Origin of the sequence: Bartonella melophagi K-2C (assembly GCF_000278255.1) — a bacterium.
Classification (GTDB): Bacteria; Pseudomonadota; Alphaproteobacteria; order Rhizobiales; family Rhizobiaceae; genus Bartonella; species Bartonella melophagi.
Genome location: NZ_JH725081.1, coordinates 38484 through 96154 on the forward strand (window position 1 = coordinate 38484; position 57671 = coordinate 96154).

The following is a 57671-nucleotide window of genomic DNA, read 5'->3' on the forward strand; positions in this document are numbered from 1 at the left end:
TTCCCTGAATCGTCCCCCCCATCACCTTAAGCCCCTCCAAACTCCCACTTGTCACCTTAAGCCCCGTCTCAAACCCCTCAACCTTCACCCCTCCATTCAACGTCACCTCCCCCGACCCCGTTAACTCCACCCCCACACTCCCAACACCCCCCTTTCCCTTAATCTCTCCCCCCACCATAGTAGCATTCCCATTCCCCGTCACCTTCATCCCCATTTTCACATCTGTCATCGTCACCATATTCACCGTCAACGTCCCATTCTTTACCTCAGCCCCCGTTCCCCCACTTCCCTTAATCGTCATATTCATCACACTAGCCGTCCCCGTTCCCGTAAACTTTATCCCCGTCTTGACCTTACTAAAATCCGTACCCATCACCGTCACATTCCCCCCACCCTGCCCCACCTCTATCCCCGTATTATCTCCCCCTCCATTAACCGTCACCTCCCTATTCAATGTCACATCTCCCCCACCACTCACCTCAATCACAGCACCCCCATTTTTCCTAACTCCAATCGTCCCCCGATTCACAATAACAGAAGACCCTTTATCCTTAACCACTATCCCCTTATACACCCCTGTAGCAGTGACATCATTCACCGTCAGCTTCCCTCCATTTTCCACCTGAATCGCCGGATTACTATTACTCTGACCATTATCCATAATCTTCAGCGCACCACTACTACTTATCGTAATATTTGCCCCCCATACACCTTCACAGCAGGCCCATCACTATTCGACCCCCCCGTCCCCCACTTCCCACTCATATTTATATCTCTCTTACCACTCAGCTGCCCCTTCCCATCACCCCTCCCATTACTCTTCCCATCACACTCGATCCGCCCCTTAGCATCATCCCTACCACCAGAAACCCCCGTACAATTCTGTGCAGCAGCATAAACCTTATTTTGATCTGTAAGAAGAGCAAGACTAGCCAGAACAGCTGTCGAGAGAACACACAAACAAACATGATGTCTTAACACACGACGCATAACCATAACCCATACACTCTCTTTAAATAACCCTGACAAAAAGAGACAAAATGTTCTTAAATAAAAGAATAAAAAAATGATAACACACACGAACGCTTTGATTACAAAATCAAACACCCACCATAAAGCCTTCGACAAAAAAACATCAAAACAAAACTAGACGCTCTCTAAACAAAACCATAAACACATACCGGAAAACAAACAAACCTGAACATTAAACGATAAGTCAAACTCGTAAACGGATTCGCCAACATAAAACTGGGATTTCTGTGGGCCAACCGTACACGCAAACGTGTATGCCAAACGTTTATACCCATGCGTATGTACCCCTGCTGATTAAACGGTGCATATACACGTATGCGCTTTTAAGCTATTTTGCTGCTTTTCGGCAAATCTTCCTACCTTGGTCTATACCGCATTCATCATCCAAACCGCGTAAAAAACATCCCCCTAAAATCGGGTATTTTAAAAGTAGTAAGATCGCTATCTATCCCCCAATGTTCACTATTGCTTTGAATAACCGAGGATATTTTGCACGCTCATAGTCTGCACCATCACACAAAAGCCAATCATTTGGTAATGCTTGCATAGCAAATGTCGCAACAAACCCAGCTGGAAAAATTTTTATCTTAGAAGGTGTTTTTGGGAATTAGGTTTAATAAATACCAATCATCAAGACTTCTTGTTAATGTACTATTATAAACTAGTTCATAAATGCCGTCTTTTTGCAGCTCACCACCTTTTAGGATATAACACCTGTATCGGTTTTTATAAACAGGCTTCTCATTCAAGCTACTGACGGTTACTATTGAGATATCAACATTTATGTCACTTGCCCTAAAACGCATAATAATGCCATTCTTATATGTCATTATAGGGGAGCTGTGTTCAGTGTGATTGATGTCGTTTTTACTACTCACAATAAACCCAGATTAATAGGACTACCACTATAAACACAAAAAACTATCAAAATTCAATTAAGCGAATAGTTTAACCTTTTCTCCACCAAAATGGTACTTCACAATGTGTAATTGATCAAAAAAGCTCTATTTTTTATAAAGCTTTTTTTATAACTTAACATCATAAACATTAACACTAGAATTTATAAGCTACACCAACGCGGAAATCATTAGTTTTGTAGCTATGCTCAACTTCACTCTTTGCGAATTGTTTTTTACCAAAATCCGAGTAACGGTATTCTGTACGCAAAATAGTGTTACCAATCATCACAAAATCAACACCAGTACCCAAAATATAACCAATCATTGTCCCTGTTCCTCCCACCGTGTTATCCACTATTTGACCTTGTTCCTCGCTTGACCTCAATAAAACATCTTGAAGCTGCATATAAGAAATACCACCAGCGACATAAGGCATAACACGATCAGCTGCAAAACCGATACGTACCCGTGTAGCACCAGCCCATTTCTGTTTTAAAGTATGATTATAAGTTGCAAATTTAAACTTTGAAACAACGTTTTCATTATAAATACCATAGCTAGAAGCAGCAACCATTCTTTCAGAATCTCTCGCTGCATTTTCATTTCTTAACTCTTCATTTTGACCATAATCATTTATTTTAACAGTTTTTATGTCCTTTTTATCAGACAAAACCATATCCGTATCAACACCTAGAATAAAACTATTCCCGAGACCAACATTGGCACCTGCATAAAAACCTCCAACACCCCCTGAAAGTTTAGGCGTAAAATCTTTTCTAGTCAAAGCCCATTTTTCAACATCATTCTTTAAATAACCTGAACTTAGATCAATTTTATTTGAAAAAATACCAATCTGGCCACCAAGATAAAAACCTGTCCAAGAAAAAGAAGGAGTAACAATAACTGATGGCTCAACAAACATTGATTCTTGAGGAATTGTACCATTTTCTGCTTGTACCGTAGAAGTTGCAAGCAAAACAAAAACAGATACTGTTATTAAATATTTCATGTACATAAATTTCCTCCTTAGTTACGATAGCTTTAATAGTTTCACAGTTACCCTTCAAAAGAACTGTAATACAAATGATACAAATATAGATAGAAATTAAAGCAATAAGTCCTTTTACAAATCAAAGACAAGAAACCACCAAGCATCTTAACATCTTTATACTTGCCTAAATCTTATCGTTGATATTAATTTAGTGTAATAAGTAGAATTTTTCACACACAACTCATCTGTATGTGAGTTTACGCTTTGTGTAAATTTTGCAATCTTTGTAGAGAAGGCTTTGCATTGTTAAACGCTACCATCCTATCCTTTATAGAGTCGTAATATAAATTGTTTGTAGCTTATATATCTTGTTCAATATGCTGCTAATTACTTTATTCAAAAAGAACAAATGACAAATTTTACTTAGTACCCTCTCAGAACTGTAGTGATACAATCATTCAGCATACAGAAAAAATCGAATAACGTTCAACAATGATTGGCAAAATCGTTATTAGTAAAAATTGTTTTTAATATTGAATATAATAAAACCTAAGGAATCTATTTAAACCTCTTATATGTTAGATAAAAACACACCTTGATTTCTAACCTAAAATTTATGAACTAATTTACTATTTACGTCGCCGCAAGCGCATAAGCAAAAGCACGGCCAACCATAACAGCATCCGCCCCTTGTGCTACCATGCGTACAACATCAAGGCCAGATCGAACGCCAGAGTCAACAAAAATAGTCAAATCACCCTTTACAGCCTCCGAAATTTCTAGCAACGCCCGCACAGTTGACAGCACTCCATCAAGTTGGCGCCCACCGTGATTAGAAACAACAATACCCATCAGCACCAAATTGCACTGCTTCACGTGCATCCTTTGGATCAAGAATACCTTTCAGAATTATTTGTCCTTTTCAAAAATCCCGAATCCATTGTAAATCATGCCAAGCAATCGATGGATCAAAATTTGCATCAAGCCAACCAATATAATCTTCTAGTTTAATTTTTTTTTGAAGATAAGCAGAAACATTTCCAAGATCATGTGGACGCCCCATAACACCAACATTCCAAGCCCCGTGAGGATGGACAACAGTCTGTAACATACGGCGCAACTTAGAGCATAAGGTCCAGACATCCCCGAATGAGCATCACGATAACGTGCACCGGGAACCGGCATATCAACTGTAAAAACTAATGTGCGTACACCAGCTGCCCAAGATCGCTCTAACACATCACGCATAAACCCACGATCTTTGAGAACATAAAGTTGAAACCAAAATGCATTTCCAACTGCTGCTTGTACTTCTGCAATAGAGCAAACTGAAACTGAAGATAAAGTAAAAGGAATACCTTTCGCAACAGCTGCACGCGCAGCTTTTACCTCACCACGACGCGCATACATGCCAGTTAGCCCAACAGGTGCGAGCACAATTGGCATATCTAGTATTTAATCAAAAATCTGAGTTGAAAGATCAACCTCTCCAACTTGCTTAAGAATCCGTTGACGCAATGTAAGTGCGTGAAAATCTTTACAATTACGGCGCATTGTTTCCTCAGCATAAGCACCACCATCAATATAGTGAAATAAAAAAGGAGGAAGCCGACGCTTTGCTGCTTTACGATAATCAAAAGTTGAAGAAATAATCACAGCGGTACCCTTCTTCTATATATGAAATGCCAAAACTGTTTCTTTAAAAAATAAAATTTTTTATATATTTAATCAAAATCTATATTTCCAAACTCATTTAAAATGCTTAGACAGTTTTAATCCTTGTGCTTGATAATGCGAACCAATATCATGCCCATAAAGAAGCAACGGTCGATTTAGCATACGCTCATACACCAAACGACCGATCATTTGGCTATGCTCTAAGATAAAAGGAACCTCATGGCTACGTACTTCTAAAACTGCCTTGGCTCCTTTTCCACCTGCTTGCGTATGCCCAAATCCTGGATCAAAAAAACCTGCATAGTGTACTCTAAATTCACCAACTAAGGGATTAAATGGTGTCATTTCAGCAGCATAAAGCGGTGGAACATGGATAGATTCTCGCGAAACTAAAATATAAAACTCATCAGGATCAAGAACCAATTCCATTTTACCACAATCATAAATAGGCTCCCAAAAGTCTAAAACATTAGCAACAGCACGTTGATCAATATCAATGACACTCGTATGATGTTTACCACGATAACCCACAAGCCCGTCTTCATTTCCTTTCAAATTAATAGAAAGCCCAATACCATCGTCGCTAATATTGGGAAAATCATCTGATATAAGGATTTCGTTTTTATGCAAAGCATGTAACTCAATTCCATTTAAATAACTTTGTCCCTTACGAAACCGAAGCTGAGATAAACGCGAACCTGTACGTACTACAATCGGAAATGTGCGTGGGCTAATTTCAAGATAAAGTGGACCATGATAGCCTGTACAAATTTTATCAAATTCTTGGGCATTATCTGTAATCACACGTGTAAAAACATCTAACCGTCCCGTAGAACTTTTAGGATTAGCGACCGCAGAAAAAATATTTGGCAAATCCAAACTTTCCAAAAGAGGAACAATATAAACACAACCTGTTTCTAAAACTGCCCCATCCTGCAAATCAAATTCATGCAATTTTAACCGTTCAAGCTTATCAAAAACTTTTGTATTCGGCCCTGGCATAAAGGAAGCGCGTATACGATATGCTTTTCTTCCCAAACGTAAATCAATACTTGCAGGCTGTATTTGATCGGTATCAAATGGGCAAATAGTTTTAAGAACGCTACTATCAATTAAAGCTTGTATATCACTATCTGCGAGAATACCGCCCGTGCACACCATATATCCTGCCTTTCATTTTTGTTTGCCTCTTTTTGACCTAGATCATTCGTTAACATAAGTTTTGTTAAGAATAATAAACTCATTCTTTACCGATGTATTCAACTAGTTTATAATTGCAATTAATATAATTCAAAACTATAAAGATAGAACAGTCTTTGGTAAAGTGTGACCTAAGAATAGAGACATTAAACATTCCAATTATGTATTATTTCTTCCATTGAAAGTGAACAGAACCATTCTTAAAATATTATTTTCAACTTTCTCTCATTCTAGGTATTGAGTAAATATTTTTTACTCTTTCTATACAGTAAAAACAAACCTTGTTACATTAAACTATGATCATACGCCACCTCAGCGAAACCATTATTAACCAAATTGCCGCTGGTGAAGTTATTGAACGGCCAGCTAATGTTGTCAAAGAACTTGTTGAAAATGCTGTTGATGCAGGAGCAACCCGTATTGAAATTGTTACAGCAAACGGTGGAAAAAACCTTATAAGAGTAAGTGATAATGGCTGTGGTATCCCAAAAGATCAATTAACTTTAGCAATTTCTCGTCATTGTACATCTAAACTTGTCGATGATGTACATAATATTTGCTTCCTTGGTTTTCGGGGAGAAGCCTTACCTTCTATTGGTTCTGTTGCTAAACTTAAACTCATTTCACGGACACAAGACGCTGATAGCGCTGCTGAAATTATCGTTACAGCAGGAAAAGTTGGAGGACCAAAACCTGCTGCTGCTAATTCTGGGACAACTGTTGAAGTTCGTGACCTTTTTTTTGTGACACCAGCACGGCTAAAATTCATGAAAACTGATAGCGCTGAAATGAACGCTATTACAGATATGATTAAACGAATTGCTATCGCATTTCCACATATCCGCTTTTCTCTTTCTGGTAAAGATCGAACTCTTATGGAATTACCCGCAACTGAAAACAACACCCAAGGGCAATTAGAGCGTATTACACAGATTATGGGAAAAGAGTTTGGCTCCAACAGTATTACACTAAATGCTGAGCGTGAAACAGCTCGTTTAACTGGTTTTGCCTGTTTGCCATCTTTCAATCGTGGTAATAGCCTTCATCAATTTGTCTATGTTAATGGACGTCCAGTACGCGATAAATTTTTATCGGGAGCAATCCGGGGAGCTTACACCGATGTTATGGCTCCAAATCGCCATGCTGTATCTATTCTCTTTATTGATTTGCCACCTGCTGATGTAGATGTCAATGTGCACCCAGCAAAAGCTGATGTAAGATTCCGTGATCCCGGTTTAATTCGCGGATTAATTATTGGAGCCATTCATGAGGCATTACGCCAGACTGGCATTCGCCCCACTTCAACAGGCTCTAAAGCGATGTTAGCTGCATTTCAAAGACAATCATTCAAAACTTTTAGAAGCCCTCATCAGCCTTTTTCCTATAACCCGCAACCACAGTATGTTGCACCAGGAACTACATCAGCAAATCATAAACCAGTAGATATTCCCGACTCTGCTGGTTTAAGAGAAGATATCACCCCTATGATAGAGTATGTAAACACACCTAGTAGTAACGTAGGTGCTGTAACTCATCCCCATACATCAGAAGAATTATACTATCCATTAGGGGCTGCAAAAGCACAAATTCATAAAAACTATATTGTTGCTCAAACCAAAAATAGTTTGATTATTGTAGACCAGCATGCTGCCCATGAAAGATTGGTTTATGAAGCCCTTAAAAATGCACTTTACTCCAAACCATTGCCTTCACAATTATTGCTTATTCCTGAAATTGTAGAACTCTCTGAAGAAGATGCAGCGTGTCTTTTAGTACATAAAGATGTTTTGCAAAAATTTGGTTTAGGAATTGAAGCATTTGGATCAGGAGCAATCGTAGTGCGTGAAACACCTACCATGTTAGGGGAAATCAATGCACAAGCTCTTATCAAAGACCTTGTTGATGAAGCGTCTGAATATGATACCACAGATAATTTAAAAGCAATGCTCAATCATGTTGCAGCAACCATGGCCTGTCATAGTTCAATACGTTCAGGACGCCTTTTGCATCCTAAAGAAATGAATGCTCTTTTACGACAAATGGAAGCAACTCCTAATTCAAGCACATGTAATCATGGTCGCCCTACTTATATTGAGCTCAAATTAGCCGATATAGAACGTCTTTTTGGAAGAAAATAAAATCTCACTCACTATTCTAACCTGAAAAAATATTTTTAATTCACTCTCGACTTTATAAAGCATCTTATGGCACTTTATATGTCTTATAAGAATAGAAAGGCCCATAGAGAATGTTTTCTAATAATGAAAGTAAAGCAACTATTCAGTATTCTAGTAATGGATACAAAATTGTGAACTACGGAACTTATACTCTTTGTGCTGTCAGCGGACAAAAAATCCCTATAGATGACCTAAAATACTGGAATCATCATCGTCAAGAAGCATATGCTAGTTGTGAATTGTCCTATCGTCGTGAACTTGAATGCAATCCACATCTTCGCCAATTATTAAAAATAGAGAATGAAAACCCATAAAGCAGAAACTAGCGCTTTAAATATAAATTAAAAAGAATGCTTGCGTTTTCTAAAACGGGCCATAACTTCTTCAAGCAATATACGGCAAAAATCTGCCTGAACAAAATCGACTTCAACATCAAATACGATAAGATTTTTTAATTCCTTTTGCAAACCATTCGCTTGTATGCGAGTATAATCCTTAGCAGTTGTAGCCAGCCACAAATTGTGAATTCTGGCTTCTTGTGCAAGATTCTTTAGATCCATACTGGTAAAAAAATAGTGGTCTGGATAAGAACGAGTTTGCATAACATGACCAGACATTTCTTTAATGGATTCGAAAAATTTATCTGGATTTCCAATACCCGCAAACGCTAAAAAAGATTTTCCAGCAACCTCATCAGTAACTAAGGGTTTAAAACGAGCATAATGCAAGGGTTTTCCAGAAACTGCTACAAAAAAAGCCACATCATTGTGAGAAGCCGCGTGACCAATGATTAAAACACTATCCATTAAAGAAAACTGAGTTTCTAATGATGCGCGCAAGGGCCCTGCTGGAAAAACATCTCCGTTTCCAAAACCACGCATTGCATCCACCACAAGTAATGCATAATCCATATAAAGGCAACGACTTTGAAACCCATCATCCATTAAAATAAGATCACAGCCCTCTTCCTTAAGACGTTGTGCCGCCGCATAACGATCAGACGATACTGCAACCAAAGCATAACGTGCAAGTAAAAACGGCTCATCTCCAACATCACGTGCATTGTCATATTTCTCATTAACAAGGCGTACACTTTTAGCCGTCCCTCCATAACCACGCGACACAATGCCAGGAACAAAACCAAGCTCTTTAGCTACTTTGGCAAAAGCAATCACAACAGGCGTTTTACCCGCTCCACCTAATGTAAAATTACCAATACACAAAACTGGCAAATCAATAACAGAGGGCTGTCTTTTCATACGACAATGTGAAAAATAGCCATAAACTTTAGCAATTGGTGTAAATAAAAAACGTAAAATGCTTTTATTTTTCCACCAAAAATGGGGAGCTCTAATAAGCATACCCACTCCGACACTGACTTAAACTCGTCTGCATTATAAGTGGCTGTAAAAATGGATCAAGAAGCTTTAATGTGCGCTCAAGTGCACCTGCCATATCTGTTGCTATTTCATATGCTTTATTAACCATTTCTTGCCGAAATATTTCATCTTTTAAAAGCTTCTGTACTTGAAGTGCAAGCTGCACAGTATCTTCAACTATATAAGCTGCATCACGAGATAAAAAATGTTCAAATATATCTCGGAAATTTGCGACATGAGGCCCCGTTAAAATAGCTACACCAAGCAAAGCCAATTCCAATGGATTATGACCACCGTAACCACATAACGATTTACCAATGAAAGCAACTTTCGATAAGCGAAGAAAAAGCCCTACTTCCCCAATTGTATCTCCCAGTAAAATATCTGTATTTGCATCTGGGACAGCATGCCTGCTTCTACGAACAAAACGCAAGCCTTTATCACTACATGCTTTGATAATATCTTCTGAACGTTCAGGATGACGCGGAACAACGATTGTTAATAAATCTGGCCAATAATTTTTAAGAATTTTATGAACCTCAAAAACTATCCTTTCTTCCCCTTCATGGGTTGAAATAGCAGCCCAAACTGGACGATTTCCAATAGCATTACAATAACGTGTAACCAGCGATTGGTTTACAATCGGAACAACATCAGTTTTAAGATTACCAGAAAGTGCAACAGACTTTACCCCAAGCACGTGATAATAAGCTACATCCTTTTGACTTTGACAAATAACCATATCAATATGTTTAAAAATATGCTTAGCAAGGGGTAATCGTTTTTGCCACGCCTTAAAAGAATGTTCAGACATACGTGCGTTAACCAGAATCTGTGGAATACGCATTTTAGCAAGTGTTTTTATACGTAAAGGCCAAATTTCTGATTCACAAATCAATACTAAATCAGGCTTCCAATTGCTAATAAAACGACATATAGCCGATTCTAAATCCAATGGAGCATATTGATGAATTAACCGATCACCAAAATGCTTTTTCACAAGAGTGGAAGATGTCACAGTACTTGTTGTCAACAATACATTAATTTTTAAAGATAAGATATAATTAATAAGCGGGAAAAGAGAAAGTGTTTCTCCAATACTGGCCGCATGAAACCAAATCAATGGACTTTGAGGACGCGCTTTATGACTTTTACCCAAACGTTCCTCCTGACGGCCTCGTTCTTCCTTTCCACACATAGTACGACAAAATAAATAAAAGGGCACCATAGGGCGCGAACAAGAACCAACTATTCGATAAATTGAAAGAGCTATTCGTGCTTTTAAGTCTATCATCTTCAATAAACCTTACTCACCTATTGCGAGACGGTTATAAGCTTCATCTGTTAAGCGATTCATCATATCTGTTAATTGCATGCGTTTTTCCTCTAGCAAAGCATTACTTGCATCTTTAGAAACAAAAAATGCCTCCCCAACGAGAACAATTGAACGCCCAAAAGGGAGTGGAATTACAGTTTTATCCCATGTTTTTTCAAGAATTTTTTCTCTGGAAAAAGCATATACACAAGGAATAATAGGACGACCAGATAATTTAGCTAATAAAATAATTCCTTTCCCAGCTTCACGTGCTTTTTTATGTGAAATATCTGCAATCATAGCTGCCGTTTTTCCAGATTTAAGAGCGTTTTTTAGCGTTAACAACGCCTGCGCGCCCCCCTTATTTACGCGATGCGTTTGACCGCGCCCCCCTGAACCACGTACAATTTCAAGTCCCAATTTTTTTGCTAATTGCGCATTTATTTCTGCATCTGCAGAACGAGAAAACATAGCCATAACCACTTCATCTCGAGAACGCAGAAAAGGCGCCATAATATGGCGCCCATGCCAAAATGCGATAATAAATGGATTATAAGAATTGTACGTCTTTGTAAGATCATCTGAACTTTTTAATCGCGGATTTGTCCAATAAACAAAACGTAGATAGCTCACCAATAACCATACAACAAAAACTTGGACAAACCACGATTTCATCAATGAACCACGATTTTTTCGCCAAAATCGCTTTAAAACACTATCCTGTTTCTTTTGAATTATTTCACTCATCTTGATGTCAAATCCAGTCAATTTAATTTGACTGCTTTATTGTAGCCGAAAAATAATGTTTGAATATAAATTATGCATCACTTACTTTCAGGATCAAGAAGTCGGTGCAAATGCACAATATAATAACGTTGTAATGCGTTATCCACACTGCTTTGCGCCTTTGCACGCCATGCCGTATGAGCTGATTGGTAGTCTGGAAAAATACCCACCACATCCAAATCATTAATATTTTTAAATTGATTATCATCAAGATTTTTTAATTCCCCACCAAATACAAGGTGCAATAATTGCTTTTTTTTGTTGGTTTCATTCATTACTGCCTCCGTATCATTAAATTTTTAGTCTTACGTTCATTTGATTAAACTAACTTTGCTTGACGAACAACATCTATCATATTTTGACAGCAATTATTTTCACCGGCAATTAAAAAACCATATTGATAAGGCTCAATTCTATAAGAAATAAACGGTGCATCAAGTGATTTAAAACATCCACCACACTCCCGCAAAATAAGATCAGCAGCAGCGATATCCCAACCATGACAATTTGGTCGAACCAACACAAGATCGATCTCACCTTGAGCAACAAGGACAATACGATAGGCAAGAGAGGGAATGTAACGAAAAAAACTAACCTGACTTAAAAAATCACATGGTAACTTTTGAGCAACTGATTGATCAAGAGAAATTCTATATTTCCGATTAACATGAGACGCTATTAAGCGAGGTAGTTTTATACCATTTAACGTCGCTCCTTGACCAGTGACAGCAGTATAAATATCACCTTTAGCCGGACACTGCAAAACACTCACAACAGGACGCCCATTTTCAATAATGGCAACCGAAATACACCAATAAATACTGCCAGAAAGAAAACCACGCGTTCCATCAATAGGATCAACCATAAAATAGCGTTCATAAACCTGTTGTTCTTGATTATCTTCCATTTCTTCTGAAATCCAACCATAAGTCGGTCGTGCTTCAAGAAATCGTTCCCTCAAAAAGTGATCAACTGCGAAATCCGCCTCACTGACCGGTGAATTGCCATCTTTAATCCAAATTTCTTGCTCATATCCAAAATACTTCATCGCTAAATCCCCTGCTTCCCGACAAACATCAAGCAAAAGATTAAGGTCAGAATGATAATGCGCATTATTTTCCTGCAAGTGTCATTCCTTCAATTAATAATGTTGGAGAAGCTGTTGCGTAACGTCGATCAATATCAGTAGCCGGTGTTAAATGCGCTAACATATGAAGCAAATCAGAGCCCAGAGTTACTTCGCTTACTGGATAAACGATTTCACCATTTTCAATCCAAAAACCGGAAGCACCACGACTATATTGACCGGTAACAAAATCAACCCCATGTCCAAATAATTCTGTAACATAAAAACCATTTCGTAAAGCTTTGATCATATCATGAGGTGACACTGAACCTGGTTCAATAGCAAAATTAGTACTCGCTGGTTGAATAAATGATCCGGAACGTACACCATGCCCATTAGTTTCAAGCCCCAATTCACGAGCTGATGATGATGAAAGAAGCCAACTTTTTAAAACACCATTTTCAATAATATTCAATGTTTGCCCTTCTACCCCTTCACCATCAAAAGGACGAGAGGCATTTCCACGCAATCTCAAAGGCTGATCTGTTACATTGACATCAGGTTTCATCACCCTTGTCCCTTGTAAATTTTGTAGAAGGCTTGTTTTACGAGCAACCGATGCTCCATTAACCATACATGCAATATGCCCAGCAATTTCGCGAGCTACACGCGGATCAAATATAACATCAACAACCCCAGTAGCTGCACGAACTGCTCCTAAACGCCGAACTGCTCTTGATCCCGCATTTTTGCCAATAACTTCTGCGTCTTCCAAATCAGAAAAATGTAAAGAAGTTGTATAATCATAATCTCGCTCCATTGCTGTACCTTCACCAGCAAGCGCACTACAAGAACGTGAAAAATAGCTAGAACGATACCCCTCACAAAAACCATTGCTGGTTATAAGAACAAGCCCACTATTGCCGTAAGCCGTTGTGGCACCACCAGAATTGTTGACCCCTTTAACATCAAGAGCTGCTGCTTCTATTTTCAAAGCATCTTCTGTTAAAAAATGACTTTGTGGAACAAAAGCATCAAAAAGATCAAGATCTTTAGGATGAGTGACTAAATATCCTTTATCTACCAAACCTTCAAATAAATTATCAGGTGAAGCTTTAGCCATAGCAACAGCACGTTCTGCTAATTTTTCTGGATATGATACTAAATTAGCAGAAACACTGGCTAGTTTTTTCCCAACAAAAACCCTTAACGTAAAATCGTCACTTTCTGAAGCTTCTGTTGATTCAACTTTACCCAGATGAACCGATACACGAACAGACTGTGAATGGACAATAACAGCATCAGCAGCATCTGCACCAGAACGCTTTGCCGTTTCAATTAATGAAACAGCTTTATCAATTTGTTCTTCGACAGTCATTATAAGCTCCTTCAAATATTTACCATTTACAATAATGAATCATTTAACAAAATCATACAAAACATCATTTTATATACTCATAGCTAAATTATGCACTATTAATGTACCATTGAACTTTCAATTAATTGAGAAATTTCCCTCTTAGCTTTTTCACGAAAAGGCGCTAAACGTTGTAAAATCTCTTTGGCTTCAAGAAAATCCAAAATATGAATCCCATCAATAGGAGGCCGCAATAAAAGATCCAAGCTTGAAAACTGCAAACGGGCTCTAACAAGTACCTGCTGTCCTACAACACTTGCAGCAATAAGGCTTTCCGCAACTGAAATATGCCCATTTTTACAATCAACTATTGGTGGCCCGATAACATCAACACCAATTGAAAGATCAATTGGTTCAATAAAGCAATCAAAAGGTACCGGATTACAAACCGCTCCATCGACCAATAAAATATGATTACGTAAAACTGGCTTAAATAAGCCAGGAATAGCAGAGGAAGCAGCTAAAGCCGAACGCAAATCTCCCTTTTGAATAATAACCATTTCTGCTGTTTTTAGATTTGTAGCTACAGCACAAAAAGGAATTTTTAAAGCACAAAAATCTCGCGGAAAATCACGAGGTAAAAAACTCTCTAAAATAGACTCCAAATTAAATTGCAAAAAACGCAAACCGCATTCCCATAGTTCTTTCCATGAAATCGGCATCAAAGACCATAAACGACGCAGAGCATTATTTGAATGAGAAAAAGTTGAAAGGCAATAATCCTCCCAATCAGCTTGTGTCATTCCAGCAGCTAAACCAGCACCCACAATCGAACCAATAGAAGACCCAGCAATAACACTTGGCTTTAAACCCAAATCCTCAAGCGCCCCAATAACCGGAAGATGACCAAAACCACGCGCTCCCCCACTACCAAACGCTAAACCAATTTTCATTTTATTTTGCCTCTTTCACTCTGCGAGTTCTAAGAAAAATATAAAGCAACATCCTCCTTATGTTTTTGCCATCCATATTGATTAATTTTTTACTATACTGACATTACTAACGTTAGTCCTTTATTAAAATTTCCGGCGATTGATCTAGCTTGACCAAATATAATAATACTAAATTATATTTTAGCGCGTCTGTATACAACTAATCAGTAATCCCCAATCCTATATCTTCATAAACTTTGCCACAATGTCAGAAAATGCTCTTAATATTTTTGTATCATATAAAAAATTGACTACATCTTTATTACATGATTTCACTTGCTCTACCTTATACCTATCAACCATTTTTACTTTAATATGAACCATAGAAAACGCCTTATGCACTTAATGTAAGGATGTCACTATGATATATCATTGAAAATAGCGCACCTTTTTCGGAGATCGAAAGCATATTCATTTTAGCAGTAATCATTCATCATATCTACGTCTTTATAAACTATTGAAAAAATGCACTCTATAAACTAAGACAACATTTCATACACTTACTCATAATCACCGTAACATTAAATTCGGCCCACTAAAAATATCATTCAGATGTAAACTCATAAAAATTATGATTGCCTTTTAAAATACTCAGATAAATAAGTTTAAAGGTGAATCTAACCCATTATTATAAAAATGACTTTTCTCAAAGTTAAAAATTATGATTGAAGTTTATAAATACGTATGACTGTTTCACCGTAAAAGCGTTCATCCTCTAAACACAATATATCGGGTAAATTAATAACTGCCCCTTTAGTTTCTTCGAGCACAAAAAGTGCTCCAGCTTTTGCCCACCCACCTTTAAGAACTTCTATAAAAGCCTTTTCACCCAAGCAATAACCATAAGGAGGGTCTGCAAAAATAACATCAAATGGAAGCATTGTTCCAATATTACCAAGTTTAGTAGCATCACGACGTAAAATCCGCCCAATTGCTTGTAATCCAAAAGCCTCAATATTCTTCTGAATTAAACCACGCCCTTCAACTGAGTTTTCAACAAAAACAGCAGCTTTTGCACCACGTGAAAGTGCTTCAATACCTAAAGCACCAGTACCAGCAAAAAGGTCAAGAACACGCCTATTTGCCCAAAATTGTTCTTCTCGGCTAACAAGAATATTAAAAAGACTTTCGCGCGTACGGTCACTTGTCGGACGAATAAATTGACCAAGAGGAGATGATAAAATACGCCCAGCAAATTTACCACCAATAACCCGCACATCAGTCTCCAGATAACTTAAATGTTTTTATTCTATTTCTCACAGGTTTAAATTTGCTTACATTACCACTACAAAACTTACCCTTTCGCTTGCTATCTGAAAAACACTTATCATAATCGCCCTTGATAATTTTTCCCGGCTTCTTAAAAGACTGACCTTCTTTGCCAGAAGCACGTGTTATATCATAAGGTATTTTGTTGTGTTCTTTATTAAAATTAATGGATTTCTCTTTTCGTGATTGGTCTTCTAGTGATTTTTCTTTTTCTCTACCTGAAAATCTTTTACCAACATAATCACTTGCATAACTGCCTTCATTATAGCAAAACTTTTTACGCTCAACCTGTGGACGTGCACCAGGAGCCATCCAAACATTACAACGACGTGAACGTAGCGGCAAATTCTTTGTTTTACCCACAGATTGTTCATCAGATTTCGTATTCAATTGTGTTCGACGATATTTAGAAAAGCCACTTTGCTTTTCACGCCGTGTGTCATTTGCACGAGAGACAGTTCCACTATCATCTGCTAAAAAAAGCTTTTTATTGTTCTGTTTTTTTACAGAAACCACAGAATTTGAAAATGGTTTAAGAATAGGAGAATCAAAATCTGCATTGGCTTGCGCAATCAAACGTTCACCTAATTGATCACGCAACACCCGGCCTCTTAACTCACGAACCGCCCCTTTTTCTAAATCAGCGAGTTGAAATGGACCATAAGATATACGAATTAAACGATTAACCGATAACCCTAACGCTCCTAAAACATTTTTAATTTCACGATTTTTTCCTTCACGCAAGGCCACAGAAAGCCATATATTCGCCCCCTGCTCACGTTCAATTGATGCTTCAATCGAACCATAAAAAATACCTTTAATCGCAATACCATTTTTAAGGCTATCAAGTTTACTCTGTTTAATTTTTCCGTGGGCACGCACTCGATATTTTCGCATCCATCCCGTTATAGGGAGCTCTAATATACGCGCTAAACCACCATCATTAGTCAATAATAAAAGCCCTTCTGTATTAATATCAAGCCGACCCACAGATAAAACACGGGGCATTTCTTTCGGCAAATTGTCAAATACTGTTGGTCTTCCCTCAGGATCACGATTAGTTGTAACAAATCCTGCCGGTTTGTGGTAAAGCCATAACCGTGTTCTTTCCACAGGTGGCAAAGATTTGCCATCAACTGTAATAACATCAGAACGCGTAACATTAAAAACAGGCGTAGTTACAACTGCCCCATTAACAACAACACGCCCCGCAATAATCATCATTTCCGCATCACGACGCGATGCTACACCAGCACGTGCTAATCTTTTAGCAATCCGCTCACTTTCACTGTTTTCATCTATTTTCTTTTTATTTTGCTTCCCCTCAAATCGTTTAGAAAATTTATCACGTGTATCATATCGTTTATTCTGAAAAGAGGGAGTAGTATTATCGTTCATCATTTTCTATCCTTTAACAGCAACAATATGCACCTATTTACTTTCAAATTAACTGTAGACACTTTTAAATAAATGATAAAATTCTTTTATCATAAATTTAAGTATAAGACGTTCAATTACTTCACAGCAAACTTCTATAACTATTTGATTACCTATTCTCTACATAGAAAGAAAAATATGTCTCTTACTCCTATGGAAATAGCCCTTTTAGAAGCACAATTGGCAGCAAAGCAAGACGAAATCCCTGTAGGTGCTGTCATCATGTGTGGTAAAACAATCATTGCACGTGTTGGAAACTACACAAAAACTGCATGCGACCCTACAGGACATGCAGAAATACGCGCTATTCGTATAGCTTGTAAAATGCTCCAAAGCGAAAGAATTCCTGATTGCGATCTCTATGTAACACTCGAACCTTGCGCTATGTGCGCTGCAGCCATTTCATTTGCACGCATACGACGCCTCTATTACGCAACAAGCGACCCAAAAGGCGGTGCTATTGAACACGGTCCGCGCTTTTATCAACAGCCAACTTGCCATCATATACCTGAGGTCTACTCTGGTTTCAAAGAAAAAAAAGCAAGCTACTTGCTTAAAGAATTCTTTGCTCAAAAGCGAAATCAAAAACACACTTTATTTTCGCCTCAAACACCTACTCTTTAGGCAATAACCCTTTAAAAAGGCCACAAGCTCTTCTTGTCACCAGATTTTGCTTTTCTTGCAGCACGTTTCCTCTTACGCTCTTTCACTGATTCATCCTGCCCCTTTTGACCAACAGGTGCTGTTTTTGCTGGTTGGCGATAAATTAAAGGTGGTTCACTAAGATCTCTCTGGTAATTTACGTATCCCTCACCTGCTGCTTGACGACTGAATAAAGATTTCTTACGTCGTTTTTTCACATTCACCTGTGGCGTGTCTCCTACATTATCTGCTTGAGGCGGAGGTAAAACTGCCTGCGAATTTGGCTCGGGATACACAAGCTGAGGGCGCTGTTTCATAACAGGCTGATTATTATCTGTTGAGCTAGATGGAACAAGACTCACAATATCATCAATAAATTGCAATGAAACTACCTTATCTGTCCCATAAGTAGGAGCAGGTACACGACACCCTGTCAAAATAAAGCATACACCAAAGGTGCTTATTAACATTATTTTGACTTCACGCTTTTTCACTGCTTATCCATTTTTCAAACGCATAATTATTTATATCAATTATGATTGACTAGAGACTAGTTATCTATATATAAACTTGCCTATCTGTAGATATAATGATGTGCTTTGCACTTAACATAAAAGACCCTCCTCAGCAATGACAGAATTCACATAATAAAAAGCTTTTGAATACTGTTTACTTCAATTACTCTAACTTAAAGCCTTTGCAATTTTTGTCAAGTTCCTGCAATTCCCGCAAAGCAGCCGCATCACGAGCACAGACATCAGGATAAGCTGGATCACTTCCAACATCTTGTGTATAACGCCATGATCTGGCGCATTTTGTACCTAAAGCCTTATTTGAACATACACCAACCCCTTCAACATCATTTAAAACAAAAGCATTTGAAGGCGGTATATCCTGAATAATCGTTAGAGCACTGGTAATACAAATTTCCGCCATATCTAAATTGTCTAACGCTTCCAATAAAACTGGATTAGAAATAAAGACAACAGGCGCTGCTTCTAAAGATGATCCAATACGTTTTTCTGCCCGTTCAAGCTCTAAAGCACCGGTAACAACTTTCCGAACTTGCCGAACTTTTTTCCAACGCTCAGCTAATGCTTCATTCTTCCACTCTTCTGGAGCAGAACGAAATTGCTCTAAATGCACTGAACAACTTTCTGGATAACGCTCCAACCACGCCTCTTCCATTGTAAAAGGCAACATAGGAGCAAGCCATGTTACCATCCGTTCAAAAATCTCACGGATAACCTGTAAAGAAGCTTTACGTTTTTTTGATGAAGGCGCATCACAGTAAAGCGAATCTTTGCGGATATCAAAATAAAATGCAGATAACTCAATAATCGAAAAATCCAACAATGCACGCATAATTTTTTTAAAATCAAACACATCGTAAGATTGATTAATCAATTGATCCAGCTCATAAAGTCGATGCAGTATGAACTTTTCAAGATCCGGCATAGCACAATAAGGTACTTCTTCCTCTGTATCATGCGCTAAAGTTCCAAGCATCCAACGAATTGCATTACGCAATTTACGATACAAATCCACATTTGTCTGGAGGATCTTTTTGCCTAAACGTTGATCTTCCCAATAATCAGTCGTCATCACCCAAAGACGAAAAATATCAGCGCCAAAGGTCTTAATAACATCTTGTGGAACAACTGTATTCCCCAAAGATTTAGACATTTTTTTGCCATTTTCATCTAGAGTAAAACCATGTGTAATCACCGTTTTATAAGGTGAGCAAGCACGTGTCCCACAACTTTCCAAAAGAGAAGACTGAAACCAACCACGATGCTGATCTGAGCCTTCAAAATAAACATCAGCAGGCCATTTTAAATCAGCACGTCCTTCTAACACAAAACTATGAGTTACCCCAGAATCAAACCAAACATCTAAAATATCACGTACCTGGTGCCAAGACTCATGCGCACGTTCACCCAAAAAACGTTCACGTGCTCCTTGTGCAAACCACGCATCTGCTCCTTCCGCTTTAAAAGCCTGTAAAATACGTTCATTGACTTGTTCATCTTTAAGAATAACACCATCTTCATTAGCAAAAATACAAATCGGGACTCCCCAAGCTCGTTGACGAGAAAGTACCCAATCAGGGCGATCTGCTATCATAGAAGCTAAACGATTTTGACCAGAAGATGGAACAAAACGTGTCGTTGAAATAGCTTCTAAAGCTCGGCTGCGTAAAGTTGAACCATCACCCAGATCTTTATCCATTGAGATAAACCATTGTGGTGTATTGCGAAAAATTACTGGTTTTTTGGAACGCCAACTATGAGGATATGAATGCTTTAAACGACCACGTGCAAATAATCGATCCGCTTGAATTAAAGCGTCAATAACCTCTTTATTTGCATTCCCCATTTTACCATTATCATCAATAATGCGTGCAGCCCCCTCTTTACGCTCTGGCCCAAAACCAGGTGCATCTTTTGTATAAAAACCAGCATCATCAACGGGAAAGGGAATAGCCGTATCGATACCAGCTTGCTCCAATGCAGATTTATAACTATTCCAAATCTCAAAATCCTCGCGTCCATGGCTAGGCGCTGTATGGACAAAACCTGTACCAGAACTATCCGTTACATGAGGGCCATCAAGTATCGGGACTTTATAGAGATACCCCCCAGCTAAACCTCTCAATGGGTGGGAAAGAACTAGAGATTTAAGTTCATCATCCAAAACAGAGCGCAAACGTTTAAGAATAAGTTTTGCTTTTTTGGCACAACTATCAGCCAAAGCATCAGCAAATAAAAGTTTTTCACCAGCTTGAGGACCAAAAGCATTTTCTGTGCTTTCCACCTCATAAACACCATAAGAAATCTTCGAAGCATAGCTAACAGCGCGGCTCCCAGGAATTGTCCATGGTGTTGTTGTCCAAATTACCACAAAAGCATCGCGTAAATCATGAGCAGAAGAGTGTAAAATAGGATATTTAACCCAGATAACTTCAGACTCATGATCGTGATATTCAATCTCTGCCTCAGCTAAAGCCGTGCGTTCTACTACAGACCACATCACAGGCTTTGAACCACAATAAAGCTGATCTGACATAGCAAATTTTATCAATTCACTAGCAATACATGCTTCCGCGTGAAAAGCCATTGTTGTGTAAGGATTTTTAAAATCTCCAATAATACCAAGACGTTTAAATTCTTCACTCTGAATAGTGATCCAATATTGTGCAAATTCACGACATTCTTGACGAAACTCGTTAAGGGGGACATCATCTTTATTTCTCCCCTGTGCACGGTATTTTTCTTCAACTTTCCATTCAATCGGAAGCCCATGACAGTCCCACCCAGGGACATAATTTGCATTAAAACCACGCATTTGAAATGAACGCACAATAACATCTTTTAAAACTTTGTTTAAAGCATGCCCAATATGAATATTGCCATTTGCATAAGGTGGGCCATCATGAACAACATATAGCCGATGGTCTTTTGCTTGTTGACGCAAGCGAGTATAAAGGTCCATCTTTTCCCACCGAGCCATTAATTCCTGCTCTTTTTGCGGCAGCCCAGCGCGCATAGGAAAATTTGTTTTTGGTAAATAAAGAGTCTTTGAGTAGTCTATTGTTTCATTTTTCACAGTCATTGTGAAACGTTCCTGTCCACTTTTATGATTTTATTTTTCATAATTCCCCTAAACCCTGCAACCATGGTTGTTTAATTTATGCGGAAGGTCGAATCAATAATTCGTATGAAGCAACGATTAAGAAGAAAATATCATCACGCGTCAGGGCTTTATCATAAAACCAGCAAAAAAAGAAACCCCAAAATAAAATTCTCAAAAAATAAAGGCTCCGCCAAAGACAGAGCCTTTAAAAAATTAAATCTTACAACAAATTAGAATTTGTATGCTACACCAACGCGGAAATCATTGGTCTTAAGATCAACTTCAACTTTGTCATTAACAAATGTCTTCTTACCAAAGTCTGAATAACGATACTCTGCACGTAACAGAACACTGTCAGTCATTGCAAAATCAACACCGGCACCAAGAGTGTATCCAACTAATGTTTTTGAACCTGATAAATTTTCATCAACTGTCTCTGTGCTCTCCGTATTAGCTTTATTATCTTTTGCTGCAACTGAAGCTTTAATCTGAGAATAAGCAACACCCCCAGCAACATAAGGCATAACACGATCAAAGGCAGCACCAAGACGAACCCGTGTAGCACCAGACCATTTATCGCTAAAAGTTACACTTCTAGTTACATTTCCTTGGTTACCTTCTACTCCTTGGTTACCTTGGTTACCTTCTGGCAAAACAAGGGCAGGATCTCCAGTATCTATTACAGCCCGCACTTCTTTACTATCAGTCTGAGACAAAGTATAGTCTTTTGATGCTTTAGCTTTTTCTCCAGACCAAACGATGTCTGTGTCAACACCTAAAACAAAGCCATTGCCAAAATCAACGTTAGAACCCGCGTAAAGGCCCCCTACAAAACCTGAAAACTTAGGAAATGCCTTACCGTTAACAATAATGTCATCAGTCCCTTTAGGTACGTTACTATAAGTTCCTTTCGATTTGCTCTCACTTGAAAAGCCACCGATCTGACCACCAAGGTAAAAACCTGTCCAAGAAAAAGCAGGAGCAACAACAACTTGTGGTAACATTGTTGTTGTTGGTCTTTCCTGAACTGGCATATCTGCTGCTTGAACTGCAGAAGCTGAAACTAAAGCGAAAATAGACGCTGTTATTACACATTTCATATTCATAATCTACTCCATAGCTAATGTGTGAATATGAAGCTTATATAAACTACTTTCGCTAAATATCTGTAGTAAAAAAGACACACCCTTTAATTAAACGCTGAGAGCGCTATTAAAAATAGAATTCTTCATCAATTAATCTTAATAAAAGATTACAATAATTTGTATGCCACACCCACACGAAAATCATGGGTTTTATAACTAACGTCTATGGGATTCTCCATAAATTTCCTTTTACCAAAATCTGAATAACGATATTCTCCACGAAGAATAACATTATCACTTACTGCAAAATTAACCCCCGCACCAAGAGTATAACCAATCATCGTCTTTTTTTCTGCCATTAAATTTAAAGGATTAGCTGAATTGATTAAAAACCAAGGAATGATTTGAAGCTTTGTGTAAGCAATACCGCCGGCAATATAAGGCATAATACGATCAGCAGCAAAACCAATACGAATCCGTGCGGCGCCAGCCCATTTCTCTTTACGAGTGGTATTATAAGTTACCTCCTCACCCACTTTAACCGAGCCAGATTTTTTGTGCCCAAAACGACTAACGAGTGCGTTATGTACAAGAGCTGATTGATCACCAACAGCCATCCGCTTACCAAATTGTATATTTTTTTGGTTAGACCAAACAATGTCTGTATCAACGCTTAAGATAAGACCATTGTCGAGCCTAAGGTTGGACCCTACATAAAAACCACCTATAAAACCTGCAAGATTATGCTTATCACTCGAAACCGCTTGAGATTTTTTACTAACAGTATTTTTACCAGAAATAACACGAGGACTTACAGAAAGTTTACCCAACGCCCCACCAATTTGTCCCCCCAAATACAAACCTTCCCAAGAAAAAGTAGAAGTAAAAAAAACTGGTATTGGCTCTTGAATAACCATATAACCCGATGCTCGCACAACAGAAACTGAAGCCACGGTAAGAGCACATATAATAATAAGGCATCTTATCATAGATTGATCTCCACAATATGATTCAAAATGTATTTTATAATATTTTATTTCAATTATCTATAGAAAAATAATTCTCTACTCTTCATTAGCAAAATAATACGTATCGCGGAAATAAGTCTGATACGTTATTTATTTAATTACATTAATAAAATCAAATCAGAAATTTGCCAACAACAGCTTAATCTAAAAAGATAGCAATATAATAATAGAAAGCTGTTGATAGAATAAAATGCGACAAGCCACCCAACTAATTAAGACCATAAACAATAAATTCAGTATCTTGTTAAAGACATAACAAATTTTATATGCTTGAAATATTATATAGCATTGTATTATACCGTTATCTACATCCTTATATTATCTAATAAATCTTTTCCTGACATTCCATTAAATCTATTCACTACAATACTGAACTTCTCTCTTAAAATAGGTAGGATAATAAATAACTACTGGCTCTTAAAATAAGTGCACCATCAAAAATAAAGACAAAATTTCTTTAACGATTTCAATAAAATGAAATTTATAAGTTACAATAGCTCAATAACTGTATAACGAATCGTAAATTTAAGCTTCTGTTCAAGAGTCTACCAAAACCAAATGTCTAATTCATACAAATAACAACTGTTAAGAATCATCACCATTATCATCTAGCAAAACGTAAAATAAATAGTGTCTCGTGTACCATCTATTAATAACCAGAAATAACCGATCATTTATTTTTACTGATTGACTAAAATTAAATGATACTCCGAAGCCCCATATAGCTAATAACATAACAACATCAGATAAAGCATAAACAACGCACACACACTCCGCCTATTTGTGTGATTTTCTTAAAATGTCATAAAAACCACTTAACTATTAACTAATAACTAAACGAGTGTCTTCTAAACCATATTGAACGCTGTGATTTTCTATTTTGTCTCAAATTTAGTCTGCTTTGACTGCTCCTAGTTAAAGAAACTGTATATCTCTGCCCATAATTCGTTGTCCATTTGTTTTGATCAGTACAAGAAATATTTAAAAAAGCATTATTCACAGAATCACTATCCTGCTCACCAAAATACAAATCTGTAGAAGCAAAAGTAGTAGCAACATCTAGCGCCAATCCTTTCATAGCCATAAGATTAGCTCCCTGAACTGAAGAATTTGAACTCACAATGAAAAGTATTATAACCCCGAAACGTTTTATATTCATAGATTGATCTCCACACAAAATATCCAAAACAGATTTTATATATAATCACTCCACCCCAAATATCCATAGAACAATAAGAAAAAAATGAAAGCTCCATCAAAAAAGAGCCTTTTACAATACCCCCCCCATAATAAAGATTGTACATGCCGATACTAAAAAAGCATCGGTTTTACAACCAATTTAAAGCTTGCTTTTTGTAAGTTTTTTTTCTGAAAATTTAATACTAATCTTTTGTACGGGACGATAATTTTGTCGGTTACTGAATATTTAACACCAGTACCAAAGGATATAACCAAGCAACATCTTTATATCCACCCATTACTCACAATGGACTTATGGTGCCTTTACTGTATCTCAAATAAAACAATTACTTGAAACAAGCAGATAACTACGCCCTTGCGAAATTAGGACCTAATACATGATTAGAAATAAATAAAGTTATACACAAATTTTCTAGCACACTTCTCTAGAAAAAGTACCACTATAGCCATAGTACCCAAAATAACTTTCGGAAATACTTATATCTGACCTTCAATAGATTTAACAGCCCCTACTTCCTATCTACTATTATATCCTATAAACCTGTTTTGTATCTTTTAATCTTATTAAATTAAAGGGAAAAACTATAATAAAAAGGGTACATACTTATTGATATAAGCTTTTCAAATCAAATAAATTGATTATAAAAATCACTCTATTAAAATTTTTTATCAGTAGCACATGAAAAAGTAAACAAACAAAAAATGCCCCTGAAATATAGGCGTTTTATTACACTAACAAACTTTTTCTGCTTAGATTAAAAACAAATTTTTAAACTCAGCTATGTGCAAAAATATCAGTCTCTGGCCATCCCAAAAGATCGAGTTTTGCTCTCGTCGGTAAAAATTGAAAACACGCTTTTGCAACATTTTCTCGCTTTTCACGCTTTAAACGTGTTTCAAACACACTTTTCAAACGATGTAGATATAAAACATCAGATGCTGCATATTCAATTTGTGCACGCGACAAAGTTTCTGTCGCCCAATCTGAGGATTGTTGCTGTTTAGAAATATTAATATTCAGCAATTCGCTACAAATCTCCTTCAAACCATGACGATCCGTATAAGTACGTGTAAGCTTTGATGCAATCTTTGTACAAAAAATGACATCCGGCATAACTCCAAAAGTATGTGCCAAAATAGCAAGATCAAAACGCCCAAAATGGAATATTTTGGTAATTGCATTATCTTCAAGCAACTTAACCAAATTAGGAGCGCTATTTTGCCCTTTAGCAATCTGTATAATATCAGCAGTGCCATCCCCAGAAGAAAGCTGAACAACACACAAACGATCACGATACGGTTGTAACCCTAAAGTCTCAGTATCAACCGCAATAGCATCAACGTGATAATTGTCTAAGTTCGGCAAATCACCTTGATGAACACGAATTTCTGTCATTTATTCTCCTATTTGCAAAAGTTTCAAGAATACGCACCCAAGACCGCTGTCCTTTATGAAACGACTTTAAATTATATTTTTCATTAGGTGAATGAGCCCCATCATCAGCTAATGCGAACCCAACCAAAATGCTTTCTACACCAAGAATTGATCGAAAGCTTTCGACAATTGGAATCGAACCACCCATAGCAATTAATAAAGCAGACTTCTCCCATTCTTGGGTTAAAGCATCCTTTGCTGCTTCAACAAAAGGTGAATCAGGAGATAACTGAATAGCTGGAGCAGCACTATGATCTTTAAATGTAACCGTACAATCTGCCGGAATAAGGCTATTTACATAATTACGAAAAGCCTGACGTATTTTTTCAGGATCTTGTTTATGAACCAAGCGAAAAGAAACTTTTGCACTAGCTTGAGAAGGAATAACCGTTTTAAACCCTTCACCTGCATAGCCCCCACTAATACCATTGATTTCCGCTGTAGGACGAGCCCATACTTGTTCTAGAATACTACGCCCCTTTTCGCCAGCAGGAATAGAAAGACCAAAAGGACGCAGCAGTGCCTGTGCACTACCACTAAGTTCATTCCATGATTGTAAAACTTGTGGAGGTGTTTCTTCTACACCATCATAAAATCCAGGAAGCGTCACCCTACTATTTTCATCATGAAGCCCAGCTAAAATTTTAGCTAAAATACGAAGAGGATTGGCTGCAGCCCCTCCAAAACCACCAGAATGTAAATCACGATTAGCTCCCGTAACAATGACTTCTTGTGATAACATTCCTCGAAGACCAATACAAACTGAGGGGGTATTTGCATCCCACATTGGTGTATCACAAACCAACATACAATCAGCCTTAAGCTCATCAGCATTTGCTTTTAAAAAAGGAATAAGTGAAGGAGAGCCACTTTCTTCCTCACCCTCAAATAAAACAGTTACCTTAACAGGAAGCTGGCCTGTTTCTTTTTTAAACGCACGACATGCTTCAACAAAAGTCATAAGCTGGCCTTTATCATCTGAAGCACCACGAGCACAAATAATCTTTTCTCCATTCCGTTCTTTTAAAGAAGGTTTAAATGGGTCATCGTTCCATAAATTTAAGGGATCAACTGGTTGAACATCATAATGCCCATAAAATAGAACATGCAAACAATCATCCGAAGGCCCTGGATGATGCCCAACAACCATCGGGTGGCCAGGTGTATCACGGCGTGAAGCTTCAAAACCTATAGTTTTTAAATCCTCCACCAACCAATCAGCTGCTTGACGGCACGCATCCTTATAAGCTGGATCTGTAGAAATTGAATGAAAACGTAAAAGAGAAAAAAGACGTTCAAGACTCTTATCTATATTTTCATCAAGATGTGTAAGCACTTTATCAAGCATAAAAATTTCTCCATTCTAATGAAAGCCTTTCACGACTTTAAGCTTGTTGTAAGATTTTGCAAGATGTTTATTTATTTTTGACAGTTTGGACAGTAAAAACTTGAACGCCCAGCTTGCGAAATGCGCACAATAGGCACCCCACATTGCAAACATGCCTTTCCTTCTCGTCCATAAACCGAAAAATTGTGTTGAAAATAACCAAGTGAACCATCTGTATGCACATAATCACGTAAAGAAGACCCACCAGCAATAATCGCTTCAGAAATCACATCACATATATTTTGTGCTAGACAATTTGCAAATTTGTGTGCACGCGCACTCTTTAATGCTAATGTAAATGCACTACGCTGTGGAGATAAACGGCTACGCCAAAGCGCTTCGCAAACATAAATATTCCCAAGTCCTGCAATAATAGACTGATCAAGCAAAGTCGTTTTAAGAGACGTTTTCTTATTGATAAAAGCCTTTTGCAAATAAGAACCAGAAAGTGTATCTCCCATAGGCTCAACCCCTAATTTCTTTAAAAGCGGGTGCTCATAAAGCCTTATTGTGTCTGCTAAAAGCATAAAACCAAAACGACGAATATCATTATAAATGATACGGTAAACGTTACTGTCTTTTACTCTAACGTCCATTGTAAAATGATCATGTGCAACTAATTTGCCCATAAAAGCGTACTCTTTTCTTAAAAGCCCATCTTCTATGCGCCACGTTCCTGACATTCCCATATGACTTAAAATTGTTTCATTTTGCGAAAGATGAAACAATAAATATTTTGCACGCCGATCAAGTTTTATGATCTTTCTGCCCACAAGCTTCTTAGAAAACTCTTCCGGAAAAGGAAATCGCAAATTTTTACGATTAAGCGTCACAGATATAATCTCTGCACCAATCAAAACTGGTTCAAGCCCACGACGAACTGTTTCTACTTCAGGAAGCTCCGGCATTCATCTCTCTAATACATGACGCATCTTCAGATAAAATACTCTTAAAATTCATCATATTAACTCAATTTCCCCTAACGAAACACTAGGACCCACCATGCTAATTTGAGTAAAACTATCTATGTTGATTACCCCTTCCCAATTACCCAATCAATATAAAGCATATTTTTACAGCTAAATATATTGCAATCTTTTTCACTACAAACAATGCGCTACTAAAAAGCATTTGAAAGAACATTCTCTAAAGCAATGTAACGTGCAGCATTTTCATCAAACAAAGTATTATAAAAAACCAAACCTCTCCTTAAAATAAGCAAAGAATGCAAAACAAAAGCAATCTCATTCAATAAATTACCTTTCCCATTATTTTGAATAATTTTCTGACTTATCGAAGCATGTGCGTCAACAATATATTTCACCTCAAAACGTACTTAACATTAATAATCAATACTCCTTGATAGGAAAGCAGTCTCATTGAACGTATAAAATTTTTAATCTTATAAATATGAGGAGAGTTTTAACACTTCCTCAACTGAAATATGAAGATTATAAATAACGCTATTTTGCGTGATAGAAGCCTCTCCATTCCTTTTAACCCATCTGCTAAACGAGCAATTAAATCAGTATCTAACTCTGCAAACGCAAAGCAACAAAATGCTCTTCATTAAACCATAATCAAAATAGTTAGAATAAGACCTCGTCGTTCTCGTAACTTAAACTGCATTTTATACTGTAACTTGTGCAAAACGATAAAGCATTTCACGCAAAATTACCGTATAAATGCTACAATACATCATTTACAGCCCTTTTAAATTATGAAAAAAATTACCGGGCTCTGTATTGTTTTTCTAACATTGCAACAACTGTATTTAACTTATCCAATGATGGCGCAGTATATGCTATAACTGGCGTAGTTTCCTGTGTCTTAGCAATACGATTAGGTGCAGGTGTAGGAATAGGGATCATGTCAGGTTGTGTAACAACAAAAGGCACAGAATTAACTTGCGCAACTTCTATTGAAGCAGATGCTATTTGTATTTCTTCTACTTTTGTTCCCTTGTTCTTTAAGCCCATATCTATGAAATTTGGTACATCACCCTGATCTTGGGCAAAAGCAAAAGCAACATTATAAGGGCGATCATTAACAGGAACTTGAAGTGATCCATCACGCGCCCGCTTCTCATAAAAAGCATTGCCTCCGGCAACACGAACATAGTACATATTCTTATAAGGAAAAGATAACCCAGCGGTATGAAAAAACATAGCGTTTTTACTCTTCTTATCCCGTTCACCACGTAAAACAGCATCTGCAGCCTCTTTAACGCGAGCAACAGATGCTTTCTCAGTCATAGGACGTGTTAAAACACCAGGAGCAAATTGTTTGGGTTGACCAACGACCCCGCAAATCGTTTTCGGATAGGCACTTGAATTAACACGGTTCATAACGACCGTTCCGACTGCAATCATTCCCTCACGGCTTGAACGATTTGATTCAAAATACATCGCACGCATAAGACATTGACGCTCTGTCAACGAAGGTGTCGTCACTTTAGTGACCTGATTATTGGGTACCTTCTTAATGTTTAAATGATTTGATGTGCAACCCACAGTAACTAGCAGTATTATAGAAACAGTGACATGTACAATCCATCGATTTTTTTTTATTTTATACAGTAGATTCATATGTTTTCAAAATATTCAAATTTTAAATATGCAATTAAATAACACTATACCGTTAATTATTTACCTATTAGTAAACCTCTAACATATAATAAGGCACTAAAAGAGATTTACACGAAAAAATAATAAGAAAATCTTAATTTAAAAGCACATCTTATTTCTTTAACTATACAAATCAATCAATCTTTCCATTTTTTATCATTCAATGTACTTACTGATCTGCATATCTAAGGCTAGATTATTCATTAATATCATACTTTGCAAACATGATTCAAAACTTCAATCTGCTTTCTTATCACCTACTCCAACTGTATACGTAAGATCATCACGAGGACGATCAAAAGACATATGATGACCCGTTATAATATAATACAGCGTTTCAGCAATATTGGTAACATGATCACCAATCCGTTCAATACTCTTTACACAAAAAAGCAAATGCGTACAAACCGCAATATTATGTATATCTTCTGTCATATAATTCAAAAGCTCACGAAAAAGAGAAGTATATAAAGCATCAATTTCATTATCACGCTCGCGTACCACATCAATACGATCTAACAAGCGCTTAGTATAAGCGTCCAGCACTTCCTTTAACTGATTGAGCGCCAAAATTGTAATCGTTTCAAGTTTACAGTAAAAAGCCTCAGGTTGGCGTATTTCTGAAATAGCAGCTGCTCGTTTGGCAATATTTTTTGCCATATCTCCAATTCGCTCAAGATCAGAAGAAATGCGAATAGCACCAACAATTTCACGCAAATCAACAGCCATCGGTTGGCGTTTACAAATAATAGTAATTGCTTTTTCATCAATGTCGCGTTCTGCTTCATCCAAAAATAAATCATCAGCAATAACCGCAGTAGCAAGCTGAAAATCATCATGAATAATTGATGCTATAGAGCGCTCGATCATTCTTTCTGCGCAACCACCCATTTCCACAATCTTTTCTGCCAAATATTTTAACTCTGCATCATAAGAACGGACAGTATGGCTTGTAGGCATATTTTATACTCCTAAATTAACTTACCCAAAACGCCCTGTAATATAGTCTTGCGTACGTTGTTCCTTTGGTGAAGTAAATATTACTTCAGTTTCATCAACTTCCACCAAATGCCCCAAATGAAACATAGCCGTGTATTGAGAAACACGTGCAGCTTGCTGCATTGAATGTGTCACAATGACGATTGTGTAATCTTGTCGTAACGAATCGATAAGCTCTTCAATACGTGCCGTTGCAATCGGATCAAGAGCTGAACACGGTTCATCCATTAAGATAACTTCAGGATTCACAGCAATAGCACGCGCAATACACAAACGTTGTTGCTGCCCTCCTGACAAACTTGTTCCTGGTCCATGGAGACGATCTTTAACTTCGTCGAACAATCCTGCTTGCATCAAACTTTTTTCAACCACATCATGCAATTCAGTACGTGATTTTACTAAACCATGAATACGTGGTCCATAAGCAACATTGTCAAAAATAGATTTTGGAAAAGGATTAGGCTTTTGAAAGACCATCCCCACACGTGCTCGTAATTCTACAACATCAATGTGCGAATCATAAATATCTTTCTCATCTAAAGTAATCAAACCTGTTATTTTAGCACCTTCAATCGTATCATTCATACGATTAAAACAACGTAAAAAAGTTGACTTTCCGCAGCCTGAAGGGCCGATTAACGCAGTAACTTGATGCTCAGGGATATCAAGAGTAATACCATGGAGCGCTTCTTTACCTCCATAAAAAACCTTAACATCTTGACCGCGCATTTTGACCTTCATTGTAGACCTAACCTTATCTTGATGTACACACTTTACTGAAGTTATAAACGTCGTTCAAATCGTCGACGCAAAAGAACAGCTGAAATATTCATGACAGCAAGAAAAACCATCAATACAATAATGGCGCCTGATGTTTTTTCAACAAAAGCACGTTCTGCTTCACCAGCCCACATAAAAATTTGCACAGGCAAAGCAGTCGCTGGATCCATTGGTGTAGTAGGAATATTCGCAACAAAAGCGACCATCCCAATCAAAAGTAAAGGAGCAGTTTCACCCAGCGCTTGTGCCAAACCAATAATTGTGCCAGTCAGAATACCGGGCACCGCTAAAGGAACAACATGATGAAAAACCATTTGCGTCTTTGATGCACCTAATCCTAAAGCTGCTGTACGAATAGACAGTGGAACAGCTCGCAAAGCAGAGCGTGTAGCTATAATAATTGTTGGTAACGTCATAAGGGTTAAAACAAGCCCACCAACAAAAGACGCAGAACGTGGCATGCCTAAAAAATTAATAAAAACACAAAGCCCTAAAAGACCAAAAATAATTGAAGGAATAGCTGCAAGGTTATTGATATTAATCTCTATAAAATCTGTAAACGTATTTTTACATGCATATTCTTCAAGATAAAGAGCCGTTGCTACCCCTATGGGCAACGCAACTGCTAAGACAATAAACATCATATAAAAAGAACCAATTATTGCAACACCTAATCCTGAAGTTTCAGGACGACTTGAAGCACCAAATGTAAAAAAACCACGATTAAATGCTTTATAAAGTGTATTGTCATCAATTAAGCGTCCAATCCATTCTACCTGTCGATTAGAAACTTTACGCTTTTCCTCTGCTACTTGCAAATTAATCTGTCCTTTACAAACTAAATCAACACCTGCCGCCGCTAAAATTTTAATTCTCTGCGTTGTACCAATCAAGTTTGGATTTTTTACTACCATATCACGTAACTGCACGCGAACATTACCCGAAAACATACGGCTAATATCGCGCATAGCTGCCCGATCATTGTAATCCACTCCAAGTTTTGTAGCCAAAGCATTACGTACAAGAAGTGGATAATTTGCGGTTATTAATACCTTTGGATTGATTTCACGTTGACCACCTGGATCAATCACCTTTTCATCCAAATAAATTGATAATGTCATTTCACTATGAAAAAAGGCTGTATAGCCTTGACTGACAATAGACCATAAAAGAATAATTAAAAAAAATAAACTAATAAAAATAGCAACAAGGCCATAAGCACGAAAACGGCGTTCAGCCCAATAACGACGTCTTAGACCAATATTACGACGATACGAGACAAAATCTCCATTCATTCATATTGCTCCCGATATTTACGCACTATATAAAGAGCAAAAATATTCATCAAAAGAGTCAAAATAAAAAGTGTCATTCCCAAAGCAAAAGCTACAAGAGTTTGCGGTGAGTTAAACTCAGAGTCACCTGTTAACTGATTAACAATTTTAACCGTCATCGTAGTCATTGCCTCAAATGGATTAAGAGTCAAATTAGCTGCAACGCCTGCTGCTAACACAACAATCATTGTTTCCCCAATTGCCCTGGATGCTGTTAATACAAGTGCCCCCACAATCCCGGGAAGTGCAGCCGGTACAATGACTTTTTTAATGGTTTCAGATTGTGTTGCTCCCAAACCGTAAGAACCTTCACGTAAAGAACGGGGAACAGCAGTAATAATATCATCTGACAAAGATGAAACAAAAGGAATCAACATAATTCCCATAACCAAACCAGCGGTCAAAACACTATGAGCCATAATAAAACCGGCCCCACCAGAAAGAGAAATAGAAAGGTCGCGCAAAAAAGGTCCAACAACCATTAAAGCAAAGAAACCATAAACAATAGTGGGAATACCAGCAAGAACTTCTAATAATGGTTTTACAATTGACCGCAATCGGCTTGAAGCGTATTCGGTCATATAAAGAGCAGCAAATAACCCAATAGGAACAGCAAAAAGCATTGCCACAAACGCAATATAAAGTGTGCCAGCCAACAGTGGTATGAAACCAAATTGCCCTATCTCACCTCCTGAACCAGGGGTTGAAAAACGAGGATCCCAAACTGTTCCCCAAAAAAAGTTTAAAAACGGTACAGATTGAAAAAAACTCACCGTCTGGAATAATATGGAAATGACAATGCCAATCGTTGTTATAACTGTAATCGCAGACGCACAAATTAACCCAATAATAATGAAACGCTCAACCTTATTGCGTGCACGCTGTTGTGGAGAAACATGTATAATCCCAAAAACAAAACCACAAAGTGCAATTATAAAACATAAACCATAACCAATAAATTGCAGTTTTTTAGAAGAAAAATACCATGATTGTGCTATCTTCAACGCATAATCTGGTACATCCATAGGCAAAATAAACCCTTTTTTCGACAATTGCTCTTGTACATCTGCGTAAGAAATTGTCATCAAATCCCCTTCAAAATGATGAATAATTTTAGCCAAATCACGAATTATCTCTAAAATAAGTTCATGATTTTCTATTTCTATCGCACGTACTATAGACATCTTAACTGCCTGCGAAGCATTATATTCCAAATAAACTGCACTCCCAGCGTTCCAAAAAACTAAAAACCCAAAAGCTGGGATAACAGTTATTAACAATGTCCACCAACCGTAATAATACGCACGAGAGTGCATCTTGAATCTCATAAATTCAAAGAAACGAGCTTGCATATAAGAAATGCAAAAGCCGACAAAACCAAAAATCAATAGCAGAAAAATAACAAAAGAAATGGGCATATTGTCTTTCAATTTTTACAAAAAAGCAGCACAGAGAAATCCTACATCATCATTAGAAAATTATTTTAAAGTCATCACTGTACCAGCATAAAAAGAGGCACGCTGCACTTGCCGCTCTTCTTTAGAAGCAGCAACTAAACCATAATCCGCTAATGGACTATCTGGACCAATCATTTGATCAGAAAGAAAAAAGTCAACATATTCCCACAAACCTGGAATAATACCAAAATGCGCTTTTTTAACATAGAAGAAAAGTGGACGCGAAAGGGAATATTCACCATTAGAAATTGTTTCACTACTTGGAGCAACACCATTAATATATGCAACTTTAAGTTTGTCAGCATTATTCTCGTAAAAAGACAAGCTCAAAACACCAATACCTGTTTTATTAGACATAAGATGAGCAAATGTTTCAGAATAATCACCATCAATATCAATAGCCTTCCCATCCTTACGTACAGCAATACAAGCAGCATTAATCTCCTTCTCATTCATTCCCAAAGCTTCCATTGCTTCAACTGCCCCACTAGCCTTACAGCCTGCAGCTAATAATTTTTCTTCAAAAACTTCACGTGTTCCATGTTTTTCACCAGGAATATAAACTGTAATCGCCCAATCAGGAAGAGCACTATTGACTGTATTCCACTTCGTAACTTTATTTAACTGTAATTTCCCATCAACCACAACTCGAGCAGCCAATGCCCTATATACATCTACAGAGTGTAATTCCCAGTCAGGTCCACTGCTATTTGTTGCAAAAACAATGCCATCATACCCAATGCGCATTTCTTCAACATCTTTTACACCAGCATTAAAACAAGACTGTAATTCACCTGACTTCATTGGGCGTGAACTATTAACGATATCAATCGTTTTATCTCCAATACCACGGCAAAACTCTTTAATACCAGCACCTGAACCACCAGACTCGATAACGGGAATTTTAAAATTAGGATAAATTTCTCCAAATACCTCAGACACGATTTTTTCATAAGGTAAAACTGTCGATGACCCCGCAATCTTAATCTGATCACGAGCATTACCGATATCAACCAGCAATGCAGTAACGCACATCAGCCCCACTCCAACTGATAACAACTTACTCATTCATACACTCCCTAAGACCCAAATTCTAGTTTACATTTGTAGAATCACAAAATAAATTTAGTAATCTTCCTAAGACAAATTAATTTGAACGCTTACGTTCAATAATGTCCCAAAAAAGAGAGGCGATATCCGCACCTCCAAAGCGTTTAATTTCCCGAATCCCAGTGGGAGATGTAACATTGATTTCTGTTATATAGTCTCCAATTATATCAATTCCCACAAGAAGAAAACCTCGTTTCTGCAAAGTAGGACCAATGCGTGCACAAATTTCATAATCACATTCAGTCAAACCAATATTTTCTGCTCGACCTCCAACATGCATATTAGAACGAGCATCCATTTCAGCCGGAATCCGATTAATCGCCCCCATAGGAGTACCATCAAGCAAAATAACCCGCTTATCCCCTTTTCGAACGACATCTAAATAACGCTGAACAATAAAAGGTTCACGATAACTGTGTTCAAACATTTCCACAAGCGATGTTAGATTACGATCATCCTGTTTTAAATGAAAAACACCTGCACCTCCACTGCCATAGAGTGGTTTAATAATAATATCACCAACCTTATTTCTAAATGATTTTATCTCTTCAATATCTTTTGTAATTAATGTTTCTGGCATTAAATCAGAAAATTCAGTAACAAAAATCTTTTCTGGACTATTACGTACCCATGTTGGATCATTTACGACAAGCGTCTTAGGGTGAATGCGCTCTAATAAATAAGTTGTGGTGATATAATGCATATCAAAAGGTGGATCTTGACGTAAAAGAACTACATCCATATCCATCAACGGCGTGTACACAGGTTCCTCCAATTTATAATGACTCCCCTCTTCATCACATACAATTAATGGCTCTAACCGTGCAATCACGCAATCACCACGCATAGATAAGCAATTTGGTGTATAATGAAAAAGGGAGTGTCCACGTTCTTGCGCTGCTAAAGCAAGCGCAAATGTAGTGTCTCCTTGAATCTGGAGCGTTGAAATATGATCCATCTGAATAGCAATTTTCATAAATAAAACTTCCTATCACTAAAAATAGACTGGTTAATGCGTTATAAATTTATTAAATCATTAAAAAACTATGACAAGAGAAAATCTATGATACAAAAAGGTGATACAAAATTAAGCAAAGAAGAAATTGAACGTTATGCACGCCATATTATTTTACCCGAAATTGGTGGTGCGGGACAGCAAAAGCTTAAAACTGCTCGTGTTCTTGTCATAGGCGCAGGTGGTCTTGGCTCCCCTGTTCTTACTTATCTTGCTGCAGCAGGTGTTGGAACGCTTGGAATTGTTGATGATGATATTGTTTCACTTTCCAATTTACAACGCCAAGTCATTCATAATACAAATACAATTAATCAATGCAAAACCATTAGCGCTGAAGCCACTATAAAAGCGATAAACCCTCATGTTATAGTTGAAAAACATAGTCTACGTCTAGATGAAAGTAATGTCGATAAACTGCTCAACGCTTATCATATCATTATCGATGGAAGCGATAATTTTGCAACACGTTATCTACTTGCTGATCATGCTGCTCAATGTGCTAAGCCTTTAATAAGTGGTGCTATAAACCGATGCAATGGCGCACTGACAGTATTGATGCCTTATAAAGACAATAATCCCCACTATCGCGATTTGTTTCCTAACCCACCTGCAACTGGCGTCATACCCACATGTTCTGAAGTCGGAATTATTAGTCCTTTGCCTGGAGTTATCGGGACATTACAAGCAATGGAAGCTATTAAACTGATCACAAACATTGGTGAACCTTTAGTCGGAAAAATCCTTCTCTATAATGGATTGTCAGCGCAATTTGATGTGATTGTCTATAAACGGCCAGATTCTAATGCAAATGCTGCAGCCATTAAAGCTTGCGTATAAGAATTTTTGGGACAAGAAAAAATACGATCAGCACAATCATATTCAACTACTTTCCCTTTATGCATTACAAGTACTTCATGAGCAAGCGCTTTAACGACTTTTAAATCATGGCTAATAAACAAATAACCCAAATGATATTTTTGTTGTAAACGATGCAAAAGGTCAACAATCTGTGCTTGCATACTCATATCAAGAGCAGATGTTGGCTCATCAAGCATAATAAAGCGAGGCTTAAGAATAATTGCACGTGCAAAAGCAATTCGCTGTCTTTGTCCACCGGAAAATTCATGGGGATAACGATAGCGCACAGCAGGATCAAGATCAACCTCACGCAAAGCTTCAATCACGCGATCATCGCGTTCATAATCAGAAAGATATGGTTCATGAATCGATAACCCTTCAGTGATAATCTCACTTACAGACATACGTGGTGAAAGAGAACCAAAAGGATCTTGAAAAACAATTTGAATATGGCGGCGTAAAGAACGCATCTGATTGAAAGTAAAATTGCCAATATCAACACCATCAAAATAAATCTGACCTTTGGAAGAAATCATCCGTGTCAGTGCAAGCCCCAATGTTGTTTTCCCTGAACCTGATTCACCAACAACACCAAGTGTCTGGCCAGTACGAACTGTAATATCAACATCTTGAACAGCTTTTACATAATCAACTGTTCGCCGCAATAAACCTTTTTTAATTGGAAACCAAACATGTATTTTTTTACCTTGCATCAAAACGGGCGCATTATCATTAACCTGTAGGGGATAACCTTGAAACTCTGCCGCTAATAATTTCTTTGTATAGGAATACTGGGGATTGTTAAAAATTTCACTCGTGGTACCATTTTCAATAATTTTCCCCTCTTTCATAACATAAACGCGCTCTGCAATACGACGCACAATAGCCAAATCGTGGGTAATTAAAAGCATTGACATATTGCAGTTTTTTTTAAGCTGCATTAGGAGCTCAAGAATTTGTGCTTGAACTGTCACATCAAGTGCAGTTGTTGGTTCGTCGGCAATTAATAATTGTGGCTTATTTGCAAGCGCCATTGCAATCATCACGCGCTGCCGTTGACCACCCGATAATTGATGTGGGAAAGAGCCCAAACGTTTTTCCGGCTCATCAATTCCCATTTGAGTCAGCAAATCAATAATACGTGTGCGTAATAACTTACCAGATATGTTTGAATGTATTTTAAGAACTTCACCTATTTGCTGTTCCACAGTATGCAAAGGATTAAGAGAAATCATTGGTTCCTGAAAAATCATAGCAATATCTTTGCCACGAACTTTACGCAAATCCTCTTCTTTCTGTTTCATTAAATCTTGATTATTAAAAAGAATTTCACCTGATTGATAAAGTGTTTTCACACAAGGTAAAAGTTGCAAAATAGATAGTGCTGTTACCGATTTTCCAGAACCAGACTCCCCTACCAGAGCAACTATCTCTCTCTTTCCAATATCGAAAGAAATTTGGTCAACAACGCATTTTTTTTCTTTAGCTTGGCAAAATGCGACTGATAAATTACGTACCGAAAGCATCTTTGTCATTGCAATGTCTTTCGTGGATCAAAAGCATCCCGCACTGCCTCACCAATAAAAGCCAACAAAGTCAACAAAGTAGCAATAACAACAAAACCTGTAATGCCAATCCAAGGAGCGTTTAAGTTAGAAGTAGCCTGCCGCATTACCTCTCCCAAAGAAGGATAACCAGGCGGAAGACCAAACCCTAAATAATCAAGTGACGTCAGTAGAGAAATACCCGATGTTAATAAAAATGGCATATAAGTTAAGGAAGCAACCATAGCATTTGGCAGTAAATGACGTATTATAATAATGCGATCAGGTACCCCTAAAGCGCGTGCAGCAGTAATATAGGTAAAATTGCGCGCACGTAAAAACTCCACACGCACCACACCAACCAATGCAACCCATTGGAAAAGAAGTATAACACCTAACAATACCCAAAAACCCTGCGCCAAAACAGCAGCCATAATAATAATTAAATAAAGCGACGGTACAGAAGACCATATTTCAATCAAACGTTGAAAAATTAAATCAACCCAACCACCGAAATACCCCTGAATTGCGCCTGCTATAACACCAATAATAGTCGAAATAGCTGTCAAAAGAATACTAAAAATTATCGATAATCGAAGGCCATATAAAACCCGTGCAAAAACATCACGTGTTAGATCATCTGTCCCAAGCCAGTTCCACCGACTTATCGTGCATTTCGGATCAGCGCTTCCTTGTGCATAATTGATACAACGCTCTTCTTTACTTTGAAGCCAAAAAGGAGGTGATAATGCTACAGTTTTATTACCTACTACTGTATTATATGAATAACGAACTAGTGGCCACACCGCCCAACCATGTTTTGCAATTTCATTTTGAATTAAAGAATCTCGAAAATCCGCTACAGCTAAGTTCCCACCAAACTTTTCATCGGAATAATCAAAAAAAATAGGAAAAAGTAACTCTCCCTTATAAGACGCAATAATAGGACGATCATTGGCAATAAACTCGGCCGAAAAAGAACAAAAACATAAAAATAAAAAGAGCCACAATGACCACCAACCACGACGATTTTGTCTAAAATTACGCCAACGACGTACACTTAGTGGAGAAAAAAAAGATTGTTTTTGCAACTTGGAGTCATACAATTGATTATATTTACGTTTTATTTTTTCCATCATAAATCTTTTTTATCAAAATCAATACGTGGATCAACAAGCATATAGACGATATCAGAAATGAGACTTACAACAAGACCAATTAGCGAAAAAATATAAAGACAGGCAAATACAACAGCATAATCACGATTAACAATAGATGTATAGCTTAAAAGCCCCATACCGTTTAATGAATACAGCATTTCAATCAATAAAGATCCGCTAAAAAATGACCCCATAAAAGCTGTAGGAAAACTAGCAATTACAATCAATATTGCATTGCGAAAAATATGACCATAAAGAATCGAGCGTTCACTTAAACCCTTAGCACGAGCTGTAATGACATATTGTTGGCGAATTTCTTCCAGAAAACAATTTTTCGTTAATAAGGTTGTTGTAGCAAAAGAAGAAATGACCATCGCTGTTAATGGCAAAATTAAATGGTACAGATAATCTAATATCTTGCCTTCAAAGGATAATTTATCAAAATTATCCGAAGTCAAATGACCTAATGGAAACCAATCAAAAAAAGATCCCCCAGCAAAAAAAACCATTAAAAAAATTCCAAAGAGAAAATTAGGAATTGCATAGCCAATAACAATAATAGCACTTGTCCATACATCAAAAGCAGAGCCTTCTTTAAGAGCTTTACGGATTCCTAACGGTATGGAAATAGCATAAGAAATCAGCAAATTCCAAAAACCAAAAGAAAGAGAAACAGGTAGAGCACTCTTAATCAACTCAATAACTGAACGCCCTTGTATATAAGACTCCCCAAAATCAAAACGTATATAATTGCCAAGCATTGTCAAATAACGCTCCAAAGGTGGCTTATCAAAACCAAATTGCCGTTCAAGTTTGGCAATAAATTCTGGATCCAACCCTTGTACTCCACGGTATTTAGAACTCCCATATGAAGATAAGTCAGCATGCGCACCGTCAAAAACACTATCAGAAGAAAGACCAAGATCGCTACTACCACCAGCCACCCGTCCTACAGCATCACCACCCATTCCTTGTAATTGAGCAATAATATTTTCAATAGGTCCACCAGGCGTAAATTGTACAATGACAAATGTTACCGTTAAAATACCAATCAGTGTCGGTATAATTAACAGGATACGCCACAGAATATAGGCCACCATTTCTTATTTTACCTTTTGATCAAGTCACACCAAATCACTTTAAATAATACATTCATCACAATTCTTCTGATAACTCGATAAAACCCAAATCACAAATAAAGCTAACTACACATACTTTTAAAGTCAGAACTTTTAGCACAAACTAATTTTGTTTAGCATCTTCATTATCCAGTGGCAAAGGAACAGGGTGATCAGATAAACTGCGTAAATAGAGTAAAAGATCAGCACGATCTTGATCATTTTTAATCCCTCGAAACGACATAGTTGTCCCTGGAAACGCTTTACGAGGTGATTGAAGATAGCGATCTAAAGTGGGAAAATCCCATTTTTTATTAGAATTTTCACGTAACACTCTTGAATAAGTAAAATCTTTTGTATCCGCAAAAGAGCGATTTACTATCTCCCAAAGTGTCGGGCCAAGAACACGATTGGAATTATCACGTCCAGAAGTATGACATAGAGCACACTGACGAAAAATTTTACGCCCATTTTCAAGATCACCCTGTTGAAGACGCTCATTTAACGATAGATAATGGCGAGATAGATCCTGCTTTTCTTTAAGCTCATCATTATCTGCAGTATAAGAATGTTGAACTGATGCAAAATAATCATAAATTACATCACTAAAAATGAAAATTCCCCCCGCAATAATTAGCAAAAACAGAGAAGCACAAATAAAATAGGTAAATGTAGATCGTTTCATTAAAATCTAAATGTTCAATTTTTATCATTTTCAGTTTAAGACTTTTCCTTATAGTATATCATTATAAATATATCAAATATATAGCATTTGGAACTCTAGTGATGGCTCTTAAACCACTTATTCTTATTCCCGCTCGCATGAGTTCATCTCGTCTTCCAGGAAAACCTCTCGCTGAAATTGCTGGAAAACCTATGATTATTCATGTAGCTGAACAAGCGAAAAAAGCTGCATTAGGACGTATCATTGTTGCAACGGATCACAATACCATCGTTCAAACTGTTACAGCTTACGGACACGAATGCATCATAACACGTACTGACCATCAATCAGGATCTGATCGCATCTATGAAGCTTTAACCATCATTGATCCTGAGCGACACTACAATATCATTGTAAATCTACAAGGTGATTTACCAACAATAACCGCTCACGAAATTATTAGTGCTCTACAGCCTTTAGAAAATGACTTAACTGATATTGCAACCTTGGGCGCTAAACTTGTTGAAGAAGATGAAAAAACAGATCCTAATGTAGTCAAAATTATTGGTACACCGCTTTCCCAAAACCGTCTGCGTGCTCTTTATTTTACCCGTGCAACTGCACCTTATGGAAACGGTCCTCTTTACCATCATATTGGATTATATGCTTATCGACGTGAAGCACTTGAACGATTTGTAACTCTTGCACCATCCACACTCGAACAACGTGAAAAACTTGAACAATTACGTGCATTAGAAAATAATATGCGTATCGATGTAGAAATAATTGATACAAGTCCCTTAAGTGTCGACACACAGTATGATCTTGATAAAGTACGCAAAATCTTAACATAAAGAAATCAACTCTTTGTAATCATATTAACACTTCTGCACCACGCTAAAAACTATCACTAACAATAGCCAAACGGCTTATTGTTTCTACTCACATTGCCCACATAAGATATTATTCTTAAAAGCGTCTAATTTCTAAGTGTAAGCTTCTTTTTATGAAAACGCTGTAGTTTTTAAATGCCATAAGTAAAAAGCCATTAAGATAGACTTGTATTATAGAAGATTACGCTTGGCAAATAGGGCATTTATAAGAACTCCAAATGTATAGAACCTACTCAGTTATTTGGAAAAGTGCTTCTTAAAACCGGATTTGTAAAACACCCTCAACTCAGTTTGAGTAATTCTATACCTCTACATAATATTCAACGAATATTCGAATATTGTATAGATTTTTCAACAGATTGGGTAGCTGAACTTTTTAAAAAGCAAAATTAATTTTCACATTAATTAGCAGCATTCACTTTTATAGCCTAATCACCCCGTAAATTATAAGCCATATTGCAAACAAACATAGAAATAAGAGAAAACTGTGATCAGGAATTACCTATAACAAAGCCAATATTTTATCTACTTCAAACAAAAACATAGGCTGTTTTATTATAAATAGTTGACAAATTTCTTGCATATTCAGCAACCTGCAGTACAAAAAATAAAATCATTCAAAAACCACAAATCACAAAATGTTAAAGAAAAACCAAAAATATTTCTTATGCTAAATATAAATTAAATTCAAAAGGAAGCTTTTTAATTATTCTTTCTACGTTTTTTATTTCAAAGCTTGATTTTCTTTTTTAAATCGACAATATAAAATTGGGAGGTTGGTGATGGACGAACTACTCGCTAACCGGGTCAGGTCTGGAAAGAAGCAGCCCTAACGAGCTCTGGTACGGGTCATCGTGCTGACCTTCCACTTTTATTAAATGGAATCACGCCTTTGCTATTTTACAAATCTTCGTGATAAGATAAGTACTCTGCCTCCCAAAAATAAAGAAATCTTGGGCGTTTTTAAGAAATGATTCTATTTCTTAAAAATAAATTGATTGAGAAAAAATCCTTTTATAGTAGAGTATATTTTTAATCTGTGTTTTCATGTCATTGTAATACACTTACAAGAGCTTTAAAAATTGGAATCATTGATGGAAAAACTGCCTGCAGCAACGACTTACTGTGTTCTCGCTCGCAAATATCGGCCTCAAAATTTCTCTGATCTCATTGGTCAAGAAGCAATGGTGCGCACCCTTACTAATGCTTTTGAAACAGGACGCATTGCACAAGCGTGGATGTTAACAGGAATTCGTGGAGTAGGAAAAACCACAACAGCACGCATTTTAGCGCGTGCGCTCAACTACAAAACAAAAGATATTAACCAACCCACTGTTGCGCTTAATACACTTGGTGAACATTGTACACAAATTATTGAAGGCCGCCATATTGACGTTATAGAAATGGATGCTGCCTCGCACACTGGCATTGACGATATTCGTGAAATTATTGAACAAATACGTTACCGCCCTGTTTCTGCACGCTATAAAATTTACATTATCGACGAAATTCATATGCTTTCAACACAAGCATTTAATGGTCTATTAAAAACGCTTGAAGAACCACCACCCCATATAAAATTTATTTTTGCTACAACAGAAATTCGCAAAGTTCCTATTACAATCCTTTCACGTTGCCAGCGTTTTGACTTACGGCGTATTGAATCAGCAGTTTTAGTAGAGCACTTGCGTAAAATTGCTAAACATGAAAAAATTAAAGTAGAAGATCAAGCTTTATCTCTAATCGTTCGTGCCGCAGAAGGGTCTGCGCGTGATGCTTTGTCTATTTTTGACCAAGCTATTGCTTATAGCAATGGTAAAGTCAGTACTGTTTCAGTACGCACAATGTTAGGACTAGCTGATCAAGCGCGTATTATTGATCTGTTTGAATTTGTTATGAAAGGAAATATTGTCAGTGCATTGAGTGAATTACGTAGCCAGTATGACGCAGGTGCCGACCCTTTTATGATATTAACAGAATTATCTGACTTCAACCATTTGGTCACACGGTTGCGTTTGACACCAGAGATAGCTGGAGATCTCTTCTTAACAGAAGAGGAACGTTTAAGAGGTTTAGACTTTTCACAAAAACTTTCTATTCCCGTTCTTTCCAGAAACTGGCAAATTTTGCTCAAAGGCTTACAGGAGGTCAATAAAGCTGCACGCCCTATTCAAGCTGCTGAAATGATATTGATTCGCCTTACCCACACTGCTGACCTGCCAACTCTTGATGAGGCCTTGAAAAAACTCACACAAGAAAAAACATCTCTCACAATTACCGAAAATAATCCCCATCAAGAAGTCAACAATGTAAACCATAGCGTAAAAGCCAATGGTGGACAGCCTCACTCTTTCTCACAAATTTCAAACTCACAGCAAAACCAACATAATTTAAAAACAACCGTAACTAATCAACCCAGCCTTTCCGTTCAACCAATAGAATCATTCAAGATTCAAACTCCTGAAAATACAGATTCTTTTAAAACAACAGAAAGTCTTGATAACATTCAAACTATTGAATCTTCTAACAATGTTGTTCATTTACCGTACGCTTCTTCTCAACCAGAAACGGAAACAACAGAACAAAAATCCTTAAATATAAACTCCCTACATGATATCGTTAATTTAGCTGAACAACACCGCGAAACACATTTCAAATTGCTTATCAAAGAATTTGTTCATCCTGTTTCTTTTAAACCAGGGCATATGACATTAAGACTTGCTGAAAATGCTCCGCGTTCACTAGCTCGTGATATAAAAAAAATGTTATATCAATGGACTCAAAAAAAATGGACAATAACCTTTGTCACTGAAGGGGGAGGACCAACTTTACAAGAAGAAAGCTCTGCAGCTCAAAGAGCTCTTTTTTCTGATGTAGAAACAGATCCTGATATTGCAACAGTTCTCAACCATTTCCCAGGAGCAAAAATTGTCGATATTCGTCTGAATAAACAAGAAAATGATCTTGATTTAACTCTTCATATCTTCGACAATGAACATGATGATCATATAAATGATGAATAAGGAAACTAATTGCTATGCGTGATATGATGGGCATGATGAAAAAAGCCAAAGAAATGCAAGAAAAAATGCAGCAAATGCAAGATGATTTGGCTAATTTGCATATAACAGGTACAGCCGGCGGCGGACTCGTTAGCATTACCTTAAATGGTAAAAATATTATATCAGCAATCAAAATTGACCCGTCACTAATCAATCCTGAAGAGGTTGAAATACTTGAAGATCTCATTATGGCAGCCCATAATGAAGCTAAAGTAAAAATTGAAACGGCTATAGCAGAAAAAACACAAAGTATCACAGCAGGTTTACCGATTCCACCAGGTTTCAAGCTTCCGTTTTAATAAAGTGGCTTTAATTTAATCTTTTGGAATAATGGTATGTCTCAACACATTGCAGGCCCTGAAATTGAGCGCCTCATTCAGCTTTTAGCGCGAATACCGGGTCTTGGACCACGTTCAGCACGCCGTGCTGCCCTTCATCTCATCAAGAAAAAAGAAATACTATTGGAGCCATTAGGAGCGGCAATACAAGAAGCTGTAAACAAAGTAAGCATTTGTTCTATTTGTGGCAATGTGGATACAACTGATCCTTGTTTGATTTGTACAGACCCTCGCCGTGATAATACAACAATTATTGTTGTTGAAGATATTTCTGATCTCTGGGCTCTTGAACGAGCCGGAATTTTACCAGCGCGTTATCATGTATTAGGTGGACGACTATCCCCATTGGATGGAATAGGCCCAGATGAACTTAACATTATTTCTTTAATAAACCGTGTTATCAATGACTCAATTGCAGAAGTTATTCTAGCTGTTAATGCAACTGTTGAAGGACAAACAACAGCGCATTATATCACCGATCAATTGTCTAATTTTTCAATTAAAATTACCCGGCTTGCCCATGGAGTACCGGTAGGTGGTGAACTAGATTATCTCGATGATGGAACTTTAGCTGCAGCCCTACGAGCAAGAACCAATCTTTAAAATATAATTTTCCTATTACCTTGTTATTTCTCCCATGGTATTTTAAAAGGAAAAAATATCAAAAAGACCACATAAGAAATTATCTCTTCTCATAAATTTTGGTCGCGCACTTTAACCAATATACACACTTAAGACTGAGCGTATAGTTTAGAAATTATAGAAAAATAACTTTTTACAGAAACACAGTTTGAAAGCTTTGGCATTTTTATTAAGATTCATTAATTGACCAATTTTTATAGCACCATATATTTCACACTAATAATTACCTTCTATAAAATATATCATAACCTAAAATTCGAATAATTTTAGATCTTTTATATTGTCCATGCTTTTCTTAACACTGTATATAGACTTTATGGTTCTTTTTCGGTTACCCCTTTATAACTGTAATATTTTTAGTAATATCCTTGCGTGCACTTTTTTCATGCTACACCAAAGACACACATTAAATACTAATCTAGTCTGAATAAAATATTTCCAAAAACGTGACGTTTATTAATATTGCAATTGTCTTCAAACATTGCAAAATATACAAAATAAAAATACTCAAAAAACTATAACTAATTCTTTATCTGTTATTATATTCAGTCAAAATGCATTCATGTTCATCCTTGCCATAGACACTGCTTCAATTTATTGCGCCGTTGCACTTACCCGTCATCAAGCTGTTATTGCGCATATCAGCGAACGCATTTCCAAAGGCCATGCTGAAAAACTCATCGGTCAGATTGCACAAATAATTGACCAAACCGGCATCACATTTGATCAAATTGATCGGATTGCCATTAATATCGGACCTGGATCATTTACAGGTGTACGTACAGGTGTTTCAACTGCAAGAGCTTTAGCATTAGCACTAGAAGTACCAGCCATTGGGGTGAGCACACTTGAAGCATTAGCAGCACAAGCAATTAACAAAAATACCAGATCAACAATCACTGTTGTCATTGAAGCTGGTAGAGGAATGTTCTATTATCAAAATTTTAACAAAGACCTTACAGTTTTATGTCCACCTAGCTTACAAACATTTGAGAATATCCTCGCAGTTTTACCACAACAAACAGTATTAACTGGTCCAGCTGCCGATATTATCGCTTTGCACATCAAAAACAATAAAATAAACACCACAACTATATCAGATCTCATTCCATGTGAAGCGGCTAATGTTTTAACCTATGCTCACCTTGCAGCAAAAAAACAGCCACAAGCTGCACCTTGCCCACTTTATTTACGTAATGCCGACGCAAAACAACACGCCAGTTTTGTTTTACCACGAAAAAATAATGGCTAAACTTTCATCGATAAAAAAGCATTTTGAGATTGCATCGCTACAAACTGATGATAGCGCTCTTCTCCATCAAATTCACCAAAATTGTTTTATTCCAGCTTGGGAAGAACAAACATTTGATACTTTTTTAAAAAATTATTCTATTTTTGGCTACAAAGTTTACCTTATTAATCAGCCTGATCAAATTTTAGGATTTTGTCTATGCCGTCTTATTCTTGATGAAGCAGAAATTATTACAATTGCTGTCCAACCTCATTACCAAAGACAAGGAATTGGTTCTTTGCTTGTCGATAGTATACTTTGTTATCTTCAACATGCACGTGCCGCAAAGCTATTTTTAGAAGTTGAAGAAACCAATCTTTCTGCCTTGGCTCTTTATCGGCATTTTGAATTCAAAAAGATTGCCAAACGTCTTGCTTACTATCAAGCACCAAATGGCCGCAAAAATGCAATCATCATGCAAAAAACTTTTAAGCAAACAGATTGAGATTTGTGCAAAAAGCGTTTAGGAATGCATCATGAAGCAGCCGCATCTTAAGAATACACTTTCTATTTCTTCCCAAAAGGTTTTTATCAAAACCTATGGGTGTCAAATGAATACTTATGACAGTCAACGAATGAGCGATAGTCTTAGTGCTGAAGGTTATGTAACTACACAAACACCAAATGATGCCGACCTTATTCTTGTTAACACCTGCCATATTCGTGAAAAAGCAGCAGAAAAACTTTATTCTGATCTTGGTCGCTTGCGGATGATACGTCAAAAACGTGCATCTGATAAACCTTTAATAATTGGTGTGACAGGCTGTGTTGCACAAGCCGAAGGAGATGAAATCTTGCGTCGTGCACCAACAGTAGATCTCATTGTTGGACCGCAAATGTATCATCGCTTGCCAGAGTTGTTAAAACAAGCCAAACAAGGAAAAAAAATTGTTGAAACGAATTATGCGGTTGAAGATAAATTTACTCATTTACCACCTCATAATAAACATGCTGTGCAAAAACGGGGTGTTAGCGCATTTTTAACAATACAGGAAGGATGTGACAAATTTTGTACCTTTTGTGTTGTTCCTTATACACGGGGTGCTGAAACATCACGACCTGTTGAACAAATTACTCATGAGGCCATTCAACTTATTGAAGCTGGTGTCAAAGAAATTACGCTTTTGGGACAAAATGTAAATGGTTGGCACGGACAAAGCGCTAACGGCAAAACTTGGCGCCTTGGTGACCTTCTCTATCATCTTGCCAAACTTGATGGTTTAAAGCGCTTGCGTTATACAACCAGCCATCCACGTGATATGGATGACAGCCTTATTGCTGCGCATCGCGATCTTGATATGCTTATGCCTTATCTGCATCTGCCTATCCAATCTGGTTCAGATCGTATCTTAAAAGCAATGAATCGTCAGCACAAAAGTATTCATTATCTTCGACTCATTGAAAAAATTCGTACCGCACGGCCAGATATTGCTTTTTCAGGTGATTTTATTGTGGGATTTCCAGGTGAAACTGATGAAGATTTTGAAGAAACCATTAAACTCATTAAACAAGTGGGTTACAGTTCAGCTTATTCTTTTAAATATTCCCCTCGTCCTGGAACGCCTGGTGCTGCAATGAAAGACCATGTCGATGAAACTGTGAAAAATTCTCGCCTTCAATATTTACAAGCACTCCTTCTTGACCAGCAACATACATTTTTACGTTCTAAAATTGGTCAAAAAACCAATATCCTTATTGAAAAATCTGGTCGTCATCTTGGGCAAATGGTAGGCCGCTCTCCTTGGCTTTTACCTGTTTTTGTAGATGCACAAGTCTCTACAGGTACTATTATGGAAATTCATATAAAAAATGCGAGTTCAAACAGTTTCGTCGGAGAAAAAGTGAATATTTAAAAACACTCCTAAAGTTTTGTTCAAAGTATTAACTGAAAAAACTCTTTTATTTTTAAAGAAAAAAATTATATCTTAAATGTATCATACTTAAACAACACAGGAGAATAGGTTGAAAGTATCAACCGAAAAACCAAAACACATTAAAAAGGCAATAAATGCCTCCCCCAAAAACATTAATATCTTTGAAAAAACGAGCTTATCGGAAACTGATCATATTGTTTTAACTTTTGAAAATAACAACTATGCAAAAATGGTTTTTGGAAAATTCGATGAAAATCTTTCTTATATTGACCAAAAACTCAGACTTAACATTTACCCGTGCGGTAACAAAGTTTCAATCCGTGGAAGTGCCACTGCTACAAAACACGCGCAATATGCATTAGAACAGCTCTATAAACTAGCAAAAACACGTCAAGAGCTTACTTTATCAGATACAGAAAGTGCGATCGCTATGGCAAATTTGCCAAATGAAAAGCAAAAATCTTCAAAAACAATTCAATCTACGACAAAACATGTACCGATACAATTGAGCACTCATAAAAAAACAATCTACCCCCGTACCCCAACGCAAGAGGCTTATCTGCGAGCAATGGAGTGTTCTGAACTTGTTTTTGGTGTAGGTCCAGCAGGAACCGGCAAAACGTACCTTGCTGTTGTTCACGCTGTAACGCTCTTAGAACGCGGTATTATTGAACGAATTATTCTCTCACGTCCTGCAGTTGAAACTGGGGAACGTCTTGGTTTTCTTCCTGGTGACCTCAAAGAAAAAGTTGATCCCTATTTACGCCCGCTTTATGATGCCCTTTACGATATGATATCTGTTGAAAAGGTAGAGCGCATTTTAGCTTCTGGAGTCGTAGAAATTGCTCCTCTTGCTTTCATGCGTGGACGAACACTTGTTCATTCAGCTATCATCCTTGATGAAGCACAAAATACTACACCCATGCAAATGAAAATGTTCCTCACACGTCTTGGAGAAGGAGCGCGTGTTGTTGTTACAGGTGATATAAGTCAAATTGATCTTCCTGCAGGACAAAAGTCAGGTTTAACGGAAGCAATTCGTATTCTCTCAAATATAGAAAATATTTCGATCATTCGTTTTGACGAAAAAGATATTGTACGCCATCCTCTTGTTGCTACTATTGTTCGTGCTTATGAACGCGATTCTGGCAAACAAGCAAAAAAGTATTATTCTAATGATCTTGATTGAAAAATGAATTAAATCCACCATGATTACTATTGATATAACCATTGAAGATTCTGAATGGGATAATGAGGACGTACTTTATGACATCACCACAAAAGCATTAACCACCACAATGCATCATTTATCATTAAATAAAGTAACAAGTGAACTCAGCTTGCTTTTTACAAATGACGATCACATAGCACAAATCAATGCACAATGGCGCTCTCAAAACAAACCCACCAATGTTTTATCCTTTCCTGCTTTTCCTCTCAAAGTTGGACAAAATCCTAAACCTATGCTCGGTGATATCATCATTGCAAGGGAAACTATTATGAGAGAAGCAAAAGAAGAAGGGAAATCATTTCAAGACCACCTGACGCATATGATTGTTCATGGCCTCCTCCATCTTCTTGGTTACAATCATGAAACAAATAGTGAAGCTAATCAAATGGAAAAACTAGAAGGAAAAATTCTCAACAAGCTTTCCATAAAAAATCCCTATACTGAGTTGCTTTAAAATGATAAAAATCAAACTTTAAAAACCAATATTACACAATAAAGCTTAAAGCATCTTATGCGTTATATTAAAAAAGAAGGCTTAGAAAATCTTAGGATCATGGTGGATAAAATTAATACACACAATAATAATCAAATATCTTCTCATACTGAAGGAGCCTCCTCTCAACGAACAAATCATATAGAAAAAAATTCATTTCTGAGCCATTTGTTTTCATTCTTACGTGGTCGTAATTCCACATCATTGCGTGATGATTTAACTGATGCCCTTGCTGCCCACAATGAAGATGACACAACACTCTTCTCATCCGAAGAGCGTATTATGCTGCACAATATCTTACGCTTGCGTGAAACACGCATTGATGATGTGATGATCCCACGCTCTGAAATCGAAGCATTAGAAATAAATACCCCTCTTGGGGAAGCTCTCGAATATTTCGAAAAAATTGGTTATTCTCGTATGCCTGTTTATGTTGAAACTTTAGATGATCCACGAGGTATAATCCATATTCGTGATATCCTTAGTCATATAACCCGCTTTATTACCAGTTCAACTTCCAACAAAAATGGGCAAAAATCTGTTCCACTTCAGTTAAACCATACGGAGGGTTTACATATCCCAATTGGTAAACTAGATCTTATTCGAACAGTTTTATTTGTTCCAAGCTCCATGCTTGCCAGTAAATTATTAACACGTATGCAAGCCACACGAACACAAATGGCTTTGGTTATTGATGAATATGGTGGCACAGACGGTTTAGTTTCTATGGAAGATATCGTTGAGCTTATCGTTGGTGATATTGAAGATGAACACGACAATATCAACAATGTTATTGTGCGTGAACCTGATAATAAATGGCTTGTTGATGCAAGAACTGAATTAGAAGATGTGGAAAAAGCTCTCGGTCCTGATTTCATTGTGGGAGAATATGGTGATGAAGTCGATACCATTGGTGGTTTGATTGTTTCCATTCTTGACCGCATTCCTTCAAAAGGTGAAATCATTGAAGCTATACCTGGCTACAAATTCCGTATTTTAGAAGCTGATAAACGCCGGATTAAACGATTACGCATTGTTCGTATCCCAGAAAATGAGCACTTAACTGAAGAGGCTACTTCAAAAGGATGATGGTCAAGTGCTTGTTAATAAGCTCACAGCTTTTCTATTTTCTATCACTGGTTGGAAACAGCAAATATGTGTTTTTTTATGTGGTGCACTCACATCCTTTGCGCTCCCACCCTTTTATCTGACACCTGTCAGCTTTTTAACTTTTCCTGTCTTCGTTATCTTACTTGATGCAATCTACACTATTCAAAATTTCAAAAAACGCCTTTTGATAAGTGCATTAACCTGCGGAAATTTTGGCTTTGGTTATTTTGTTTGCAGCCTTTGGTGGACAAGCAATGCTTTATTGATAGATCCGATTATTTATGCTTGGACAATACCATTTGTTGTTTTTGGCCTTCCTGCTTATCTTGCTCTTTATTGGGCTTTTGCTGGTTTTATTGTTGGTTGGTTATGGACAAAAGGGATAGCACGCTTTTTTGTCCTTGCTCTTGCACTGGGACTAGCAGAATGGTTACGCGCCATCTTGTTTACAGGATTTCCATGGAATGCACTTGGTTATACGGCTATGCCAACCCCGATGCTTATGCAATCAGATATGATTGTAGGGCTTTACGGAATGAATATTCTTGCTGTTTTAGTCTATAGTCTACCTACAGTTTTATTCACGAATGAAAAAAAGAAATCTGCTCTTGTTCTTTGTTCTCTACTTACATTAACCCATAGCTTCTTTGGATTTTATAGACTGAATACAGCACCTAATATCGCTGATTATCAAAAGAGTAGTTATTGGGTACGCATTGTTCAACCTTCCATCCAACAAAACAAAAAGTTAAACAATGCTATACCTGAAGATATATTCACAGCTCATCTAAATTTAAGTATAATGTCAGAAACTGATCAAACTTTAAAGCCTGACTTTATCGTATGGCCTGAAACATCTGTTCCTTACATTCTCACAGGTACTTCTGCTATCACAATGCGCATCGCCTCACTTCTTAAGCCACAACAATGGGCTATTATTGGTGCCGTGCGAGCTAATACTGACTTCCCTAATGCCCAAACACAATATTTTAATACAATTGAAGTCATTGACGCCAAAGGCAATATTCTTAACGTTTCCGATAAACTTCATCTGGTTCCCTTTGGTGAATATCTTCCTTATCAAAATTTATTGAAGAAAATTGGATTACATGCCATTGCTGATAAAATTGGTGGATATAGCTCTGCTTCTGAGCGCCAAACTGTCATAATGCCAAATGGATTTTCTTATCTTCCTCTCATTTGCTATGAAGCTATATTCCCCCATGAAATGACTTTTAAAGGCCCTCCTCCTCAAGCAATTATTAACGTTACAAATGATGCATGGTTTGGCATAACACCTGGCCCGTATCAACATTTTCAGCAAGCACGGCTGCGTGCAGTTGAATTAGGAATACCTCTTATACGAGTAGCCAACAATGGAATATCAGCTGTAATTGACCCTTATGGACGAATCGTTGATGCTCTTGAACAAAATGCTATTGGTTTTCTTGATTCTCCGATTCCATCACCAATTATTCTAATATGGAACAATGAATACAGAATATTCTCTACTTTCATCTTATCCATTCTTATGCTATTGTGCCGTATTAGTTTTGGCTTTACAAGACGACCTTAATAATTGAGTGCTTATGTATAATATCATGTTATGCGTACCAGTAACGTTTGGGAAAAGTATTACATATTATCCTAATTTATGATAAACTAACTTTACGTGCATCTAATATTGATTTGGAAACAAAGCGCTGAAAATAAAGAGTTGCAGTATGACCGAAACTAGAAAAAAGCCCGATCCAATAGATGTTTATGTTGGCACTCGTATTCGTTTACGTCGTAATATGTTAGGTCTTACCCAAGAAAAATTAGGTGAGCAATTAGGTATTACTTTTCAGCAAATCCAAAAATATGAAAAAGGTACAAATCGTGTTGGTGCAAGTCGCCTTCAAGCAATTGCAGAAATTATGGATGTTCCTGTTTCTTATTTTTTTGATAAAGGCATTACTCAATCCGTAGAAGGTTTTGCTGAAAATGAAAGTAATTTCATGGATTTCTGCTCTAGCAGCGAAGGAATCCAATTAATGCGTGCTTTTACTAATATACTTGATGCTAAAGTACGTCGAAAAATCATTGATTTAGCAAAAGCTCTTTCTGAAGAAGATCAAACAAATAAATTATAAGAATAAAAATTACATTTTTCCTTTAATATCGCCTTATAAATCAGCATTGATGATTTGCCATAGGATTGGCAAATAGAGCAAACTTTAAATAATAATAAAGTGCCGGTTTTCTTTTTTGAGGGAGTTTTTATGCCGTATCAAAATTATTTTTTCACTAGTGAATCAGTATCCGAAGGGCATCCTGACAAAATCTGTGATCGCATTTCAGATGAAATCGTTGATATGGTTTATAAAGAAGCGCAGAAAACTGGAACTGATCCATGGTTAATGCGAATCGCTTGTGAAACTTTAGTAAGCATAAATCGCGTAGTTATTGCTGGTGAGGTACGTGTTCCTGATACACTCTTAAAAAGAAATAAAAATGGAGAACTTATTTATGATAAAACTGGTTCTCCTATCATCAATCCTACCTATTTTCGTAAAGTTGCACGTCAAGCTATTCGTGCAATTGGTTATGAACAGGTAGGTTTTCATTGGAAAACTGTTAAAATTGATGTTCTTTTGCGTCAACAATCGGCTGATATTGCACAAGTGGTTGATAATGCAACTGATCGTCAAGGCCAAGAGGGAGCAGGCGATCAAGGTATTATGTTTGGATATGCTTGCCGTGAAACACCAGACTTTATGCCTGCACCAATCTATTATGCGCACAAAATTTTAGAGCTTCTTGCCATAGCGCGCCATAAAAAAGAAGGAGAAGCTGGAAAACTAGGGCCAGATGCTAAAAGTCAAATAACAATACGATATAAAAATGGAAAACCTATAGAGGTAACGTCTATTGTTCTTTCAACACAACATTTAGATGAAAATTGGGATTCAAATAAAGTACAAACAGTGGTTGAGCCTTATATTCGCCAAGCTTTACGTGATATTCCTATTTCTGATGAATGCAGTTGGTATGTTAACCCAACAGGCAAATTTGTTATTGGTGGCCCTCAAAGTGATGCAGGGTTAACAGGACGCAAAATCATTGTTGATACTTATGGTGGTGCAGCACCCCATGGTGGAGGGGCATTTTCAGGTAAAGATACAACAAAAGTTGACCGTTCTGCAGCATATGCTGCACGCTATCTAGCTAAGAATATTGTTGCAGCTGATTTAGCGGAACGGTGCACTATTCAACTTTCTTATGCAATTGGCGTTGCACAACCTTTATCTATTTACCTTAACCTTCACGGAACAGGAAAAGTAGATGAAAATACTATTGAAACCGCAATCCGCAAAGTAATGGATCTTTCACCAACAGGCATCCGAAAACACCTTGATCTTAACAAACCTATTTACTCCAAAACAGCTGCTTATGGCCATTTTGGGCGCAAACCAGAACATGATGGTTCATTTTCATGGGAAAAAACTGATCTAATTGCAACGCTTAAATCAATGATTAAAGTACCATGATTGCACATAAAACACGTATGAGCGAAGCCTTTTTTGGTCGCCGACAAGGGAAACGGCTACGAAACAATCAACTTGCGTGTATAAAAACGCTTCTCCCTACTCTTAACATTGATTTAAATAAACTAGCACCCTTAGAATTAACATCTTTATTTGCTACTCAAGTAAAGGAAGTCCGGCTTGAAATTGGTTTTGGTGGAGGTGAAAATTTGATTTATGAAATGGAACGTTCTCCACAAACTGGTTTTATCGGCGTAGAACCCTTTATTAATGGTATAGCAAAAATATTAGTCCATATTGAAAAACACACACATTATCAAAATCATCTTCGCCTTTATGATAATGATGCCACACAACTTCTTGATTGGCTGCCAACAGCATCTCTTGATGGAATAGATCTTTTTTATCCCGATCCATGGCCTAAAAAAAAGCATTGGAAACGGCGATTTATCAATGCAAAAAACCTTAATCGTTTTGCTCGAGTTCTTAAGATAGGTAAAAAATTTCGTTTTGCCAGCGATATAGATACTTACGTCAATTGGACCCTATAC

The 57671-nt window shown here is 37.2% G+C and carries 52 protein-coding genes, 1 other RNA gene and 1 pseudogene (1 of these 54 only partly in view); 19 read left to right on the top strand and 35 right to left on the bottom strand.

Going from position 1 to position 57671, the window contains the following annotated elements:
• From ME3_RS07005 to ME3_RS00160, 6 genes and pseudogenes are all read right to left on the bottom strand, one after another.
• Positions 1–661: right-handed parallel beta-helix repeat-containing protein (locus tag ME3_RS07005; RefSeq protein WP_007475973.1), on the bottom strand; the 661-nt coding region annotated here is incomplete at its 3' end.
• Between the two features lie 23 nt (positions 662–684).
• Entirely contained in the window at positions 685–996 is a 312-nt protein-coding gene (locus ME3_RS00140; RefSeq protein ID WP_007475975.1) for a hypothetical protein, read from the bottom strand.
• Positions 997–1477: 481 nt separating this feature from the next.
• Positions 1478–1579 (bottom strand): tail fiber protein, encoded by a 102-nt coding sequence (locus ME3_RS07340; protein WP_083832822.1) that lies wholly within the window; start codon positions 1577–1579, stop codon positions 1478–1480.
• A gap of 506 nt (positions 1580–2085) precedes the next feature.
• Positions 2086–2946, bottom strand: a complete 861-nt coding sequence (locus ME3_RS00150) for an outer membrane protein (RefSeq protein WP_007475977.1) — start codon at positions 2944–2946, stop codon at positions 2086–2088.
• A gap of 615 nt (positions 2947–3561) precedes the next feature.
• Positions 3562–4578 (bottom strand): annotated as a pseudogene (gene lldD, locus ME3_RS06755) (FMN-dependent L-lactate dehydrogenase LldD); the annotation flags it as partial.
• A 93-nt stretch (positions 4579–4671) separates the two neighbouring features.
• A complete protein-coding gene (locus tag ME3_RS00160; RefSeq protein ID WP_007475986.1) occupies positions 4672–5760 on the bottom strand; it encodes a 2'-deoxycytidine 5'-triphosphate deaminase in 1089 nt (362 codons plus the stop codon).
• Positions 5761–6095: 335 nt separating this feature from the next.
• Here ME3_RS00160 and mutL point away from each other — a divergent pair, with 335 nt between their 5' ends.
• Positions 6096–7937, top strand: a complete 1842-nt coding sequence (gene mutL / locus ME3_RS00165; RefSeq protein WP_007475988.1) for a DNA mismatch repair endonuclease MutL — start codon at positions 6096–6098, stop codon at positions 7935–7937.
• Positions 7938–8047: 110 nt separating this feature from the next.
• Positions 8048–8290 (top strand): DUF2093 domain-containing protein, encoded by a 243-nt coding sequence (locus ME3_RS00170; protein WP_007475990.1) that lies wholly within the window; start codon positions 8048–8050, stop codon positions 8288–8290.
• Positions 8291–8317: 27 nt separating this feature from the next.
• On the opposite strand, the gene lpxK is transcribed toward ME3_RS00170, so the two are convergent.
• The 9 genes from lpxK to ME3_RS00215 form a co-directional block, all read right to left on the bottom strand.
• On the bottom strand, positions 8318–9337 hold the full coding sequence (gene lpxK, locus ME3_RS00175) for a tetraacyldisaccharide 4'-kinase (protein WP_007475991.1): 1020 nt from the start codon (positions 9335–9337) through the stop codon (positions 8318–8320).
• Positions 9327–10649, bottom strand: coding sequence for a lipid IV(A) 3-deoxy-D-manno-octulosonic acid transferase (gene waaA / locus ME3_RS00180; RefSeq protein WP_007475992.1), 1323 nt, complete (start codon positions 10647–10649; stop codon positions 9327–9329). Before waaA ends, lpxK begins: the two co-directional genes overlap by 11 nt.
• Positions 10650–10661: 12 nt before the next feature.
• Complete coding sequence (locus ME3_RS00185; RefSeq protein ID WP_007475993.1) at positions 10662–11417, bottom strand: lysophospholipid acyltransferase family protein; 756 nt, start codon at positions 11415–11417, stop codon at positions 10662–10664.
• Positions 11418–11494: 77 nt separating this feature from the next.
• The gene (locus tag ME3_RS00190; protein WP_007475994.1) at positions 11495–11731 is read right to left on the bottom strand and encodes a DUF4170 domain-containing protein; all 237 of its coding nucleotides are present in this window, start codon (positions 11729–11731) and stop codon (positions 11495–11497) included.
• A 44-nt stretch (positions 11732–11775) separates the two neighbouring features.
• Positions 11776–12582, bottom strand: coding sequence for a 3'(2'),5'-bisphosphate nucleotidase CysQ (locus tag ME3_RS00195; RefSeq protein WP_007475995.1), 807 nt, complete (start codon positions 12580–12582; stop codon positions 11776–11778).
• A complete protein-coding gene (locus ME3_RS00200; protein ID WP_007475996.1) occupies positions 12569–13900 on the bottom strand; it encodes a TldD/PmbA family protein in 1332 nt (443 codons plus the stop codon). The genes ME3_RS00195 and ME3_RS00200 overlap by 14 nt, the downstream gene beginning before the upstream one ends.
• 98 nt (positions 13901–13998) lie before the next feature.
• The gene (locus tag ME3_RS00205; protein ID WP_007475997.1) at positions 13999–14832 is read right to left on the bottom strand and encodes a patatin-like phospholipase family protein; all 834 of its coding nucleotides are present in this window, start codon (positions 14830–14832) and stop codon (positions 13999–14001) included.
• Between the two features lie 698 nt (positions 14833–15530).
• Positions 15531–16088 carry a 16S rRNA (guanine(966)-N(2))-methyltransferase RsmD gene (rsmD, locus tag ME3_RS00210; protein WP_007475999.1) on the bottom strand — a complete coding sequence of 186 codons (558 nt, stop codon included), beginning with the start codon at positions 16086–16088 and terminating at the stop codon, positions 15531–15533.
• A gap of 1 nt (position 16089) precedes the next feature.
• Positions 16090–17442: a pseudouridine synthase gene (locus ME3_RS00215; protein WP_039952402.1), complete on the bottom strand. Its 1353-nt coding sequence runs from the start codon at positions 17440–17442 to the stop codon at positions 16090–16092.
• 273 nt (positions 17443–17715) lie between these two features.
• On the opposite strand from ME3_RS00215, the gene ME3_RS00220 reads away from it, so the two are divergent.
• A complete protein-coding gene (locus ME3_RS00220) occupies positions 17716–18201 on the top strand; it encodes a nucleoside deaminase (protein WP_007476003.1) in 486 nt (161 codons plus the stop codon).
• Positions 18202–18212: 11 nt separating this feature from the next.
• Here the strand turns inward: ME3_RS00220 and ME3_RS00225 are convergent, their stop codons facing one another.
• The 16 genes from ME3_RS00225 to gshB all read right to left on the bottom strand — a co-directional run bounded on the left by ME3_RS00225 (position 18213) and on the right by gshB (position 37273).
• A complete protein-coding gene (locus ME3_RS00225; RefSeq protein WP_007476005.1) occupies positions 18213–18713 on the bottom strand; it encodes a hypothetical protein in 501 nt (166 codons plus the stop codon).
• 184 nt (positions 18714–18897) lie between these two features.
• On the bottom strand, positions 18898–21834 hold the full coding sequence (ileS, locus tag ME3_RS00230; RefSeq protein WP_007476007.1) for an isoleucine--tRNA ligase: 2937 nt from the start codon (positions 21832–21834) through the stop codon (positions 18898–18900).
• Between the two features lie 251 nt (positions 21835–22085).
• A complete protein-coding gene (locus tag ME3_RS00235) occupies positions 22086–22961 on the bottom strand; it encodes an outer membrane protein (RefSeq protein WP_007476009.1) in 876 nt (291 codons plus the stop codon).
• Between the two features lie 146 nt (positions 22962–23107).
• A complete protein-coding gene (locus ME3_RS00240) occupies positions 23108–23929 on the bottom strand; it encodes an outer membrane protein (RefSeq protein WP_007476011.1) in 822 nt (273 codons plus the stop codon).
• Between the two features lie 865 nt (positions 23930–24794).
• Positions 24795–25127, bottom strand: a complete 333-nt coding sequence (locus tag ME3_RS00245; RefSeq protein ID WP_007476013.1) for a hypothetical protein — start codon at positions 25125–25127, stop codon at positions 24795–24797.
• 816 nt (positions 25128–25943) lie between these two features.
• Positions 25944–26564, bottom strand: a complete 621-nt coding sequence (locus tag ME3_RS00250) for a ribonuclease D (RefSeq protein WP_007476015.1) — start codon at positions 26562–26564, stop codon at positions 25944–25946.
• Entirely contained in the window at positions 26536–27951 is a 1416-nt protein-coding gene (locus ME3_RS00255) for a M20/M25/M40 family metallo-hydrolase (RefSeq protein ID WP_007476017.1), read from the bottom strand. Before ME3_RS00255 ends, ME3_RS00250 begins: the two co-directional genes overlap by 29 nt.
• Before the next feature lie 71 nt (positions 27952–28022).
• The gene (mutM, locus tag ME3_RS00260; RefSeq protein WP_007476019.1) at positions 28023–28898 is read right to left on the bottom strand and encodes a bifunctional DNA-formamidopyrimidine glycosylase/DNA-(apurinic or apyrimidinic site) lyase; all 876 of its coding nucleotides are present in this window, start codon (positions 28896–28898) and stop codon (positions 28023–28025) included.
• A gap of 212 nt (positions 28899–29110) precedes the next feature.
• On the bottom strand, positions 29111–29314 hold the full coding sequence (locus ME3_RS06690) for an aminopeptidase (RefSeq protein WP_007476022.1): 204 nt from the start codon (positions 29312–29314) through the stop codon (positions 29111–29113).
• Between the two features lie 406 nt (positions 29315–29720).
• Complete coding sequence (locus ME3_RS00270) at positions 29721–30560, bottom strand: cell wall hydrolase (RefSeq protein WP_039952410.1); 840 nt, start codon at positions 30558–30560, stop codon at positions 29721–29723.
• A 294-nt stretch (positions 30561–30854) separates the two neighbouring features.
• Positions 30855–31577: a phosphate signaling complex protein PhoU gene (phoU, locus tag ME3_RS00275; protein ID WP_007476025.1), complete on the bottom strand. Its 723-nt coding sequence runs from the start codon at positions 31575–31577 to the stop codon at positions 30855–30857.
• 21 nt (positions 31578–31598) lie between these two features.
• Positions 31599–32357, bottom strand: coding sequence for a phosphate ABC transporter ATP-binding protein PstB (gene pstB / locus ME3_RS00280; protein ID WP_007476028.1), 759 nt, complete (start codon positions 32355–32357; stop codon positions 31599–31601).
• 41 nt (positions 32358–32398) lie between these two features.
• Positions 32399–33691, bottom strand: a complete 1293-nt coding sequence (pstA, locus tag ME3_RS00285) for a phosphate ABC transporter permease PstA (protein ID WP_007476029.1) — start codon at positions 33689–33691, stop codon at positions 32399–32401.
• Positions 33688–35148 carry a phosphate ABC transporter permease subunit PstC gene (gene pstC / locus ME3_RS00290; RefSeq protein WP_039952301.1) on the bottom strand — a complete coding sequence of 487 codons (1461 nt, stop codon included), beginning with the start codon at positions 35146–35148 and terminating at the stop codon, positions 33688–33690. The genes pstA and pstC overlap by 4 nt, the downstream gene beginning before the upstream one ends.
• 60 nt (positions 35149–35208) lie before the next feature.
• Positions 35209–36255, bottom strand: a complete 1047-nt coding sequence (locus ME3_RS00295) for a PstS family phosphate ABC transporter substrate-binding protein (protein ID WP_007476033.1) — start codon at positions 36253–36255, stop codon at positions 35209–35211.
• Between the two features lie 79 nt (positions 36256–36334).
• Positions 36335–37273, bottom strand: coding sequence for a glutathione synthase (gene gshB / locus ME3_RS00300; RefSeq protein ID WP_007476035.1), 939 nt, complete (start codon positions 37271–37273; stop codon positions 36335–36337).
• An 87-nt stretch (positions 37274–37360) separates the two neighbouring features.
• Here gshB and ME3_RS00305 point away from each other — a divergent pair, with 87 nt between their 5' ends.
• Positions 37361–38149, top strand: coding sequence for a molybdopterin-synthase adenylyltransferase MoeB (locus ME3_RS00305; RefSeq protein WP_007476037.1), 789 nt, complete (start codon positions 37361–37363; stop codon positions 38147–38149).
• Here ME3_RS00305 and ME3_RS00310 read toward each other — a convergent pair.
• From ME3_RS00310 to ME3_RS00325, 4 genes are all read right to left on the bottom strand, one after another.
• Complete coding sequence (locus ME3_RS00310) at positions 38095–39705, bottom strand: ABC transporter ATP-binding protein (protein ID WP_007476039.1); 1611 nt, start codon at positions 39703–39705, stop codon at positions 38095–38097. The genes ME3_RS00305 and ME3_RS00310 overlap by 55 nt on opposite strands.
• The gene (locus tag ME3_RS00315; RefSeq protein ID WP_156785840.1) at positions 39702–40850 is read right to left on the bottom strand and encodes an ABC transporter permease; all 1149 of its coding nucleotides are present in this window, start codon (positions 40848–40850) and stop codon (positions 39702–39704) included. Before ME3_RS00315 ends, ME3_RS00310 begins: the two co-directional genes overlap by 4 nt.
• Entirely contained in the window at positions 40850–41974 is a 1125-nt protein-coding gene (locus tag ME3_RS00320; RefSeq protein ID WP_007476043.1) for a microcin C ABC transporter permease YejB, read from the bottom strand. The genes ME3_RS00315 and ME3_RS00320 overlap by 1 nt, the downstream gene beginning before the upstream one ends.
• Positions 41975–42116: 142 nt before the next feature.
• Positions 42117–42677: a c-type cytochrome gene (locus tag ME3_RS00325; RefSeq protein WP_007476044.1), complete on the bottom strand. Its 561-nt coding sequence runs from the start codon at positions 42675–42677 to the stop codon at positions 42117–42119.
• A gap of 101 nt (positions 42678–42778) precedes the next feature.
• Between ME3_RS00325 and ME3_RS00330 the strand changes: the two genes are divergently transcribed.
• The 15 genes from ME3_RS00330 to ME3_RS00395 form a co-directional block, all read left to right on the top strand.
• A complete protein-coding gene (locus ME3_RS00330; RefSeq protein WP_007476046.1) occupies positions 42779–43510 on the top strand; it encodes a 3-deoxy-manno-octulosonate cytidylyltransferase in 732 nt (243 codons plus the stop codon).
• An 810-nt stretch (positions 43511–44320) separates the two neighbouring features.
• An RNA gene (gene ffs, locus ME3_RS06760) (signal recognition particle sRNA small type) lies at positions 44321–44418 on the top strand.
• 225 nt (positions 44419–44643) lie between these two features.
• Positions 44644–46572, top strand: coding sequence for a DNA polymerase III subunit gamma/tau (locus ME3_RS00335; RefSeq protein WP_007476049.1), 1929 nt, complete (start codon positions 44644–44646; stop codon positions 46570–46572).
• A 14-nt stretch (positions 46573–46586) separates the two neighbouring features.
• Positions 46587–46910, top strand: coding sequence for a YbaB/EbfC family nucleoid-associated protein (locus tag ME3_RS00340; protein WP_007476050.1), 324 nt, complete (start codon positions 46587–46589; stop codon positions 46908–46910).
• 36 nt (positions 46911–46946) lie between these two features.
• Positions 46947–47552: a recombination mediator RecR gene (recR, locus tag ME3_RS00345; RefSeq protein ID WP_007476052.1), complete on the top strand. Its 606-nt coding sequence runs from the start codon at positions 46947–46949 to the stop codon at positions 47550–47552.
• Between the two features lie 601 nt (positions 47553–48153).
• Positions 48154–48843, top strand: coding sequence for a tRNA (adenosine(37)-N6)-threonylcarbamoyltransferase complex dimerization subunit type 1 TsaB (gene tsaB / locus ME3_RS00350; protein ID WP_007476055.1), 690 nt, complete (start codon positions 48154–48156; stop codon positions 48841–48843).
• Positions 48836–49327 carry a ribosomal protein S18-alanine N-acetyltransferase gene (rimI, locus tag ME3_RS00355; protein WP_007476056.1) on the top strand — a complete coding sequence of 164 codons (492 nt, stop codon included), beginning with the start codon at positions 48836–48838 and terminating at the stop codon, positions 49325–49327. The genes tsaB and rimI overlap by 8 nt, the downstream gene beginning before the upstream one ends.
• Positions 49328–49358: 31 nt before the next feature.
• Positions 49359–50735 (top strand): tRNA (N6-isopentenyl adenosine(37)-C2)-methylthiotransferase MiaB, encoded by a 1377-nt coding sequence (miaB, locus tag ME3_RS00360; RefSeq protein ID WP_007476057.1) that lies wholly within the window; start codon positions 49359–49361, stop codon positions 50733–50735.
• Positions 50736–50844: 109 nt separating this feature from the next.
• A complete protein-coding gene (locus ME3_RS00365) occupies positions 50845–51945 on the top strand; it encodes a PhoH family protein (RefSeq protein ID WP_007476059.1) in 1101 nt (366 codons plus the stop codon).
• Positions 51946–51964: 19 nt separating this feature from the next.
• On the top strand, positions 51965–52441 hold the full coding sequence (gene ybeY, locus ME3_RS00370) for an rRNA maturation RNase YbeY (RefSeq protein WP_007476061.1): 477 nt from the start codon (positions 51965–51967) through the stop codon (positions 52439–52441).
• A gap of 99 nt (positions 52442–52540) precedes the next feature.
• Positions 52541–53569 carry a hemolysin family protein gene (locus ME3_RS00375; protein ID WP_039952413.1) on the top strand — a complete coding sequence of 343 codons (1029 nt, stop codon included), beginning with the start codon at positions 52541–52543 and terminating at the stop codon, positions 53567–53569.
• A 7-nt stretch (positions 53570–53576) separates the two neighbouring features.
• The gene (gene lnt, locus ME3_RS00380) at positions 53577–55166 is read left to right on the top strand and encodes an apolipoprotein N-acyltransferase (RefSeq protein WP_007476064.1); all 1590 of its coding nucleotides are present in this window, start codon (positions 53577–53579) and stop codon (positions 55164–55166) included.
• 148 nt (positions 55167–55314) lie between these two features.
• Positions 55315–55725, top strand: coding sequence for a helix-turn-helix domain-containing protein (locus ME3_RS00385; RefSeq protein ID WP_007476066.1), 411 nt, complete (start codon positions 55315–55317; stop codon positions 55723–55725).
• A gap of 129 nt (positions 55726–55854) precedes the next feature.
• The gene (gene metK / locus ME3_RS00390; protein ID WP_007476068.1) at positions 55855–57123 is read left to right on the top strand and encodes a methionine adenosyltransferase; all 1269 of its coding nucleotides are present in this window, start codon (positions 55855–55857) and stop codon (positions 57121–57123) included.
• A protein-coding gene (locus ME3_RS00395) for a tRNA (guanine(46)-N(7))-methyltransferase TrmB (RefSeq protein WP_007476070.1) crosses the window boundary here: on the top strand, positions 57120–57671 show its 5' portion. It continues 150 nt past the right edge of the window; only the first 552 of its 702 coding nucleotides appear in the window; its start codon is at positions 57120–57122; the stop codon falls past the right edge of the window. Before metK ends, ME3_RS00395 begins: the two co-directional genes overlap by 4 nt.

Coding starts and splice junctions, on each gene's coding strand:
- ME3_RS00190 (WP_007475994.1), bottom strand. CDS start 11,731: ATGAATGAAACCAACAAAAAAAAGCAATTATTGCACCTTGTATTTGGT.
- mutM (WP_007476019.1), bottom strand. CDS start 28,898: ATGCCGGAGCTTCCTGAAGTAGAAACAGTTCGTCGTGGGCTTGAACCA.
- ME3_RS00375 (WP_039952413.1), top strand. CDS start 52,541: ATGGTGGATAAAATTAATACACACAATAATAATCAAATATCTTCTCAT.
- ME3_RS00325 (WP_007476044.1), bottom strand. CDS start 42,677: ATGAAACGATCTACATTTACCTATTTTATTTGTGCTTCTCTGTTTTTG.
- ME3_RS07340 (WP_083832822.1), bottom strand. CDS start 1,579: ATGCAAGCATTACCAAATGATTGGCTTTTGTGTGATGGTGCAGACTAT.
- metK (WP_007476068.1), top strand. CDS start 55,855: ATGCCGTATCAAAATTATTTTTTCACTAGTGAATCAGTATCCGAAGGG.
- ME3_RS00235 (WP_007476009.1), bottom strand. CDS start 22,961: ATGAATATGAAATGTGTAATAACAGCGTCTATTTTCGCTTTAGTTTCA.
- ME3_RS00240 (WP_007476011.1), bottom strand. CDS start 23,929: ATGATAAGATGCCTTATTATTATATGTGCTCTTACCGTGGCTTCAGTT.
- phoU (WP_007476025.1), bottom strand. CDS start 31,577: ATGCCTACAAGCCATACTGTCCGTTCTTATGATGCAGAGTTAAAATAT.
- pstA (WP_007476029.1), bottom strand. CDS start 33,691: ATGAATGGAGATTTTGTCTCGTATCGTCGTAATATTGGTCTAAGACGT.
- lpxK (WP_007475991.1), bottom strand. CDS start 9,337: ATGCTTATTAGAGCTCCCCATTTTTGGTGGAAAAATAAAAGCATTTTA.
- ME3_RS00185 (WP_007475993.1), bottom strand. CDS start 11,417: ATGAGTGAAATAATTCAAAAGAAACAGGATAGTGTTTTAAAGCGATTT.
- mutL (WP_007475988.1), top strand. CDS start 6,096: ATGATCATACGCCACCTCAGCGAAACCATTATTAACCAAATTGCCGCT.
- ME3_RS00200 (WP_007475996.1), bottom strand. CDS start 13,900: ATGACTGTCGAAGAACAAATTGATAAAGCTGTTTCATTAATTGAAACG.
- ME3_RS00150 (WP_007475977.1), bottom strand. CDS start 2,946: ATGTACATGAAATATTTAATAACAGTATCTGTTTTTGTTTTGCTTGCA.
- ME3_RS00340 (WP_007476050.1), top strand. CDS start 46,587: ATGCGTGATATGATGGGCATGATGAAAAAAGCCAAAGAAATGCAAGAA.
- recR (WP_007476052.1), top strand. CDS start 46,947: ATGTCTCAACACATTGCAGGCCCTGAAATTGAGCGCCTCATTCAGCTT.
- ME3_RS00330 (WP_007476046.1), top strand. CDS start 42,779: ATGGCTCTTAAACCACTTATTCTTATTCCCGCTCGCATGAGTTCATCT.
- ME3_RS00315 (WP_156785840.1), bottom strand. CDS start 40,850: ATGGAAAAAATAAAACGTAAATATAATCAATTGTATGACTCCAAGTTG.
- ME3_RS00245 (WP_007476013.1), bottom strand. CDS start 25,127: ATGAATATAAAACGTTTCGGGGTTATAATACTTTTCATTGTGAGTTCA.
- ME3_RS00205 (WP_007475997.1), bottom strand. CDS start 14,832: ATGAAAATTGGTTTAGCGTTTGGTAGTGGGGGAGCGCGTGGTTTTGGT.
- ME3_RS00170 (WP_007475990.1), top strand. CDS start 8,048: ATGTTTTCTAATAATGAAAGTAAAGCAACTATTCAGTATTCTAGTAAT.
- ME3_RS00220 (WP_007476003.1), top strand. CDS start 17,716: ATGTCTCTTACTCCTATGGAAATAGCCCTTTTAGAAGCACAATTGGCA.
- ME3_RS00385 (WP_007476066.1), top strand. CDS start 55,315: ATGACCGAAACTAGAAAAAAGCCCGATCCAATAGATGTTTATGTTGGC.
- ME3_RS00250 (WP_007476015.1), bottom strand. CDS start 26,564: ATGACAGAAATTCGTGTTCATCAAGGTGATTTGCCGAACTTAGACAAT.
- pstC (WP_039952301.1), bottom strand. CDS start 35,148: ATGCCCATTTCTTTTGTTATTTTTCTGCTATTGATTTTTGGTTTTGTC.
- waaA (WP_007475992.1), bottom strand. CDS start 10,649: ATGATAGACTTAAAAGCACGAATAGCTCTTTCAATTTATCGAATAGTT.
- ME3_RS00305 (WP_007476037.1), top strand. CDS start 37,361: ATGATACAAAAAGGTGATACAAAATTAAGCAAAGAAGAAATTGAACGT.
- ileS (WP_007476007.1), bottom strand. CDS start 21,834: ATGACTGTGAAAAATGAAACAATAGACTACTCAAAGACTCTTTATTTA.
- ME3_RS00160 (WP_007475986.1), bottom strand. CDS start 5,760: ATGGTGTGCACGGGCGGTATTCTCGCAGATAGTGATATACAAGCTTTA.
- ybeY (WP_007476061.1), top strand. CDS start 51,965: ATGATTACTATTGATATAACCATTGAAGATTCTGAATGGGATAATGAG.
- ME3_RS00320 (WP_007476043.1), bottom strand. CDS start 41,974: ATGGTGGCCTATATTCTGTGGCGTATCCTGTTAATTATACCGACACTG.
- ME3_RS00255 (WP_007476017.1), bottom strand. CDS start 27,951: ATGCTTGATAAAGTGCTTACACATCTTGATGAAAATATAGATAAGAGT.
- gshB (WP_007476035.1), bottom strand. CDS start 37,273: ATGAAAATTGCTATTCAGATGGATCATATTTCAACGCTCCAGATTCAA.
- tsaB (WP_007476055.1), top strand. CDS start 48,154: ATGTTCATCCTTGCCATAGACACTGCTTCAATTTATTGCGCCGTTGCA.
- ME3_RS00335 (WP_007476049.1), top strand. CDS start 44,644: ATGGAAAAACTGCCTGCAGCAACGACTTACTGTGTTCTCGCTCGCAAA.
- miaB (WP_007476057.1), top strand. CDS start 49,359: ATGAAGCAGCCGCATCTTAAGAATACACTTTCTATTTCTTCCCAAAAG.
- rimI (WP_007476056.1), top strand. CDS start 48,836: ATGGCTAAACTTTCATCGATAAAAAAGCATTTTGAGATTGCATCGCTA.
- pstB (WP_007476028.1), bottom strand. CDS start 32,357: ATGAAGGTCAAAATGCGCGGTCAAGATGTTAAGGTTTTTTATGGAGGT.
- ME3_RS00295 (WP_007476033.1), bottom strand. CDS start 36,255: ATGAGTAAGTTGTTATCAGTTGGAGTGGGGCTGATGTGCGTTACTGCA.
- ME3_RS00310 (WP_007476039.1), bottom strand. CDS start 39,705: ATGACAAAGATGCTTTCGGTACGTAATTTATCAGTCGCATTTTGCCAA.
- ME3_RS00140 (WP_007475975.1), bottom strand. CDS start 996: ATGGTTATGCGTCGTGTGTTAAGACATCATGTTTGTTTGTGTGTTCTC.